Here is a 55,492-nt window from a genome sequence, read left to right as displayed (position 1 = left end):
TCCTGGAACGTCCAAAAGCATCCTCTGACTTTTTAACCGGCAGCCCCTATGTCAGCGTTGGCGATATTGTCAGTTTTGGGCAGGACATTGGATATAAAAGTAATTCGTCCTGTGGTACAGAAGCTGGTTATGGATTTTGGCCACCGGGGCCTGTCTGTCCTGAAAATGTTTCACATGTTGGCTATTTTCCCGTTGAACCTGAACCTGCAACTGACAGTTGTGAAACTGGTTTAGGGGTACAGGGCTACTGGGTAAATGGAACCTCTATTTATCAATGGAGCGACGGGATGAGTGTTGATAATACATGGCATACACTCGCCCCCCTAGCTGAAGTCTACGACGTTGATATTTGCGGTGGTCACGCAGCAAACGGTGATTATCACCACCATTTTTACAGTGAATGCCTCGCAGAGATGGTCGGCGATATTGGTGACGACCACTCTCCAATTTATGGCTACACCGCCGACGGCTATGCAATTTATGGCCCTTGGGAAAGTGAGGGTGAATTAGCGGAAAGTAGTTGGGCTGTTCGAGATTACGATGATGCCTCATCCGAAAGTGGCTGTGGTGTCGCCGGCGAGCGCAGCTGCTTATTAATCGATGAATATGATATTTCCCAAGGCGTGGAAACTACTTCTAATACTGGCCCAACTACAAGTGATTCATATACCTCCGCCTCCGGAAATGAATTTGAAACAGCTGCTGGTTTTTTCTACGAAGATTATTATTGGGACGAAGAACTTACAGCTCAAGGTGGAGTCTATTTAGATCAGTACAATGGCCATTCGGATGATGAGCGAGGATACCATTATCATCTTACCGTCACTGTCGATAGCGATGGACAATTAATCCCCGCCTTTCCCTTCACTTTTGGACCGCGCTTTTACGGAAAATTGGATGACCAAACTGTTGTCAGCCGATGCTCAACAACCGTGGGGCGGTAACCAATAAAGATAAATTGAGGTAACCTTCTCGTGAAAATTAACGGGTACTTTCTTGCCGGCTCATTAGCCTGGCTAACTGCAGCCAGTGTTGTGGCTCAACCTAATCCCAACTCTGGGCATAACAACGACCAACGTTCGGTTAGGGAAGTACCTGTTCGCAATAGCAATGGAAGAAACTGGCAAAACAACAATTCGATAAATTCAGAAAGCACTAGAAATAACACTGCAGATTCCTCCACGGACTCAAGCAGCAATACAGTTGAAGAGGAAAGTCCAACAGATACTACGGTAGATAATCCAACAGAAACAACTACCGACGAAACAAGCAATACATCGAATAATAACGAGGACACTTCTTCGGACGTTAACGAAGACAATTCCGACTCCTCAGATAATTCGACCATTTCAGGTAACGAGGAAAGCTCGGTAACAGAGAGCTCCGGTACTACCTGGATTATCAATTCAACTAACGAACGCGCCCCCTATATTTACGAAAGTAACAGTAATCAGCAGGTTCTGGTTAATGTGCAAAGTGTTGAATCTGTAACCGTTGCCGGAAAGGAATATACCCGCGTATCTGCTACCGGTATCCCGGACTACCAGATTGAAATAACCCAGGAAATACTAGACGCACTCATCAGCCGTCCAAAAGCCTCTACAGACTTCGTCAATGGCTACCCCTTGGTACAAACTGATGAGGTTGTTAGCTTCGGCCAGGACATCGGCTATCGCAGTAATTCCAGCTGCGGTTCAGAAGCCGGTTATGGCTTCTGGCCCCCAGGTCCCGTGTGCCCCGAAAACGTCGACCATATAGGCTATATTCCTGCTGAGCCTGAGGCATCCACTGACAACTGTGAAACTGGGCTTGGTGTACAGGGTTACTGGGTAAATGGAACCTCAATTTACCAGTGGAGTGACGGACAGTCAGTAAATAACACTTGGCATACCCTGGCTCCCATGGCAGAAGTCTATGACGTAGATATCTGTGGCGGCCATGCAGCTAACGGCGACTACCACCATCACTTTTACAGTAATTGCCTGGCTGAAATTGCCGGGGACACCGCCGATGGCCACTCCCCTATCTACGGTTATACCGCCGATGGCTACGCAATTTACGGTCCATGGGAAAGCACAGGTGTGCTAGCTAAAAGCAGCTGGGCAATACGGGATTACGACGATCCCCGTTCAGACACCGGCTGTGGCGTTGCCGGGCAACGCAGCTGTCTGCTAGTCGATGAATATGATATTGATCGCGGCGTATCCAATACAAATAACACCGGCCCCACTACCAGCGGTAGCTACACCTCTCAATCCGGAAACGAATTTGAAACTCCGGCAGGTTTTTTCTACGAGGATTATTACTGGGATCAAAGCCTGACAGCGCGAGGTGGCGAATACTTGGATCAATTCAATGGACACACTGACAGTGAAAGAGGTTATCACTACCACCTGACAGTTACGCAGGATAACAATGGCCAACTAATTCCAGCTTTCCCATTTACCTTCGGCCCGCGCTTTGCCGGCAAGCTGGATGACCAAACTATCGTCAATCGCTGCTCAACCACCGTTGGCCGCTAACTCATATTCAAGCTTGGGAGTAAGAGTTAAATGAAAATGCACAGGTTCTTTATCGCTGGGTCTTTGGCCTGGATTGTTTCAGCCTCTATGACCGCGTATGCGGCACAGCCAAATCCTCACGCGGGCCACAATGGCGATCAGCATCCGGTGATAGAGATACCTCTGCATGTTGCCGCTCCCAGAATCGAACTGGACATGAGCCGCGACGATATGTCCGGCTATAACCTGCATATTGATTACGATCGGTTTGAGCTGGAATCCCCTCGCTTTGCCAATGACGATTCTGAGCAGTTTCTGGAGGGGCACGCCCACCTTTACATCAATGGGGAAAAAATCCAACGTCTTTATGGCTCGGATTTACATATTCCCGGAAAATTACTAAAACCCGGTTTTAACCAAGTCACCGTGACTCTCAATGCACACGACCACAGCACTTGGAGCCGCGGTGGAAAGCGAATACTGGCAACCTTATTTGTTCACCTCGATAAGAAAGAGCTGGTATTACACCGCTTTTCAACATCACCTATCGGGGGCAACAAACAAATAGCCAAAGTCAGCCGACCTGATAATTAGATTAAGACCTGGAATTTTTCAAAGAGAGAATTGGAGCTAATACCCCAAAAAATATTTAATTAATAGCCGGCCCACTAATTAAAGGATACTTAGGCTATTTACAATAAAGCAATAAGATATTTTTGCCTGACTCACGGAGTATCGCTTTTGAACGCAGTGCACAAATCTGAAAAAAATTAAGACGATAAAGAGGATATAAAATTTCCTAATTACCACTCTTGCTAAGTTATGCGTAACTGTATATAAATACAGCTATCTCGTTGATCTGCAAGGGAATACGCCATGGCTCGCAACAAGGTACAGTTTCAGAAGGGTATTAGTTTGACCCAATTCCTCAAAATGTACGGCAGCGAGGAACAGTGCTTCGATGCACTGTCGCAGTGGCGTTGGCCCAATGGCTTTAGTTGTCCTCACTGCGGGCATGACAAGCATTGCGACCTCGCTTATCGCAAGCTTAAGCAATGTAACCATTGTCGGCGTCAGACATCGATTACCTCTCGTACAATTTTTGACTCCACGAAGCTCCCCCTCACCACCTGGTTTCTCGGTATTTTCCTGATTACTCAGGATAAGAAGGGCATTTCCTCTATGGAGCTATCTCGACATCTAGGTATCTCTTACAACGCAGCATGGCGTATGAAGCAGAAACTCATGCAAGTGATGATGGAGCGAGACCAACGATACAAACTGTCCGGTTTTATTGAACTAGATGATGCCTATCTCGGTGGTGAGCGTACTGGATGCAAGCCCGGGCGCGGAGCCAAGGGTAAAACTCCCTTTGTGGCGGCCGTTGAAACAACCAAGGAGGGACGCCCAACCCCAGGGCTGTCCCATATAAATCGGTGTAAAAACGAACAAAATAGACCTAGAATAGCTATCTTTTTTGATAAATAGAGTGTTTTTCAGACAAAATGGATAGCGTTAGCCTTTTACATCACTTTGACGACATGGAAGATCCTCGAGTTGATCGGCACAAGCTGCACGCCCTGCCCGATATTTTACTTATCATGTTTTGCGGTGTTATTTGTGGTGCTGAAAGCTGTAGAGATTTTGTCGATTTCGCAGAATCTAAGATAGATTACCTAAAACGATTCACCCCGCTAAATAGCGGAATACCCTCAAAAAACACTTTTAGCCGTGTTATTTCAAGCTTAGACCCCGAACAATTTAAGCGCTGCTTTCTGCAGTGGGTCCAAGGTATTCAGCAAGAACTCGGTAACGTGATTGCGATCGATGGCAAGACGCTAAGGCGCAGCTTCGATCAGGCCAGTAAACGATCTCCTATACATATGGTGAGTGCTTTTGCGTCCGAGGCGCGACTTGTCCTTGCTCAGCAAAAGGTAGAAGAAAAGTCGAATGAGATTACGGCCATACCGAAGTTACTGGAGATTCTTGATCTTAATGGTGCGATTATTACGCTTGACGCCATGGGCTGCCAGAAAACGATCACTCAGAAAATTATCGAACGAGGCGGCGATTATGTGATTGCTGTGAAGGGCAACCAGGACAAACTGCACCAGCAAATTACCACGCATTTTAATAATTTGTTCGATATGCAGCACCACAAGCATGTCGATACTGATTGTGTGGAAGAGGTGAGCCGAGGCCGAATAGAATCCAGAAAATGTCTCTCTACTAACAGTATTGATTGGCTCGAAGGTAAAGAGCAATGGCACGGTCTAAGAAGTGTTATCGCAGTCCAGGCGAAACGAACTGTAGATGGGCGAACTAGTTGCGAAACGCGCTACTATATCAGTAGTTTAGAGCCGTGCTCAGCAGAACTCAATCATATTATTCGCTCTCACTGGGGTGTTGAAAACTCGTTACACTGGATTTTAGATGTGGTTTTTCGTGAGGATGATAGTCGCTTCAGATCAGGAAATGCACCAGAAAACATGGCGATCTTGAGGCATTCGGCACTCAATCAGTTGCAAGCGGCAAAGCCCAGCTTTAAAAAAGACATGAGCATTAAAAGGCTTCGGAAAAAGGCTGGCTGGGATAATGAAACCTTGGACAAGATAATTACAGCCACCATTTAGACTGATTTATATGGGACAGCCCTGCGCCCAACCCGTATTAAGCTCTCAATTATCAAGGGCTTCAAAAGCAGTGAAATTTCAACCTGGAGTAAAAAGTACCTTTGCAGTGGCAGCACAGTCATCTCAGATGGTCTTCCATGCTTCAATGCCATTAAGGAGGCCGGTTGTGTACATGACAAAATTGTTTGTGGTGGTGGCCGAGCTTCTGTTGAAGAGCCTGAGTTCTATTGGGTAAATACAGTACTTGGTAATTTAAAGAGTGCGCTACGTAGCACTTACCATGCTATTAGGCCGAAATATGCACAGCGCTATTTGGCAGAATTTCAATATCGCTTTAATCGGAGGTTTGATTTGTCGGCACTCATTCCAAGATTGATTTACGTCTCTCTTCGGACACCACCGATGCCAGAAAGGTTGCTAAAAATTGGCTTAGCATAAGTGGTAATTAGGTAAAATTTAGCTAGCAGGCCATTCACTTTTGTGCGCTAGGTTCGGGGAGCAACTCCTCCATATGCCACGGTGTGATATGAAAATAATTAAAATTTTTGACCGGAATGGCCAGCCTACACTCTCTTATACACTAGCGTTGATAATATCTCTCGGAGTTCTTCAGGGATGCGATAGTGGCTCTTCCTCAGAAGAGGATGGCGATGATTCTTCTGAGACCTCCTCTGAAGAGTCAGATTCCAGCACTGATACTGGTGTCTGGATTATGAATACTGATGACGAACGCGCGCCTTACATTTATGAAAGTAACAGCAATGAGCAGGTTCTGGTCAACGTCCAGAGCGTAGCATCAGAAACCGTAGATGGCCGGGAATACACCGTTGTCTCAGCAACCGGTGTTCCCGACTACGAGATTGAAATTACTCAAAGTATTCTAGACGGACTACTTGAACGTCCATTAGCCTCCTCTGATTTCCAAACCGGCAGCCCCACTGTCAGCGTTGGAGATATTGTCAGCTTTGGGCAAGATATTGGCTATACGGGTATTGGCACCTGTGATGTAGATGCCGGCTATGGATTTTGGCCACCAGGGCTCGTTTGCCCAGAGAATGTCTCTCATGTCGGATATATCCCTGTCGAACCCGAGCCCGCAACGGAGGAATGCGCAACGGGGCTCGGCGTACAGGGCTACTGGGTAAATGGCGTCTCTATTTATGATTGGGGTGATGGTCAATCAGTGGATGGCACCTGGCAAACCCTGGCACCGGTTGCTGAGGTCTACGATGTGGATATCTGTGGTGGACACGCCGCAAACGGAGATTACCACCATCACTTTTATAGCGATTGCCTAGCCGATCTTGTTGGCGATATAGGTGACGACCACTCCCCTATCTACGGCTATACCGCCGATGGCTACGCAATCTATGGCCCCTGGCAGAGTGAAGGAGAGCTCGCAGAAAGCAGCTGGGCTGTACGAGATTATGACGACCCCAGCTCCGAGAGCGGTTGCGGCGTAGCAGGCGAGAGAAGCTGTCTCTTGGTGGATGAATACGACCTCTCCCTAGGAGTCGAAACAACATCGAATACCGGCCCCACGACAAGTGGCTCTTATACCTCCCTGTCAGGCAATGAGTTCACTACGGCGGCGGGCTTTTTCTACGAGGACTATTACTGGGACGAAGACCTGACTAATGAAGGCGGAGTATATTTGGACCAGCATAACGGTCACTCAGATGACGAAAGGGGATACCATTACCACCTGACTGTCACTGTCGATGATGATGGTGAGCTTGTCCCCGCCTTCCCATATACTTTTGGCCCCCGCTTTTACGGCAAGCTAGATGATCAAACTATTGTCAATGAGTGCTCAACACAGTAGTTCAGCGGTGCACTAACATTGAAGGCCAAGCCACTTTCCTAATACGCCGGAAATCTCCCTGGAGTCGCAGTAAGTGTAAGCTTTGCGATCCCTTGTTTTTGCGGGAACCGACACTCCAGGTAAAGGAAGTAACTGGAGCAATAGCACCCGATAGACTAAAAGCACTGGTAACCAGAAGTATTCACAACAACAGCAGTTTGAATGAAGTATGTTGCCCCATCGCCAAACCTGGGAGTGAGACAATAATGAAAATTCTTCGAGCCGTTCTAATCGGGTCTTTTATCTGGGGAATGACCAACCTTGCTACAGCACAGCCAGACTCTCACACAGGCCATAACGGCGACCAACACCCAGTAGTCGAGATCCCTTTACACAATGCTGCACCGCGCATCGAACTGGACATTAGTCGCGATAAAATGTCCGGATATAACCTACATATAGACTACGACCGGTTCGAATTAGAATCCCCTCGCCACGCCAATGATGCCTCAAAGCAATATCTGGAAGGTCATGCCCATCTCTATATCAACGGTAAGAAAATACAGCGAATCTATGGTCCAGACTTACACCTTCCCGACAAGCTGTTTAAATCGGGCTTCAACCAAATTACTGTCACTCTCAACGCCCATGACCACAGTACCTGGAGCCGGGGAGGGAAGAGAATTCTTGCAACTCTATTTATCCGGCTCGATAAGCCCGATCTGATATTGCATCGTTTTTCTACATCTCCAATAAAGCCGGGAGTAAGCACAGGCAAATCGGGATAACAATAGAAGTAACTACCAGTAGGGACTCAATCTCTCCTATCGACTCAGGGCATGGAGGCCCCAAGAACAGCTTTGGATAACCAAGCTAAGCTTGTTGGCACTTAGCTTGGGCTCTTATCGTGAGACTCTCGGAGTGTTAAAAGATTGCCCTGATATTTACAGTAAGTGTAGGCTTGATCTTCTGAGCCGCGTTTCCTCAGTGGAAACAGAGTAAAATGCACCTGAGCTCACTGTGAACACAGGCTACTGAAATCCAAGCTACCGGCTATGTCGTTAAATATTCGCTATAAACTAAGCCTCGCTTTCTTATTGACTACAGCAATTACTGTTGGCGGAATGTTCGTATTCTTTCAGTGGAGCTTTAAGCATGGTTTTATGACCTATATCCAGTCTCAGGAGCTTCGCGAGGTCGGCGATTTAGTAGATGAGTTACAAGAAATCTACGCCAGCGAAGGGAGCTGGCAATCTATCGACGGCAATAGCAGGCGCTGGCAAAGACTCCACAGACGCGTGATGTCCAGTCACTTTGAGGATATGCCACCCCCACATCGTCCACCTCCGGGTACGAGGGGCCCCCGCCGCCCGCCTGAGCCCCCACCTGAACACGCAGTGGGCAAGTCGCTTAATGCCCGCCTGGTCCTGTTGAACAAAGAGAAAAGACCTCTGATAGGTCGTTATTCAGGATCTGAGAACATGGTAATGCAGCCTCTGGTTGTGGACGGAGAAACCGTTGGTTACCTGGCTATCAATCCACTACCGGTGTTAGATGATGATTTGGCCGTAGGGTTTGTTAAAGAGCAATCGCGGACTTTCGCTCTTATCTCTGTTGCCACCTTCATTCTGGCACTGGCCATTGCCATCCCCCTTGCCTGGCAGCTGGTAAGGCCCATCCGTAAGCTGACCGAAGCAACATCCCATCTTACATCCGGCAACTTTAAAACCCGTATTGATATAGAGCAACGAGATGAGCTGGGCCAATTAAGTGCTGACTTTAATCGGCTCGCCGCAACGCTGGAAGCAAACGAACATGCTCGAAACCGATGGATGGCAGATATTTCGCATGAGCTGCGCACACCTCTCGCAGTATTAAAAGGGCAGATTGAAGCCATTCAAGACGGTATCAGATCAGCCACACCAGAGAACCTGCGCATACTGCACAGCAAAATTCAACAATTGAGCCGCCTGATAGATGATCTCTATGAGTTGTCTCTCTCCGACGCGGGGGCACTAAGTTACTGCAAGTCCGACATCTCCCTGGAGAATATCCTACGAAGTGTTATCGAAGACTTTGAAATTCCATTCGACCAGAAAGGTATTCGCTTAAGCAGTGACCTCCAACTATCAGAAGATAAGTTAGTCTACGCAGATGAAGCACGCCTCAATCAGTTATTTAGCAACCTGTTAACCAACAGCCTGCGCTACACCGATAGTGGGGGACAACTCAAAGTAACTGCGCGCTGTGAAGCCCGAACAGCCATTATCACTTTCGCCGACTCCGCCCCCGGTGTTGCCAGTGCTGATATACCACACCTGTTCGAGCGCCTGTATAGAGCAGATAGTTCACGCAGCCGGGAAACCGGCGGTGCGGGTTTGGGGCTATCAATTTGCCAAAATATTGTTACAGCACACGAGGGTAGCATTTCTGCAACTCCGTCCACTATGGGCGGTCTTGAAATAAGTATTTTTTTACCCCTAAGCCAAAGGATTAAATGGTAGGAAGTTATGAGCGCCAAAATATTAATAGTCGAAGATGAAACCGAACTTGCGCACCTACTACTGGATTATCTTCATGCCGCCGACTATCAAGCCGAGATCATTTCTGATGGTAATCAGGTTGTCCCCAAAGTGGAAACTATGAAACCGGATTTGATCCTTCTCGACCTGATGCTACCTGGGCGGCATGGGATGGAGATTTGCGAAGAGATTCGCCAAAAAGGCAACGACGTTCCAATTATTATAATGACTGCGCAAATTGAGGAACCCGATCGTTTGCGCGGCCTGGAATCCGGTGCCGACGACTATGTTTGTAAACCCTACAGCCCCAGGGAACTCGTCGCACGGGTGAAAGCGGTGTTGCGCCGTCGACCACAAAAGGGCGAAGTCGGAAATGGTGGCATCGAACTAGATAGAAATACCGGGCAACTGCGAATCGGAGGTAAAGACGCCAACCTTACTGCGCTGGAGTTCCACCTATTTGACCTACTTTACAGTGAGCCCGGTCGAATTTTTTCCCGTGAACAAATCATGGACCGCATCTATTCCGATTACCGCGTAATCAGCGACCGTACTATTGATAGCCACATCAAAAAAGTGCGCAAGAAAATATCAGTGCTTATGCCTGAAAAAGAGTTAATTCACTCTGTGTACGGTGCTGGCTATAAGTTTGAGATAAATTAATCATACTTGGGGGCACGCAGCCCCCAGATTCACACTACAAAGCTTCAGTAGCCAATTTTAACCATTCAGCAGTTTTTTCAGTAACCAGCGGGGTAATCACATCCCGCACCCTCTGGTGGTAGCGATTCAGCCATTCCCGTTCAGTCTCAGTGAGTAGTGCCACGTCAATCAAATTACGGTCGATCGGAGCTAACGTAAGTTCTTCAAATTCTAGAAAATCTGGATAATTTTCGCTCTTTTTCACAAACACCAAATTTTCAATACGGATGCCGTACTGCCCAGTGAGATAAAACCCCGGTTCGTTGGAAACGATCATCCCCGGCTGAAGAGCAACACCTGTTACAGCCTTACCTATCCGCTGTGGCCCCTCGTGAACACTTAAGAAACTGCCAACACCGTGACCAGTACCATGGGCATAATCCAGCCCTACCTCCCACAGCGAACGGCGTGCAAGCGCATCAATTTGCTCTCCACAAGTCCCCCTGGGGAATCGCAAAGTCGCAATTGCAATATGTCCCTTTAAAACCCGGGTAAAATTTTCTTTTGCCGAAGGTGGGAACTCACCCAGAGCGACTGTTCGGGTAATGTCGGTGGTGCCATCTGGATATTGGCCTCCAGAATCGCACAGATATACCCCTTCTGGCTTTATCGCCAAACTGGATTCAGGGCTCACCCGATAGTGAACAATGGCCCCATTCGGACCATAGCCGGAAATTGTCTCAAAACTGTTGCCCTGAAAGCCTTCGCGAGCCTCTCTTTTACTGCGTAAAAGCTTTACTGCGGACAATTCGTCAAAATGGCCTGTGGCAACCTGTTCAGGTATTTCCGCCAGGAATTCACACACCGCAGCACCATCCCTTTCGTGTGCAGCCTGGCTGCCTGCCAGTTCAATCGCATTCTTACAGGCTTTGGCTTCAGTGACCGGGTCACCTTCCAGTATTAGTTCAATATCCAGTGCCCGCAATTGCTGTAAAGTCCAACTGTTGCTAATCAGGGGATCTATCCATATTTTATTGACGTGGCGGCGCTTGATATTTTCAAATAATTCCCCTTTGGCCACGACTAGACTTACATCTTTATCCAAGTGCTCAATCAACGCATCCCCTACAGCGCCCTCCCCCAAATAAAGAGTTGCACTGCCATCCCGATAAAGGACTGCATTGGCCAAGGCCACTGGTAAGTGCGGAATATCCTCTCCACGGATATTAAAAAGCCAAGCACAGCTTTCAGGATTTGGTAGCCATAAAGCATCGGCTCGTTTTTCTGCGAGACGTCGGGCAATCCTCTGCCGTTTCTCTTTGGAATGCTCACCAGTAAAGATGAAGGGGTGTGGGCGCGCAGGCCCACAGGGAGATGCGGGGCGGTCATTCCAGATGGCATCAATCGGGCTCTGTTCCATCGGCTGTAGTTGGATATCCCTTTCAGCCAATCGCTTCTTGATCAAGGCCAATCCCGGCTCCGTGTGCAGTCGCGGGTCATACCCCAGAGACTGACCGGCATCCAGCTGACTACACAGCCACTCAATGATCGCGACTTGACTGAGGCTCATTAACTCAATGGGTTGATCACCAAGTTGTTGCTGCGCCTGCAAGGTATAGCGACCATCAACAAATAATGCCGCTTCTCGACTGCCTACCGCAGCCATTCCTGCGGAACCAGTGAAACCTGTCAGCCAGGGCAGTCGCTCATCTGCCGCAGGCACACTTTCATTTTGGTACTCATCAGCCCGGGGTACCAAGAAAGCATCGACACCCTGCCGCTGCAACTCTTCCCGCAATGCCTGTAAACGCTCCCGGCTCATAACCTCTCCCCTTCAATAACTGAGTTTGCCACTGCACCGCTAAAAGCTCCTCGATGACTGTTGGCCACAACAGAGCACAGTGTTAATCCAAATGGATTTGAGCAAATTGTCCAGGTGTGCCAGTCCCGCTGGCAACTCAGCCCATTGACATGACCCCATTCGCCGAGCTGGTAAACTGACAAGTCTAATTTCGCAGTATACCCCACCCTCGGAGCAACGCCTGCGTGTATAATACGCCCCTATTTTTTTCGAATATCCAGTGATCGAATCTTAAAGTATGGGTCAAAGTTCTTCCCTGGCAGGCTTTGCCGGCCGCCGCACCTTCGCCATTATTTCTCACCCCTATAAATCCCCCCTAGTCACAGCCTGACAACCTACGACAAAAAACCAGTAAATCCCGTACAAAACACTACCTTACAAGCATTAGACCCGCGACAGCTTAAGCCATCTAAAACCAACCTCAGCCGAAATAAATGTGTACATAGACGTGTACACAAATCGCCTTTTTGTTAGCCTTAAGAGATATGTACACAAGGAGGTTGCCATGGCGTTGTCGGATACTTGGCTTAAAGCCAACGCAGGTAAGCAAAGGGAAAAGCGGATTGAAAAGGCTGATCGGGATGGCCTTAGTGTTCGCGTTACGCCCCAGGGAAAAATCACTTTTCAGCTTCGCTACCGCTACGACGGTAAGCCGGCCCGTGTTGATCTCGGTTCCTATCCATTAATGACACTGAGGAATGCCAGGAGCGAGGGGCTGCGCCTGAAGGGAAAGCTCGAGCAGGGCTATGACCCCAGGGTGGTAAAGCAGCTTGAAAAGCAGGCGATTCTCAATGCCGATTCTCTAGAGGAATTGTTCCTACAGTGGTATCACTCTTACTGCAAGGTAAACAAGAAAGGGCACCACGAAATCCTGCGCTCTTTCCAGTTGTACGTATTCCCTGCCGTTGGCCATCTACCCGCTGAAGAAGTCACACTTCACGAATGGTTGGCCCTGCTGGAAAAGCGGGCACAGGCCACCCCCGGTATTGCCGATCGAATCCTGACCAATGCCAAGCAAATGTTGAAGTGGGGTGTGCGGCGCAGGTTGATCACCAGCAACCCAATCGCCAACATCAATGCAACTGAAGACCTACATATAAAGAAAAGCATCGGCACCCGCTCTCTAAGCCCGGATGAAATCAGCATGATGTGGCTGGCCGTGGAGCACTCACGTATGGCGGCGAAGAATAAGATCTTTCTCAAGCTATGCCTGTTCTACGGCTGCCGCAATGGCGAGCTGCGCATAAGCGAGAAGGAGCACTTCGATTTCAAGAAGCGTATCTGGACAGTGCCTCCCGCCAACCACAAGATGGGCAAGTCGACCAAGAAGCCCCTACTGCGTCCCATCATTCCTGAGGTTGAGCCCCTGCTGAAAGAGGCTTTTCTGCTGAGCGGCGAAGGCAAACACCTGTTCAACAATAGCGGCAGCGATAAACCTATGGGCCAGGGTGCGCCGCTGGCACTGCCTTACAATCTGATGCAGTGGCTACGCCGGCACAGAGACTACGAGATGAAACACTGGTCCGTGCACGACCTGCGCAAGACGGCGAGGACAAACTTTTCCGAACTGACAGAGCCCCATATTGCTGAAATAATGCTGGGGCACAAACTGCCGGGCCAGTGGCAAGTCTATGACCACTATGACTACCTAAAAGAGCAAACGGAAGCCTATACAAAGTGGTGGGTAAAACTCACTAACTTCACAAGTTTCTTAACCTAAAGCTGTAGATATCAGTCATAATTATCACCAATAAAATACTAAGCAATAAAAGATCTTAGATAGCTATGGATAGAGTTGTATACATTATTGGGGCAGGTTTCTCAGCTCCATTGGGGATACCTGTAATGGGTAATTTTTTGTCTAAATCAAAGGACCTCTACTTCAAAAGCCCTAACGACCATCCGCATTTCAAGCAAGTTTTCGACACAATAAATAAATTAGCAGTTGCAAAAAATTACTATAATTGCGACTTGCATAATATTGAAGAAATACTTTCAATAATTGAGATGAATGAATTTTTGGAAGGAGGCCAACTGAAGGATGGCTTTATCAGCTATATAAAGGATGTAATAAATTTTTATACACCACCCATAAAACCTATCTCAGAAAACCTCCCTGGAAACTGGCAAGACTTCCTCTTCGGCAGAGATAAATCAACAGCTCTATATAGTTATTTTGTGGCAAGCTTAATGGGACTTAAGTTTAGCAGAAAGAAGTCAAATACATTAAACCCAATACGCCCCTATGACGACATTGCAGAGAGGGATTCTAGAATCGCAGCTAGATATTCGGTACTAAGCTTAAATTACGATATGGTACTCGAAAATTCAGCTACAGCTATAAAAGAACATTATTCCTCCTCAGATTCGATAGCATTTGAAAAATCAAAATTTGATCCATCTTGGAATTCTACTCATTTAGCAAAGCTTCATGGATGCTTGAGCGACAACGAAATTGTGCCGCCCACATGGGCGAAAGGTACACATGAATCAATAGTGCCAATATGGAAAAACTCGCACAACCTACTCACTGACGCTAATCATATTAGATTTATTGGCTACTCTCTCCCTGTTGCAGATTCATATATAAAATATCTTCTCAAGTCTTCGGTAATTCAAGCCCCACACCTAAAGTCAATAGATGTTATCTGCCTCGACCCTAATGGTGAAGCGAAGGCAAGATATGATGATTTTTTTGAATTTACAAATTATCGCTTTGTCGACGGATCTGTCACCAATTATCTAGAGAAATTGCAGAGTAAGACGCACTCTATGTGGAATAGAAACGAGGAGTTTATAGCTACAAATTCTCTTGAGGCAGCACATCACGAGTTTATGGAAACCGCTCAGTAAAGCCGTAAATAAAGACCGTGCTCGACCTGAGATTTCTACTGAATTGGCAAGACTACGTTATCAGTTTCTCTACTGCTTAAGTCACCACCCTCGGCAAATCCCCCCACCGAGTCGTATAGGCAGGCGATGTAAATGCCTGCCGCATCTTCCACTTTTTCTGAATTCCTTCGGCCCCTAGAAACAATGTTCCCCGGCCAAACTTTTTATTGATCCGGTCCAGCGCTTGCATGGTCTCCCCTGCCCTAACCGATTGCCCTGGGGTGAATAGATCACCCTGCCCCAGCGCGCGCGGGATAATCTCGACAAGCCCAACGCCGGCTTTCATAAAACGGCAGCCGGGGCGGTACAAGTCAGCAATAGCCCTTCTCACCAGCTGGACAATAATTCGGGAGTCGTCCGTGGGGTATGGGGTTTGCACTACGGTGCTGCGGCTGTAGTAGTTGGGCTCATGGGGTGAGGTGTGCAGGAATAAGTGAATCGACTTTACCAGGGATTTCTGCGCACGCAGTTTCTCTGCTGCCCTGCTGGCGTAGAGAGTGGCGGCCTGTAGTATCGGCGCTAGGTCGGTGAGCTTTTCACCGAAGGAGCGAGTGCAGTAAATCTGCTTCTTTGCCGGGGGCACTTCCTCCAGACCGAGACAGGCAATTCCGTTTAACTCCTCAATGGTTCGCTCAATATTGATATTGAGACGGCGGCGCAAAATCTTTGGGTTGGCCTGCGCCAGGTCATAGGCGGTTTGTATACCGAAGTCGGCCAGGCGCTTGGTGAGGCGCCGGCCTATCCCCCAAACATCACTGACCGCTGTGCGGCGCTGCATCCACTGCCACTTGGCTGGCGTATCCAGCGCGCAGACGCCATCGCACTTAGGAATTTTCTTGGCCGCTCGGTTGGCGAGCTTGGCCAGAGTTTTGCTGGGTGCAATGCCCACACCGACAGGCATCCGAATATCTCGCCAGAGGGTGTTGCGGATTGTACGGCCATAATCCAACCAATCCTCTTGCAGCCCGTGGAGATCCATAAACATTTCATCAATGCTGTAAACCTCCACGTTGGGACTGAACTCGCGCAGGGTGGTCATTACCCGGTGGGAGATATCGCCATACAGGGGATAATTACTGGAGAAGATCGCCACGCGATGAAGGCGCAGTAGGTGCTCAACTTTAAAGAACGGCTCCAGGTCGCCAATGCCTAATAGCTTCGCCTCCCTAGAGCGCGCCACCACAAAGCCATCGTTGTTGGACAGTACCACTACCGGGCGCCCGCGCAGGTCGGGCCGGAATATCTGTTCACAGCTGGCATAGCAGCTGTTGCAATCTACCAGTACCAGCATTAGCAGGGCCGGTGGTACCGAACGGAAGCCTTGACCACTCCCTCAACAATCAACTCCTGCCCTTCCCAAATGGGGATCGGTGCGTATTTATCATTCGCGGACAGTAGCTGCCCTTTTTGCCGATCAAGCACTTTGCAGGTTAGCTGCCCATCCAGGGCAACCACCACTACATCACCGTGAACCGGGGTTAAGGATCGATCAACTACCAGCAAATCCCGGTCAAAAATGCCGAGATCCCGCATGGAATCACCGTTGGCGCGGGCCAGGAAGGTGGCAGCCGGGCTGGTAATCAGGTGCTGGTCCAGGCTGAGCGCCGCTTCTTTGTGGTCATCCGCTGGCGAGGGAAAGCCGCAGCTTACGCCACTGCCGTATAGAGGGGATAGTTTCATGTGCTCTAACAATATACTGTATCTATATACAGTGTATTAGCCAGCCCCCATGAAAGACAAGTAGCCTGTGTGACTCTAGGGCCTCACAGGCACTGATGTACTCAAGCCATCTCGGCGCCGCCACCTCCTTTTGACTCAACCGAATAGATCACCCCTTGGATAGTGGTGCTCACCTCCTCACCTATTAGCTTTAATACGGCATCCCTTCCCGCTAAATCTGGGTAGGCTGCTACCCACTCCAGGGCCACACACAGACTTGCGACCCGCTGCAATTGCTCCATTTGCGATTTCATAGGCATGCTCAACTCCTTGTAACTGCTAGTCCTATCTCTGCCTTGTGTCACCGAATGCCAGTTATCTGTACTGCCTTATGACGACAAGTCGCCAAACGCTACTACCAAATTCACATTTCATGAACAGTTGTGCTGAAAGCTTTCTGATTTAGCACGGTAGAATGTGGGAATGTTTCGATTTTCGAAATACTTTGATTTTATGAGGGTGTATAACGCGGCTCGATGTTTGAGGCCGGATCACTAGGCGATCGCCTGCGCAACGCACGGAAACGGGAGAGGATGACGGTTGCACAGCTGGCTAGGCAGCTGGGGCTAGCGCCATCTCAAGTTTCGAAAATGGAAACAGGCGCACAAAGAATTCCGGCGAACCTGCTGCCGGCTTGGTGTGAGGCGGTGGGGATTACTTTGGCTGAGGTGTACGGGGTGGAGAACCTGCACCACTTTGCGCAGATTCCGTTTCCCCCGTTGATAGCGCGGCTGTACGCACAACTACCTAAAGAGTTTCGCCTGCATGTTCACCGAGCCATTGAGAATGCCTATCAGCTATGGAAGAAGCTCTAAATCAAATTAGGGCTACCCTCCACCATCTTCATCAGATTCTCCCCAATCCTGATCATCAAAATCCACATCTCCTTTGTATTCAGGGTTATTCGGGTTTAACTGATCAGCACGATTATCCAAGCTCGCCCAATAAGCATCATTATTGGGGTTCATGCTATCACTCCGATCATCATTAGGATCTCTACTCATATCCATCACCCCCGCTACTTTTCTTGCCCTTAAACTGTAAGGTAAACACAAAGAGAATCCGAATACGGCCGCTCAGTAGAAAGCTATTTTCAGCCAAGTATCTATCCAGCTAAACACTCCCATTATCCCAAATAGCCCCCAGCATCTGCCCAACCAATCAAGCCGGGCTATTATCATCATCCGCATAAACCCGCTCGTCGTAATTCACAGCGGCCATACTCACCCGCTCAGTACCACTGGGCTTAATATCGGTAATCAAAGCCGGATAGCTCCAGCGATCCGCCTCGCCAAACATAAAAAGCGGCGGTTCCATGCTGCCGTCTAACACCGGCGTGAAATCCAGGTCGGCATCGATGGCTATCACGCTGGCGCTGTCGGTTGCTGTCGCGTTGTAGAGCCCGGATAGCTTGCCGTCCGGTTTGCGCAGCGCGAGAAAGTGCGTGCCGCTGCCCCACTCCAGATCCGCATCCAGGGTGATTTCTCGCCCGCTCACCGCCAGCACCCTGCCCGTCTGCGAGTAGCCGGGGATATCGTCGGCCAGGGCGCAATAGCTCAGGTAGTGGCTGTTGAGGCCGTCCATCTCCGTTTTGAATGAGTAGCGGGTACGGCGGTAGCGCTGGATGCGGCGCTGGCGCATGCCGAAACGCCAGGCTTTGGTTTCGTCGGTGATACCAAAAGCCCTGACTTTCTTGGGGGCCAACCCCTGATCCTCCGACAGGGTGCACAGCACGGTGGCGGGCTTCCAGGTCTGTGGGTCGAAGTATTCCACCTCCACCCCGTCCGGTTCGTCGGGATCAAATAGGCTGATATCCTGCTCCAGCTCACCCACCCGATTATCTGGCTGATACATGTGTTCAAACGCGGTGCGGGGGCCATCGCGTACGGGGATTATTTGCCCGTAATCCAAGGTGGGTTCTGCGTAGCCTACCGCTAATACTTTTTTTAGCGCTTCAAACAGCGTGCTTTTATTGTCGAACACGGCCGAGAAAGTATCGCCGCGCGCGCTCCACAGCTCGTGCAGCGCTTCCAGCTCCTCCAGGCCGATTTGATCATCACTATGGCCGACGCTCTTGATGATATAGGCAAAAAACGGGGCGATATCTTCGGTGGCGTCAGGTGCGGACCAGCTGCCATTCTCATACACCGGCAGCTTGCGCGTGGGAATTAAATTGAATTTATTTTCCGCGCTGCCGGCCAGGGCGTTGGTGCCGCGAATCTTCACCGCAATGGTGGTTACGCCCTCGTAACTGCTGGCGCTGTCGAGCTCGGCCCTGAGTGCCGTCCACTGCACCGTGTCATAAATGCGCGTATCGTCGCTGGCCTCGGTGACGCGCCTGACTCGCACCTCCGGGCGTATGGCCGAGCCGATATTAATTTTCTCGGTATGCCCTAGCTGGTCATTGGTGGCATTGCTAAAGGTGTGGGTGATCGTGGTCCAGGTCGGTGAGCTTTCATCGCGATAATCGATATCGACCGTCACACTGTAGTACTCAAAATCCCCATTGTCCTTGATGCGACCCAGCCCCTGCGGCAGGAAAAAATCCAGCTCGATATAACGGGTGGTTTCGTTTTCCGGGCAGGCGAAAAAAGGGCCTAGATAGCCGCCGGAACCGCCGTTATTGCTGATCATTGCAATAGATACCAGCTGCGCATCAACAAACCCGCCCCAGCCCGGTACGGCATCGCCGCCGGCATCCACCTTCTCCATTTGCGCAGAATGACCAGACTTCGATACCACGCGATATTCCCCATCATTACTGCTTTCGCTGATGGAGATAATTTCCTCCTCCGAATAGGGAAAGCTGCGCGGTACAAAGCCCAGATTATCCTCGCGCTCAATATCCCGCTCGAACCAGTAACTCTTCAACGTGGTACCTGAAAAAGTCCAGCGGGCCGCGCTGCTGGCGTCGCCGGTGGTGGCAAGTGAGCCCTCTATTTCTAAACCCGTTTGTCCCGCGCTGCTGCCCACTTCGGGGGAGAGGTAAAAATTGCGGTGGGCGTCGTGGCCGGTAACGTCCTCACCGGGACCAAATACCGTGTACTCAATATCGCCGGCGTAACCGCTCACCGGGGTATTGCCGATATAAATATTGTCCGCACTGATTTCGTAGTCTCCGACACCCACGCATAACATTAAATACAGATATTGTTCGTTATTGTCGTACTGGCGGCGCGGCTGGCACAGCAAGTCCGGGTACACTTTATGGCGGCCGGCAATTTCCGGTACAACCCCCATCAGCCGGGCTTGGTTGCCCTGGGCGTTGGGGTTGTAGATGGTGGAACCATCCGGCGTGGTTTGGTTGTAGTTGTCCGGAATCTGATTGGCAAAATACATCGCCGCTGCTGCAGCAGCCACGGCGACCACTATCATCACAATCGCCGCATAGCCTTTTGCCTCCACCACCAACTCCAATTGATCGCCAGACTGAATCCTATAGCCTGCCCATTCGCTAGGCGGCAATGGCTCATTATTTACTGACGCCGAAAATAGCGGCACGGCTCGGGGCTCATAGCTGGGTACATTATTGTTTAACCAGTGCTCGAAGGTTTGCCCGGGCTCCGCCGTACAGGTTTCGAAGTTATCCCGCTCGAGTTTGCTGGGATAGATTTTAAGAATTGCATTCATAGTGAAAAAATTCGCAGCGTTGGAACAATCGGCGGAAGGCGCGCGGGCTGGTTAATAGCGGTTTTCCATACTGCCGCCCGGTGTGCAGGATTTGGGTCTGGCCGTTATTAATGACTATGCCCACATGAATCAGACAGTCTCCCCTGAAGCCGCAGGCAACAGCGCCGGGTTTACAGGGGCCCGCTAAAAAATCCGGTACCACCTGCAGATAGCTGTCGGTCAGCAGCGGCTTGTCATCCGGGCAAACGTGGCCGAAGGATTCCAGCAGCGGGGTTTTGAATTGCCGGTGCAAGACATCGCGCACCAGGCCCCAGCAATCAAAGCCGTGCATATCCCGCCCGCCGTCCACATAGGGGACGGTGAGATAGTCGTTTATCCAAGACATAGAGCTAGCCGTAGTATTTCAGGCCGGGAGCAAAATCCGGGGTGTAGAACTTATTGGGCCAGGCTTTATTGACCAGGTCGTGAAAGCTGGCAATCACCGAAACGCTCGCCGGGTTGGCTTTGACCGAAGCGGCGGTCATTACCGTGGCCGGCTGTGCGGGGGCGGACAGGTCGGATTCGAGGAACTGCCGATAAATCACCTGAACAGATCCGCCCGCTTCCAATGCGGCATCAATATTTTGCAGCGCTTCGCCGGTGACATTATCCAGCTGGAACTGTAAATCCTGCCGGCCTCGCACCGAGCGCTGCGGCAGGGAGACACCGAAACCGCTCGCGGTAAAGGTTGCAGTTTCCCCGTCCTCCAGCGTCGCTTCGATATCATCAAAACCCTGGCACAGACGAATCGCACCGCCCTCAAAGGCGGCGTGCCTCAGCTCCAGGGTATGGATGATGATTTCATCGATCGGCGCGCTGGCGTAGACGGTTTCCAATACCGCACTCATGCGCTAATGCCGTACTTTGTCATCAGGGTGGAAAACAGGGCGGCGCGGTGGGAGGCGTATTCGGGCAACCCGTAATCCACACTGAACACCAGTGCATCGCCGATGGCACCGTCAAAAAAATTCCCTTGATCGGGGATAAACCCAAGACAGACATCTTCGGGTGCCACTGGCGCGACGAGCGTGGCACTACTCATCTCTGATTCAATACCGTTGATATACACCGCCACCGCCTGGGTCTCGGCGTTATAGCAGGCCATAACGACGTAGTCGGTATTGCTCGCCAGCGTTTCGGTGGTCGACGAGGTTGTGCCGCCGTGATCCACTTGTAATGCTGAGGTCGAGATAATTTTAAAACTGGCCAACCCTGATTCCGCGGACAGCAGGCCGCTCCACCCCCCCAGGACGCCGGGGCGAATAACCGCAACCTTGGTATAAGTACCGAGGGGGTGAGCAGCTTGATCTGTGATATGTGCGCCCTGACTCTCATTCTGGTCAAATACCATCGCGGACTGCCCCCCAATCGCCGCACTGTCAATCGTCCAACTGTTGAGTGCGTACTGCCGGATCTCGTAGGACTGCATGCGCTCGCGCAAACGAGACCCGGCGACACTCTCATACTTTTCCCGGGGATCAAACCATACGCGCAGCCCGGGAAAAGAGGCCATATAAATGTCTTCGTCGCTGACTTCCAGCGTCGGTAGACTGGGCTCGGTAAATGTCACCTCATCCAGTTTGATAATACGTCCAGCCATTAGAGTATCTCCACGGTTTCCAAAAAAGTGACACACCAGTTGCACAGCGGTTCGGTAACCGCCGCACCGTTCATACCCAGCTGAGTTGCTCGCCAGTTCTGCAGTTTTTCACTGGGTGGGGTGGTATCGCTGTCGGCAAGGCAGCCGCGCGGCCCGGTTAATGGCCCGGCGTGCGCCATCAGTTCGCCGGTATAGGCGTAGGCGAGCTCGGTGCCGTTAGGCACATCGCCGTCGGTGGCCACAATGACTTGGGTTTTGTCATCAGAGAGCACCACCGAAGTGATGGCGATTCCGCCGGCATTCAACAATTCGAAACCGTATTGGCCGGGGTCGGATACCCCGTGGGGGTTGTTGGTTTCGTGGTAAATATTAAAACGCAAGTCGCCGACACGGCCCGCAAACGACACCGTGATGGTTTTGCCGTTCGCTTGGACGGACTCGGGCATCAGCGGCGACCAAGTTTCCCCCGCTTGCAGGGCCTTCGCGTAATACTCGTCGAGCAGTCGCGTGCCGTAGGCGCTGGTGTGAATGCCGTCGGGATTGGTCGGGCCGTTGGCGTCGTGGGGAATAAAATACTTTGGCGCGACAAGATAGCCGTAGCCGTCGCGCTGAAACTGATATTGCGCAATCACACTTTTGGAAGTAGCAAAATTCCCCCCAAGAGACCAGCTGTTTTGTTGGCTTATAAGAAGAGGAATATTGTCGGCCTGCCCGGTTATTCTTTTAATATCTGCGTTGTAGTTATCCCGCCATTCAATCAAGTGATCGAGGTACCCCCTGTTTTGTGCGTCGGATTCCCCGTGTTCACAAAATAGCGCGGTGACTTTGTAATCTAGGCCCAGCGCATTGGCGGCGCGCTTACCCGCTGCAACCGCCTCGATCGAATTGCGGTACGCCGAATAATTTTCGGCCGGAACGTCTTTTTTTAAGACCGAATAACTCGCCCCGCCCTTGCCGTGCCCGGAGATTAAGAACAATCGCTCCGCCTGGCTGTTAATCGCTTCGCAAGCACCAAAGCCGTGGGATTCGTTATTAAATAGACCATCGCCGGCGGGAATCAGGTATGCCATATTCCCAGGATCGATAGGTACATCCTGAAGCGCTGTATCCCACCAGGCCGAGTCGGTCACGCGATTGGGATTGACCCAACCGTTAAACATAAAAATACCGTAGGGGTCGTTAACCAAATCTCCGGTCAAGCTGGCATCAACCCCCATCCCCCGCTTTGGAATGCTATTGCTCTGCCCAATAATCAGGATATGTTCCAGGGTATTGTTGTGGCTTTTGCAAACCGTTTGCCCCGACAACAACATCCGATACAGTCGCTCGACGCCGTCCCTATCGCTGCTGAATTTTACATAGCTGTTTTTATGAACTGAGGGGTTCCGCGCGTTGTAGCTGCCATCGGTCAAAGGATGCTTGCCGTCAGCATCAATCACAACGAGTTGGTCAAAATCACCGGCGTTTTCCACCAAAACCAAAGGGGAGGCATCGTCACTGGTAAAGCGTGAGCCCTCCAGTAATTCCAGGCGCGTGTCGCAGGCTGTGAGCGCCTGGTCAATGTTGTCACAGCGGTTTGCGATCTCACCGACAGTCTTTCCGCTTTTATCGATACCCAAAGCCACTTGACCGGCGGCGTCGGCCACGCTCCACACAATATTCTCATCAGTTTTAAATCGCAGGCTTTCGGGGTTGGCGAGTCTGGCCCAAAGCTTCCCGTCTCTCGTCAGCGCCAACCCCAAAGCGCCATTCTGATCGCTTATGCCCCAGGCGATATCGGTGCTGCCATCCGGGGCAACGGCCAGCACCTGCGTCTCCACACTGTGCTGACGCTGGGTTAAACCCATCACCTCTTGGCAAATGGAACTGAAAAATTCCCCGTTGGATTTCAGCCCCATGCCGACCTTGCCCTCGCTGTCGGTTATCGCCCAGACAAAATTGTCTAGGGAATGGGGCAGTGGCTGCTCGGGGATACGCGTTTTTAAATTGACATCGGTCTCTTGAATGCGCGTCTTTAGATCGGAGTAGCTGGATAGTTTTGATTCCGTCCAGTGGGTCTCATCCCAGCCGTAGAGCTTGTTGTTACCGGGGGTGGGATCGTTCCACACCTCGGCCAGCTCGTTATTTGGCGGCGCGCCAGCCGCATCCATCAGCGCTTTGGTCGCGAAGGCCAAGCGACCGTTGACCATTGCTTGCAGCCCGGCAAATCGGTCGGAGAATGATTTCTCAATACTATTTTTGGTCTTTCCGTTGTAGGTGACAGTGGTGGACTCATCGCCGCCGAAGTATTCGTCCAGCGCATCAATCGCGGCCTGCAGTCTGCTCACCTCGATAAAATAATTCTCCATATTTATTCCTGGTAACTATCTACGGCATCAACGACGCCCTGGGTGAATTGTTCGAGGGTGTTGGGATCGAGTAAGCCCGCGACGGTTTGCTCCACGCTCATCACTGCGCGGTTTTCAATTTCTATCCGCGCGCGGTACTCCCAAGTGCGCGGCCCCAGTGGTTTACAGTCGCTGAGGGGGTCGGTAATAAAACGCAGGGTATGGGGGATTAACCCCTGCGGGGTGAGCACGTCGGCGGTAAACCAGGCAATCGCATCGCCAAGGGCGTGTACGACAAACCCCTCAAACAGCGCGGCCTGATTACCGTGGCAGCGCCAGCTTGCCGACAACTCCGTGGGCACGCGGGAAAAGCGGCGGCGCTGACGGGCGCGACCGCTGGCCATGGTGGTGCGGATGCGGTTATCCCCCTTTTTTAGCGCATACCCGTCCAGCAGCGGCGCCGGCAGCTCCGCTGGGTATTGAATTAACGCCATGATTAAAATCCGTTGCGGGAAAGGTTGTAGGTGGATTCCACAGCCGTGGCGGCATCCCCGCCGCCACGGATATTGGCCACAAAAATACTGATGACTTCACTCTCGCTGACACCTTGCGAGCGCTCTACCTGTCCGGCTTTGGAGGCATCCTCAAACAGGTTGACGGTGATGCTGCTCTGTAAACCGCCCCCCTTCAGCGCTGCGGTTAAATCGGCATTTTGATTGGGAGATAAAACCCGCTCGCCTTTATCCAGCAGATAGGTGGATTCTTTCGGTACATAGTCGAGACCGCCGTGGGCGATGCCGGCAGGCTCTTTGATGCTGTTGAGTTGATTAGCAATTTGTATCCCTTGCGTTGTGGCGCCAACAATAAAGGGGATATTCTGCGGAAAGCCGACTTTCGACGCTTCGGCAATATTTTGAACCATGGCGGTGCCGGCGGTATAAATGGCCATGCCCATTTGCAAGGCGGCCATTTTTTTATTGTGAGTGCCGGCTGCCGACAGCAGTTGCTTGGCGCCATCCACATAAGTGCCTAGCCGCGCTTTTTCGGTTGTTTCCTCTAGGGCTTGCCGCTGCGCCTGATGTTTTTTTTCCAGCTGCGTAAGACTGCGCTCATACTCGTCACGGGCAATTATCTTTTTGGTATAAGCCTGATCCAACAGGGCCATCTCTTCATCCTGCTGGACTTGCAGCTGCTCCATTTCGGTAAGCCAGGAAAGCTGCAATGTCTCCAAACGGGCGAGCATGCGCTGACGTTCAGCTTCGGTAAGGCCATCCTCACCGGCTTGACCCCCTTCGCCTTCACCATTGGCTGTGCGCGCCTGTTCTTCGGCCAGGTCCATTTGGTAACGGTCTGTCTCACGCTCGGAATATTCAGCCCGTAGCGCTTCAATGGATTCAAACCCCCTTCTCCTAAGCTCCTCCTCAGAAACCTGGAGGGCAGCTATTTGCTGCAGCTTTTGCTCGTGGTCGAGCCTTATCTTGCCCTGCTGATCAGCCAGGAATTGATCCAATTGGGTTAACTGAATAGAGCCCAAATCTTGCTGGCGTTTTAATTCAGCTGCTGCGCGGTCCTGTTGTGCCTGCTCGCTATATTCAGCTGCGGCTTCTGCTGCTTTCTTCTGCTCTTCCCGTTGAGCTTTTGCAACTTCCAGATCTGCAGCTTTCATTTCCAGTAGCTGCGATCGGTATTTTTCTGTCCAATAAGCCTGCTGTTCAATCTGTGCCGTTACACCTTCAGCGGTCGCTTTCTCCAGCTGTTTCTTGTGCCACAAGTATTTATCTTGAATCTCAAAATATTTATCGGCGCTCTTTTCGGCTTCCGTGGGCATCAACATAGTGCGCCACGCTCTCACCGTATCTGAGAGAAAACCAACACCTTTGGTTGCCTCTTCAGTCCTACCAAGAGCCTCCAGGAATTCTTCCCACTCTTGGCCGAGAGTATCGACTTGGCCGGCAAGCCCTCCTGCCTCACCTGAGCCAGCTCCGCCTACCTGCTGAGATAATTTTTCGAGAATGAAACGCTGAGCCTCAGCAACTTGGCCTGACTCCTGCATTGTGCGAATCATTTCTTTTTCAGATTCGGTGAAGGAGACACCTGATCGCTTCAGGGCATTCAGGCCGGTGGCGGGGTCCTCCAGGGCCTTCCCAAGCTGCAGGGCTGCACTCTTAGCATCGCCACCCATTACTGCGGCAAGATCTTGCGAAAGTACTATGGCCTGATCAAAAACATCGGTTTGCACTGATTTGAAGGTAAGCAATACGCCTTGGGCTTCGCGCATACCGCTAACACTGGCTAGTGTGTTGAAAGCGACTGCGCGTGCCTGCTCATCAAGCTGTTCTGCTGTTCGACCACTAGCGTTCCCCGTAGCCCTAAGCAACGCCTCAATTTTGAGTTGCCCCCGCTCCATCGCTTCAGCGGCACGGATGCTCTTGTACATCACGGCTGTGGCACCAGCGACCGCAACACCAAAAGACGCCCACGCCAAATTCCCACTAGTCAGCAGGCCATTAAGTGCACCGACTCGACCGGAAACACCACCCAAAGGACCGTCGATAGCGGCGACCCCTTGAGCGGCACCACGCATAGACCGACCGAAAGCATCACTGGCAGCAGAGCCTTGCTTCATATCGGTTTTGAGTTTTTTGCTACGGGCTCTTGCTTGGTCCATCTCCTTGCGGAAACTGGCGGAGTTCATCTCCAGGTTTGCCACCAATGTGGCTATGGTGGCTCTTTTGGCCATGGGACCTCCAATCAGGCCATAGATTTCCAGATAGAGATCTGCTGCTCTACGGTTTTATGCCTGCGGTTTTGGTGTAAATAATTACTGGGTTTACCACCATGAGTACCGGCTGCTACATGAGCCAGTTGCCACTCCAGAACATTTTTATGAAGGGGGCGATCGCGGTAGGTTTGGTACCAGTGATCGAGTTCGGTTGAACTCATGGAGTGGAGCATCTGAAAGTAATCAGGGCGATTAAATTCAAAGGCGAGCTGCCGAGCAAAGATAAAGCCCGGCACTACTATTTTTTTTCTGAATCCTCCTCTGTGCTCTCTGCTTTTGGTTCGACATAAAGTCCGGACAACTTCGCAGCAGGCACATATAAAATATCTACGCTGTCTTTCGAGATACTGCGGATCAGACTGTTTTCAATCTCTTCTAGTGAATCTTCACAGTCGGGATTCATCCAGATCGAATAGGCAACCAACAGCAATCTGGTCTTCACATCTCGACCGCGAAACGCCCAGACATCTCCGTAGGTCTTAAGCTCTACGGTTTCTGGCTCCTCATCCTTAGAGATTTGAATATCTACGGATGTTTTCTCCAGGTACTCACAGCGGTGATAGGCGCTCAACTCATAGAGTTTGAATTCTTGATCACCAAAAGGAACGGTTTCCTGTTTTAACTGGAGCGGGATAGATAGATTCAAAATTAAGCCTCCGTCACTGTGGGCTTACCGGAAATCTTGAATTTCACGGTTCGCGTAATTTGATTGTCTTTAGGCACTGCCTGACCCCAGCCGGTAATGTGGCCAACAAATTCAACCGTAGTGCCATCCGGGTATTCAATTTTGTAATAGAAATTAGTATCGGCATCAAAGTCGGAGCGAAGCGCAGTCTGGCCAGAATCAGAAGTTTTCCACTTCAACGTTAAAGACACCTCACCCGCATCACGCAGCCCTACCGGTTCAAAATCCATATATCCGCTAGTGCCATCGATCGGGGTTACATCCGAGGAACCTCTGGACTCTTCACCCGGGTCGATATCAATTAAACCGGCAACCTGCGTATAAGCACTGCCGTCATTACTGCGGTGAAACTTTGTTTTGTAGCCTTGAGCCATAACACTCTCTCCCAATTAAAAATAAAGACTTAAGTCGAGGCTGACGCGATAACGCTTTGTATCGTTGTCGTAATCTTCGAGATTTTTAGAAATTTCGGCCAAACCGACTTGTAGACCAAAGAGGTCACCAGCTAAACCATGTATCGCTCGCGCCTCTTGCTCCAGGGTCTTGGCCTGCTTGTAAGTTTCCGCCCAAATATCGATTTGAATTTGGAAATAGTTTGATTCGATAGTGCCGTCTATACCAAGATCACTGCGATCTGCCACCATTGTATATACAAGACTAGGCAAGTGATCATCTTGAGAAAGTAACAGGGGCCGCACAGTCTCGGCACTGAGCGACTGGAGCCATTTCACAACATTAGCTTCAATCACTTTTGGTTAGCTCTTTAGCAAATTCATCGATCAGACTGTTGATCACTCTCTGCGCATTGTTTTCAAGCGCTGGGCGGATAAACGGTTGGGCGCTCTGCTTGGCATTGCCATATTCTTGAGCGATTGCTTTCTGGTTTAAGTTGTTCAGCGACCGCTTGTCCTCACCTCTTCCGCTGGTCTTCTTAATAGGGCCAACACTGATACGTGCAATACGATCTGCGCTGCGTCCTTTAGAAGATGATGAACTCATCCCGATACTATCTTGTAGGTCGCCAGAGTCTTTCTTGGCCCCCCGTCGCATAGCATCCTCAACCGGTGCCATTGCACTACGCCCTGCTCTTCGTAATACGGTAGTGCCGAGTCTAGGCCCGAGGTCCAATAGATTTTTGTTTAAATCGGCGAATCCATCGACTGAGAACTTGGTTGTGTCTGTCATTGGTCGCTGCTCCTTTGCACGGCCCTGAACTCAATGTATTGATTCCTGCCCGACAATTTTTGAGGGGGCGAGATATCCAGCACTTGGCCATCAAACACTGCTCGCATTAGGCCATGAATTGATCGATTCGCTGAGTTAGATCGGATGCGAATGGTGTAGTGGGCTTCGCTGATTTCTTGCCCGGAAACAACGCGCTCAGTCGCAGACAACGGCATTACTTCAGCCGAGCAGGTGAGATATTCGCTCCAGGTTGTTTCCTTCTCCCCATATTCGTTTTCAGTTTCAGCAGACGTTTCAAACCTCACCCGGTCCCGTAAACGGACTTTTATACGTTTATCCATCGGTACGGGTCCCAAAGTAGACGGGTAGGCATTGGCAGTTTTTTCCCACCGTCGCGAGTTTCATACCAAGAGCTGACTAACACCATACCCCCAAGCTGAATCGATTTATCTAGCTGAACTGCGTTTTCGGGCGCTTCGGATAAATCGGCTTCGAATTCATACAAGGTACGATTGCAATAGTGATTAAATGCAGTCTCTGCAGCCAGGCACAATGATTCGATATATTCATCGTCATCAGTGTCTTCAACGATCAAGTGTTTTTTGACCAAGGCGAGATCGAAGATCACTGAGAATGCTCCGAGGGTGAATCTCCCAAATCAAAATCTATTTCTTCATCCTTAGGGACAACTTCTTCAGCGGCATTTAAGTCGATCAGCTGCTGGGCAAAAGCCCGACTAAACTCCTGTTCACCTTCTTTAACCTCACCATATACAGGAGAGGTGAAGCTCTTAGTTACCTTTACACGGATTTTTTCCATGACCTTTCTCCTACGTTAAATAAAAAAAGCGGGACAAATTGCCCCGCTTTCGATTGCTTTAACTCAATCCAGTTTTTGGTTTATGCGGTCAAAGACCCATAGGCAACTGCTGCCGGTCGGTAATTAGATAGAGCCGCGCGTAGCGTCGCCTTAACCGTAACCAGATTACTGGTAAAGTTATCTTCATCAGACTCTGACATTTCGACAGCTACACCTTTACGCATATTGATTGCCGTTGCTAAATCAAAAGCACCTACAAAGAACTTGCCCGATGCCACAGCGTTGGTTTTAACTACCGGGAGACCCCAGACAGAAGCCGATACTACAAGGCGCGGGTTGCCAGCCAGGTAGTGCTCATCACCACCAGTTTCCAAGTCGAGGGCAACCACATCCGAACTATTCATATAAACTGCTGAGGGCATATATTCAGAGTTTTCAACTTGCCCCATAGCACGACGAACACTAGCTATAGCCTTTTCATTAGCGGTTGGAGTAAAGACCGTATGATGATCAGAAAGCGCTAGACCACCCAAGTTATTGCCTGTGGCATCCCCATTCAGCACCTGATAATCCAAACGCAATTGCGCCCCATAAATCAAGCGACTATCCACATGTGCGGCTAGTGCGGGTGCATCCTCAATGACTTCTTTAGACAGCTTGATCCAGTGACCCACTGAGCGTACCGGTGTACTCACCAACTCATAGGTGATAGAGGTTTCCGGCAAGGCACCACCTTCGGCAACCTCTTTAGCATTCAGAGTTACGACATTCTCTCTCGTGTACTCTACGGCATTACTAGAAGTCGGCAGATTTGGCATGGTGCTAGTTACGCGCAAAGTTCGACTTGCACCAGAAATAATTGTTGATTGACGATCTGGCGCGACCGTATCACCAGTTCCCAGCAAGGTATTTTTTGCCTCATAGGTCATTTTGCTGGCCTTGCCGCCAACAAAGCCTTCATAGTCTGACGACTTGGTTAGCTCCTGCCCCATAGTCTGATATTCTGGAGTATCAGTAGAGCGGGAAGCCATTTTCTGTTCGATCTCTGATACCTTCTCGCGAAGCTCTTCTGCCTCACTATTCAGGCTTTCCAGCTTGGATTTATTCTCACGGCCAAGCCTGGCATTAGTTGTCGCCTCCTCATTTGAGGACTTAATAAAGTCATCCAGCTTTTTGTCAAAATCTTGCAGAGACTTTTCAATTGTTTCTTTCATAGCGATTAACCTTCCAGTTTTGCTGATATGCGGTTTAACATCTGATTGATTTCATCAACCCCGGCTTCGCCACGCGGCTCCCCCGCAAACAAAACCTTGGCTCTCTTGGTAGTTGCTTCTGCCAAGCTTTTTGAAAAGCTTCCTGCCTCCCGCAGGAAACGCTCAAAATCTCTGATTGTTTCGCACTGGTGAAGTGCGCTTTTAAATGTTCCCAGGTCTACACGTGCTTCATCATTCGCGGGATAGGTCACTACTGAAATTTCCCGCAATGTGTTAACCACTTTGATCAGACGCGTACCGTCACCTTGCCACTCGGTGTCATCATGGGATACGAGACCACCCCAGCTGAGTCCATCGACAGTGCCATCCTGCATAGCGGCCTGAACATCCTTTGCCATGCTGATCCCACTGGTGAATTCACCGTGAGCAATCAAACCCACTTCATCGGTTTCGAGGTGAGAATATTTTCCTATCGGAACTGCATAGTGATTGTGGTTAAAAAACATTTTTGGCTTTACGCCGGTTTCAATAACCTGATCAAAGGCACCCACGACAACGACATCCCCGTCACTATCAACATTCCCAAACTTGCTAGCGTATCCCGTGAACTGGCTGGGCTTGCCGTTAGCAAACTTAATTTCACACTCTTCAAAACTAAGTGCTTTACGTTCCATCTGAGTCTCCAGAGTTATCTGTTTGCTGGCCAAGTTGTTCTAAGGGGGATAAGGCGCTTTGTACTGTGAGCATGTCACCACCCGGCAAAGCTGGTAGGTTTTCTTTTTTCCTAGCTTCATTCCGTGTCATTAAGCCGTTATTAACCATTTGTGAGGAGTATTCCGCACGGCCTTTGCTGTCAGCCCTGAGGAGTCCTTCAAAGGCGAATTCGATCTGGTACTTACGTCGATCCGAGGTGGGGAGCAGCTTTTCCCTTAGCGCTTCCTCCCAGCGTGAGAGATACGGGCGAAGATTGAGCTGATAAAAACCCAGCATTATTTGTTCAACTCCCGTGCCCCAGGTAGTTGTACCCTCTTGGTCATTAATCAAAATTGAGGGGACACCAAAGAAGCGGGCGATGTCACGCATTTGAAAACGCCGTGTTTCCAACATTTGCATATCTTCAGGTTTGAGCTGGACCTGCTGATATTTCATGCCAGCCTCAAGCACCATCAATCTGTGTGCGTTTTCTGAGCCCTGAGTGAGAGCACTAAAATTTTCTCTCACTTTTTTTCGCTGCTCATCTTTGAGCACTTGATCAATAGTCAGTACACCGCCCGGCTTGCCGCCGTTGCAGAAAAACTTGCTGCTGAATTCTTCAGATCCTGTGGCAAGACCAATTGAGTTTCGAGCATATTCGAGTGGTGAAAGGCCAATAGTGCCATTGCCAAACAACCGAACATGCAAAATATTTTCTTCTGCGAAGACGGCGACATCATTACCCTCGTAATAGTGATAAACCACAGAACCATCAGGCAGTGTTTCCACATCTACCTGCTGAGCTGGCAGCGGCCAAAGACTGATAGCCTGACCTTTAGAATCGCGATCTATGACCGCGTAGCAGTTACCATGCAAAACTAAATTGAGCTGCATGGTTTCGAACCAAACAACCTTAGTCATCCTAGCATTGGGCTTGCGCTTCAATAGCCTGGCCAAGTTGTGCCGGCTATCTTCCTCACGCTCATCACCATCAACCCTATAAATATGCAGCGGTATGCTTGCGAGGGTTTCAGTAAGGAGCCTGACGCACGCCCAGACCGCAGATATTTGAAGCGCTGTGTCTTCAGTAACCGTCTTTACACTTTCAACATTTCGCGTATCTGGTGATGATGATTGCTGCCCTTCCTGTTGAGTTGTGGCCGAACGGCCCCAGAAACTGAACCGTCTCCATATACTCATTAGTGGCCTACATTAATTGGATCGTTAAGGAAGTCATCCAGATCGGTTTCAGGCTCCTGCACCATTTGCCGACTCAGCGCCATAATTGCAGCGACTGCTGGATCTATTTTTTCGGATACTTTGGACTTATCGAATTTGATGTCCCCGGCTGCGTTAGTTACAGCCACAACGTTGGACATTGCAAAAGAAAGCGCTGGATTGTTATGTCGAACTGAATCAGTCAGCACCAGGCGCAGAAGTTCTTTCATCGGAGCAGAAATTGAACCCGTACCCTGGCCAACCTGAACCATGGGAACACCTTCCTCAATAAGATCGCTTACCAACTGAGAACTATTAAAGCGGTCAAAGGCAATTTCTTTTACATCAAAGCGCTCACACGCGGCCAATATATCCTGCTTGATATAGCTGTAATCGCAAGCATCACCAGGTGTAATCACCAAGCAGCCATGGTCTTTTAAACGCTGATAGACCTGCTGAAGCTGCCCCCCTTTATCTATTCGATTTTGGAAAGCTGCTTCGGGCAAATATGCCCTCGATATAAATGTGTGCTTCCCCTTTGAATCTTTGAAATCAAGAGTTAGCGCTGTTAAGTCTTCCACCGAGGCTAGATCTAACCCGCCATGGCAGGCCATGCCGTCAAACTCAGATTCTTCACCTTCAGTCCAGCAAGCTAAATCATTTAGCGATTCATCCCGGCACTTGTTCCAGCGCTCCATATTCATCCAGGTCGATTCACCATAAACCCAGATATTTAAGCGCTTGGTTTGAAACTCAATTTTTGCCGTGGGCATTTCCTGTGCTTTTCGGCACTGGTCCTGCATATCCTCCAGGGATACTGAGATTCCTAGATTTGGATTTGCTTTGATCCAAACAGAGGGGTCTTTCCAATCGTCATCATCATCCAGCGTGTAGATGATTCCAAAGAAAGCATCATCTTCAACAGTGCCTTCCAAAACCTTGATGGCATAGCCACGCAGTTCATAGCAGAAGCTGTTTTTATTTTTCCCGGCCGTGGTAATACCCCACATCACAGGCTGCCGACGCGCGCCCCTGCCGGACTCGAGTACATCCCATACACCTGAATCACGGTGAGCGTGAACCTCATCAATAATGCCGGCATGGACGTTGAAGCCATCCATACTGTTGTAGTCAGCTGCCAGAAGTTCCACTTGCGAGTTTGGAGAGTTCCGCGTATTGCATCGAATGACATTTCTCAGCGTGGTCATTGTTTTACGCAATACACGATCCTGAGCGGCCATCATGCCGATAGAGTCGAAAACCTCTTTTGCTTGATCTCGCTTTGTTGCGGCGCAATAAACTTTGGCGCCCGGCTCTGAGTCGCCTGCTGCCATATAACCACCAACGCTAGCTAGCTTGGTGGTCTTGCCATTCTTTCGAGCGATCTCTTCGTAGACCATGCGAAAGCGTCGCCTACCATCTGCCTTCCTCAGCCACCCGAATACATTGGCATTAATAAAGCATTGCCAATCACTCAATATGATTGGTGTTCCTGCCCACTCCCCTTGATAGTGCTTGCAATATCGATAGGTAAACCGGAAGACTTTTGCGGCTGCATTCTCATCAAAAATCAGCCCGCGCTCTCCTGCCGTCTCCAGGTCGCGATACCAGCGATCAACTGCTAATCGTACATACCTGCACGCTGGTATTTCTCCAGAGCGCACCTGCTCGGCATATCGGTACGCCCTATCTAGCCATTCTCGTGAGGGGTCAGCCAGCTTTGAAACTGGCATAGGCTATAACTCCAATTCTCCCTGATCCGGGTTTTCAACTTTGAAATTTTGTCTCGCACGAACTGTGACCCCAAACTGCTTGGCCAGCTTTTCATATTTGCTTGAATGCCTTTCCCATTGCACAGCTTCAGGGGCCAACTGCATGTAACCGCTTGGAGTCTTCTGGTATTCCGTGCCACGCTCTTGCAGCTTTTCTTCAGCTTCTTTCATACGTGCATACGAGGTGCAGAGAATCGCCAAAGCACCTTGGTCGATCTTCGCAATCAGTCCAGCCTTCTTCAGCTCAGCACACAGAAAACGATAATGCTTTTTAGCCTCTTTACTCAGCCAGGCCGGACACGGAGGAGCTTCACACGCAATCCCCTGAAATAGTGCTCCACCTTCTTGAGGCTTTTGATTCTGATTTTCTTCCGGGGGTCTTAATGGAACCACATTGTCATTTTGCACTTAGATACTCCCTAGGGATTTAATACCCCCCCCCTAAAAATTTACCGATAATAAACGCGTGCCTAGGGCGGCGGTGTCGGGCTTTTTCCCCCTAGAGATTCGACCCACCCCTCCCCCTGGCGCCGCGACCTTCTTGCGCCGTCTTTCGAGCATGACAACGGGTGCACAACCACTGCAGATTCGACAGTTCATCCGTGCCGCCTTGAGACTTCGGGATAATGTGGTCACAGCAATTACCCTCAGTGATCAATCCCATGGCAGTGCAGCTTTCACACAAGCCTTTAGCCTGCACCTTGCACAGCTCACGGTTACGCAAATACTCTTTACTCTTATATCTGCGGTTTGCCTGCTTACCTAAACGGCGCTGATACTCGCCCCAGTTAGTGACTAGATCCTGATGAGCATCACAATATCCATTAGAATTCCCATGGGCCCGCTTGCACTTACGGCATGGACGTTTGGCCTTAACCGGCATTGCTATCCTCACCCCGCTTCATCTGCTCACGCTTCAACTTAATATCCTGATGACGGTAATAAGCGAACACCGCGATAGAAAGCAGGCCGGTGGTGAATGCACCGTAGGTAATTACATACTGCTCAAACGCCGATGCAACTTGAGCTGTCACGCTACCCACTCCCGCAATCCATATCATCAGCCGCTCCATTGCTGTATTTGCTGCATCAGCTGGATTCATTGAACTACCCTCTTCACTGCGCCTTTCACCGCAGCCAATGGCTTCATGATGTGCTGGCTGAACCCATAAGAACCAAAGAAGAAAATGATCACTGCTGAGAAAGCACCGAACATCAACATCGACCCAGCAACAGACCAAATAAACTTCGCGTACTCAACATCCCACGGCCACACCACCACAGAGGCCACCACTAAAAAAATCTCGACACGAATAATGGCCAAGGCCGCAAAGCGCCGGGTTAAGCTGCGCTGAGTATTCTCACTCGCCGTGCTCGCAACATGCGCCACCACCGTATCGATCATTTGTTTGCGGGCCTCAGAAGCATGGCGAATTAATTCCTTCGCATCTTCAACGCTTTCCTGATCGGTATAAGACAGGCCATCGATCCAACCACCTGCCCGCACCAGCAACCCGTTATCCTTGTCGAGGATATCGTCCACGGGTTTAGCGTTACTGCTGAACAGCCCTTTTATTCCAGACCAAATACTCATCACGGATACTCCGGCACGTAGTGCGTAATTGTCAGATTAAAGTTAGGCGGCAACATATCCCGCAGTTGATCCATTGCTTTGCGCGACTGCATCACCCACCAGCCACCCGGAGCTACACCACAACCAATACCAATGCAGCCTTGAACATCAGAGGCATAGTTAGCGGTATGAATCAGGATTTTTGAGCGCCCAGGAACCTCTAACAGCTCCCACACATTGGGATACCGCTGAGAGCTATACGCCTCACAAGAATAAATACCCTCGGGGATACAACTCTCAAATGGGCGATTACCCAACCAGGGGCGCTCAACCGTATAAAACACACAGTCGCGCACTCTCAGCCGCCCCAATGTGGCATCAGGCCCATAGGCGAATCGTTGCAGGTTGCAGTCCATGTGTTTGCGCTCACTGCCCTGCATTGCAGAGCAAATAGAATTCAAAAAAAGGTGCCCCAAAAGAGCGCCATCAAGAACATTAAACAGGATGAAAATGAATCCCCAGAAACGAAAAAACCCGGCTGGGGGGAGCCGGGTTTCTGTTGCAAGCGGAAAAACCGCAAGCTAGGGAATTTATACCCCCTCAGGACAAAGCTGTCAACAAGCCCTCTTGAATCGCTCTCGATACTCCTGCACCAGCTCAGACACAGGACCAAGCGCTCTTGCAGGCAAAGGGTCCAAACGCCGATGTAGACGCTTCCATATCTTCACCCACTCCTGATCCCACCGTTTCTTATCACACCCCAAAATACTACGCGCCTGGGCAAGATCGATTGATCGCCCATTAACATCCCGCAACGCACACGCACTAATACAAAATAACGCCAACTGGCTAACCTTCTCGCGCGGGTGCGGCTCCTCCCACTTATCGAACTCAGACATCAAAAACTGCAACAGCGCCGCCCGCTCTTTAAATCTTTTTGCCGGAGGAGCATAGGCAGCCATGCCCCAGCAATAAGCCAACGGATCACTATCCCGCAACTTAGCAACAACGTTTTGAATTATTCCCCTCTCGCAGGCATCCATAACCCGGCTACCGCTTCCCTTCCCCACAACCGTCTCAGTGCCACTCACTCGCGGCGCATCTATCCGGCAAATGACTTGATCCGCCTTGCCCTGCACCTCACCCCGAATAACCACCTTCCGGCCCCGGCGCGTGCTTAGGGTGGCCGTACTCCTACCGCCCATGGCCTCGTAATCAAACGCCGCTGCCGACCCATCGAACGCATCATGCCAAGCCTGTCTCGCAGTATCGAATCTCATATCACTCCCCCCAAGACATCAAACGGTAACCTCAACCGGAACAATTACGCAGCCTGCTGAAAACTATCGAAATGCTCCTGAAAAACCTTTCTCGCCACATGCAGATTATCCCGATGGAAAGTCCCCAAATAATCCTCATGCACCTGTCGAATTTTATTTTGAGTCACCACCGTATGGGCAAACACCAAATCCACTTGGCGAGGGTTATCCGTGCGAAATACCGCTAAGGGTCTACTCGCAACGGTAGTCATAATTCGCTTTTGGGCTTCTGTCAGAGTCACAACGGTCATAGCATCGCTCCTTGAAAATCCGTGTTTACCAGCCAGTGTCTGTCAGCATTTCACCGATTGGCCGGTCCCGTGTTCGCTGCTTGGACGCTATTCGCTGCGGTGGAATAAACTTTTCACGTCTCACCCAATTGCGCCACACCGCCAACCAATCGCACCGCACCCCCTGCCTGCCCGACTGAGATTTCCAGTAATCACCAAAGCTAGCCGCAATGTCGTAGATCTGATGCATCACCTCTGGCCGCGTCTTGGCCGCCTCATCGTAAAATTCTTGGGTTAACTGCCAATCATCGGGAAGGCGGGTACCACGCTTCGATGGCGGGGCGGGTTCCTGACGGACAGCAAGGGCACCACCCTGACCGCCCTCTCTCTGGTTATTTTCTAGAGTGGTTACTTTCTTAGTATCTTTACTTTCTTGTGTCGTAAAAACCCGATCCGGCAAAACCGTATCTGGCAAAACCGTATCCGGCAAAACCGTATCCGGCAAAACCGTATCCGGCAAAACCGTATCCGGTTTTTCAGGAAGTGGTTCAGAATCTGACTTTGAGTCAATGGGTGTATCAGAGATCTCATAGTCCATACCGACTATTTTCCCCCGCTCACCACGCCGAGTAATTCGCTGGCAATAACCAGCATCGATTAACTCACCCAGCAGCTTGTAGATCTTGTCCCTGCCCTCCTGAGCCTCTTTGGCCAGTGCTGAAGGCGAAACCTCCCAGTGATCCGGCTTCGACAGCAAGTGCAGAAGCAAGCCGCCAGCAGCGAATGAAATACGGCGATCACACACAACGGAATTTGAGACCACCAAGTAATTTGAAGACGGCCGAGCACTTCGACGAATCATGCAGCAGCCCCCCAGAAAAATAATGAATGGGTCATATTGTTTTTACCTATCCTTGATTTCACTATTCGCGCACGGCGAACAACACCCTACAGAGACGCCCAAAGCGCAGAGAAATGAGTGCCGGTCTTTCCCGGCTGTCAGCGGTCTTTCCCGCAGTCTTCAAAGCGGGCCGGATTGGCGTCCCTCACCGGCCCTTTCTTGGGTATCTGACACACCCTGTATAAATCCCCATATACCGCAATGAATTAATCCCAATCATCAAAAACCGCAGAATGGCAGGACAATAAAATGGGGAATTGAAAATGATCGTTATTCTGGTTTCTGAAACGAACCCGCACGGCCTTAACTTGCCTGCTGAACTTCTACAGATACTTGGGCGTCATTGTTTGCATCTACAGGAGCGAAGATGTCAGGCCGCAAACGCTCCTTAGACACTCGGCCATTTGTTAACGAGTCGATCTGTATCGCTCTAGTGATCGGCACCCCTCGGTTTTTCCAGTGGCTCACCGCCATAGACGAAACACCAACCTGTCCGGCCAAGCCTCGGGCAGAGCCAAAGTACTCTATTGCATCTTCGATAGCGTCAGTCATGGATATATCCCACTTGTTTACATCTCAAGTATAAACATGTGGGTTCTGTCCGCGCAATAGGTGCGCGTGTAAACTTCATGGTTATGGAAAAGAAACGTTCTGAAGAATCAAAAGTAAAAGGCGCCAAATTTGAGGAGCTGGCTCGTAATGCCGGAATCAAATGGGCTGACCTTGCGCGCCAGCTGGGTGTAAACCCACAAACGATCACTCATTGGCGGAAAAGAGGTGTTGCAGCCGCGCACTCAGTACGAGTTGCACAAATGCTCGACTGTAAGCCAACTGATATCAGCTGGATCGCAGAATCAATCGCAGATTCCACCATAGAGGTTATCCGCAGAAACAACCTCAACCTTCTTGCTGAAAAACATGGAAGAGCAACTCTTTCCCAAACACTTGAGTACCCCGATAACAACTACCTAAATCAACTCTGTACCGGTCACACCAATATCGGTTCACGTACAGCTAGAAAGGTTGAAGGTGCACTCGGCTTAAAATCAGGATGGATGGATTATCCACAGAGCCTTGAACGCTATGCTCCCGAGCCTAAAAACTTTACCCAAGGCCCAGACATCAAGGGGCGCATTCCGCTTATTAGCTGGGTGCAAGCTGGGAAGTTCTGTGAAGCAATGGATCTTTTGGAACCCTGTGATGCTGAAGAGTGGCTCCCTTGCCCAACGGCCCACTCTGATCGAGCCTACGCACTGCGGATAAAGGGCGACAGCATGGCAAGTCCCTACCCTGGGCAAAGAAGCTACCCTGAAGGCATTATTATCTTTGTAGATCCTGAAAAGCCTGTGACCAATGGCAGTCGTGTAATCGCTCGCCTAAATGGTGAGGCCACATTTAAGACATTTGCAGAAGATATGGGACGCTTATTCCTACGCCCCATTAATCCAAGCTATCCCACTATGGACATCACAGACTTAGATGTAACATTTTGCGGAGTGATTATCGGTTCCTACTACCCCGAGTAAACCTCAATTAGAGATCAATACACTCAAGGTCAAAACCACACACGAAATGAGGAGGGCAAGTAACCAGAATGACTATCAAGCTCGCACCTCCTCTTGCTTCTTCTCCAGATAATCAAGTGCAGCTTTTTCTGAAGGATGAACTGTCTTTTGTGTATTGACTATATTTTCACAGCACTCAATCAAAGAATCTAAATCAACCTTCCGCCCTCTAACAACTTTCCCAACGGATCTCTTAAAGCCTGCCAAGGAAGGAATATCATAATTACGAATTGCGTTATCAACCATCTGAATAGTTACCCGATCATCCTTAACCAGAGTGCGCACATAATCCGTAACAACAGCTTTTTCTTCTTTCCTAAACTGACCATCCGCTTTCGCTACAAAATACAGAATTTTTAGAACATCTAAAAAATCAGTCTCAAAAACATCGACACTTCTCTCTGGCGATTCCTCATATTTGGCGACGAGAAAATCCCTGACACTGCTAATACACTCCCCAGTTTCCAAATCAACGCAGTTTTTCATACGGCTAAAGCGAAAGGTACGATTTGCATCCCTTAATTCACAGTGTGCTATTAGCAATCCTTCGTGTAATGTTTCATCAAACTGCTTAACCAAAACAGATCGGTTTGTCTGCTTTCCATTACCATCCCTATAGTTGAACTGTAAGTGTGCACTGACGGTCAGGGGATTTTCAGCATCAAAAAAGCTCCCCTCCCAGGCATCTTTATCCTTTACTTCTCTGTCACCAACTTCCTCTTTAGAAGTAACCTGAGCACGAACTAGATGGTTATCTGTTAAGCGTTCATTTTCTAGCTTAACCCTGTCCTCAGATTCATCTTTGCTCCAGACAAAATGATATCGAAGCCACAATAGGCCAACTAACCCAACCAATCCTAGAAACATCAAGAAACTCATAATCACACTCCCTTGTTTTGATTGGCTCAAGATTAAACACAAGTTTTATCAATTTAAACAAACCACCTGTTGACAACAAATAACCCACACGTTTACCCTCAGCACAACAAATAAACATGTGGGTTACAACTGATGGCCACACAACATAAGACACCACCTCATTACCTGTTACTGGCACCACGCCAAGCGGAAGCGCTAACACATCGCGCCCGAGGGCTCTCAAACCGGGAAACCGCCCAGGCTATGCAGTGCTCCGTCACCAACGTCAGCAACCTGCTCGCGGAGTGCTTCTACAAACTGCACGCCCGCAACAGCACTGACGCCGTGGCCAAGGCGGTAAAACACGGATTAATTCAATTCGTCCTGATCGCCACGATTGTCAGCGGAATTGGCGCAGAGCAAGAACAGCTACGCACCCGATTCCAACGCCGCCTCACCTCACAAACCATCCGAAACAACCGGGAGGGAATCGCATGACCGCCACCGTGTTTGTACACCCCACGGCGATGAGTAAAAACAATATCGACCGCCTCAAGCGCCGCATCGATATTGCCAACGCCGTCCACAAAATTGGCACCCGTCTAGTGCAGCCAAAACCCACCACCGCAAAGCCAGTAAATAACAACTGGCCACCGTTTGGAGGTGATGCCGCATGAACCAGAACAACCCAGCCCACAGTGTGGAAACCCTGCTCACCGTCGCCAATGGAAATTCTGGAGCCAGCAAAATTGCCGCACTGGTTTTGCTTTCCGCCTGGAATAGCTACGACTTTTCAGTCCCCGTAGCAGACCTTGCGTTACTGGATGGCGACAACTTCCAACACGCAATCAACGTGATGAATCTGCGCTACCACGGCAGATCACCTGAAAACGTCATTACGGATGGTGAGAAAAAATTCCACACCCTCTACCGCGACTGGAATCACTTGGAAATCCAGAGGAAGGAAGCCGCGTGAACCAAGCCCAGCCGCTACCGCAAATGCCCTGCCCTCACTGCGGCAAGCCAGCAGGGCCTGTATTTAATGGGCAATTGCAATTACGCGGCTGGAATTGCCAACCCTGCCGATACTGGGAACCCGCCATCGGTAGAGAAAGGAAGTTCAAAAAAACGGGGACCGGCCATGAATGAATTCACCCGAATCTTAGAGCTGTACGAAGAGCTGCAGGCCAAGGTGAAGCTGCAAGAACTTGAAATGAAAAGTATGCGCGAACAAGTCGCCACACTCTCCGAAGCCATCCAAGGCCAAGCCCCACAACAAGACAATCAGGAGGCAGCGTGAGAAAGGAAAAAACCTTCACCGTCACCCAAGCCGCCCGCCTATTGGGAATGGGCAGAAACAATTTAATGAAACTCATGCGGAACAACGGCTTATTACACAGCCAAGAACCCATGCGCAACTCCCCCACAAAGTGGGCCACCACACAGGGCCTGCTCGTTGCACAAAACGCTGAATACAAACGCGGCCCAGTGGCAGTGCCTTACATCAACACCAAGGTCACCTCCAACGGCATGGTCTGGATGCGCGACCTTATCGAAAAACAAACCGTACCCGAAGCTAGTTAATCACCCACAAATAAAAGCAAAGGATTGAAAATGGAACTACAGCAACTCGTCACTGAAAGTCTTGGTAAGTACATCGACAGCGGAAAACTGGAAAAGTCTATCGACTCAAAAGTTGAAGCTACCATTGTTGGAATTTTGGATTCAGTACTTCGCGAATATAGTGATTTTGGTCAGTCTTTGAAAAAGGCTATTGAAGATAAAATCTCTATCTGCACAAACCAAATAACCCTGCCCGAGTACAACAAATATATTACCGACATGATCGGTGAGCTGTACATCAAAGCTCTAGATGAGCAAGCAGGTGCACATTTAAAACCACTATTAAATAAAGCTCTCCAACCCGTTCCGGCTGCAATAACATCTGAAGAGTTTTTAGAACTCATTAAAAAGGAATGGCAAGAGGAGCACCTTAGTGAAGGGCATGAAGAAATAAGACTAGAGTGGGAGCGATCCGAATATTTTACAAGAGTGAAAATCCTCCACGGTGAATATTCATTCAATAATATTGAGATTTCACTTTATAAGGACCGCGATGAAGAGCATCACTACATCTCGATTATCCGGGAGGATGGCAAAAACTTTAGAAGAGGAGTGCAGGCCCACACACTTAATTACGGGCTTCCCGGTGAACTATTCAAGCTATATGCCCGCAGAACTTTGATTACCGATATTGATGAAATCTACGGCGATTCTATTTACCTCGATTACGATTAATAACTTTCAACCGCGCCCCAGGCGCATCAGTCAGCTGTAACCGTTAGGGCTGCCGGTACGGAGCCCAATTTTAATTAATTGGAGAACTCCATGGAAAGATACGCACTATTTACCGGCACTTATAACTTGCTAATGGGAGGCATCAAAGATTTCAAACGCTCCTACGCCACCGAAGAAGAAGCCTACCAAGAGGTAGAGCGCATTGCCCAGCAGGAGCTGTTCACACACTGGGCCCAGATCTTCGATAAGAAAACCGATACGGCAAAAATTTACCTTATCGACGATAAAAAAATCACCGAGGACAAACCCCAAGAGTGCCCCCACCCAGAACCAAACGCCGCCTGACCTACAGCCAATAACTTTCTAAGCCCGCCCAGTGCGGGCTAACTGGGTAGAAGCAATTAATAAATAAACTCGGGGGATACCATGACAAATTTTGTATCAGGAGTAACTCACCATATATGCATTGAAATCCAAAGTACGTTGAGGAAGTCCGATAAATGGCTAGATGGGCTTTTGCAAGATTCCAAAACCGGAAGAGAACTGTCTTCAACTGAGGTGCGGGATTTTTTGCGCAAACAGCAGGACAAAGGATTTACCTTCTTTAGCGGCTGCAACAACATGGACTCATCTGGGCGCTGCGCAGGACACCCACCAGAGGAAGAAAGCAGTGTCCAAGCGTAAAACCCGCAAGCCTATGAGCAAACAGGCCCAACGCGCTCGCCGAGTAAACCGCTGGCTAAACGGCCTGATCCTCACCGCGCGCAGCAGTACCGGCCTGGATACCGACGGCGATCCTATTTTAAAGATCACCCACCGCCGCCAACGCGGCGCCGTAGGCGATATCGCCCGCGCTGATTACCAGCATGAGATATTGAATTGGCAACACCACTGGCAGGTGACGGTATTTGTTGAGTGCAAAACCTCTGAAGGCGATTTCTATAAAGACTCGACCGAGTTCGAAGCCTACGGCGTCCGCCTTAATGACCTAGCCGAATTAGTACGCCCAGAACTCGACACCATCAAAAACAAAGCCAACCCCAACCACTACAAAGACCACGGCTGGCAGGCAGAGATTCTACCGAATCGTAGACAGGAAAAAGGGAGAGCAGCATGAATATGACAGCAAAACTAAACCTAGTAGAACACCTATACCGGCAACGCGAGTTCTCCAAGAACACCTTCGGCCCCGGTTCTCGAGTTGAAGGCATCTTGGATCATATGAGCAAAGAAATTATCGAGGTAAGAAACAAACCACAAGACCTTAGCGAGTGGATTGACTTGGCCCTTTTATCCTTCGACGGTGCGTGGCGTGCCGGATACACACCAGAGCAAATAGCGGCAGCGTTGACGGCCAAACAAGAAGAGAACGAGGGCCGCAGCTGGCCAGACTGGCGCAACGCCCCCAAAGATAGAGCAATTGAGCATAACCGCTCTACGGAAGAGGCTGCGTGATGGAGCAGTCAAAGCTCGGTTCATTGATTGAAACTTGCATCAACACCGTAATCGGCTTTCTGGTTACTTTCATTGCATGGCCTCTAGCCGCCCTACTAACCGGAATTGAGTACAACTACGGACAGCAATTCGGAGTAGTTGCTTTTTTCACCGTTATCAGCGTCGCACGCGGCTATGTAGTGCGCCGCTGGTTTAATGCTCGCCTGAAAGAAGCAGCCACCCGACTAGCTCAAAGCCTGCATCACTCAGAAACCAAGGGGGCGAGCAGGTGAAACTCTGGCAATCCCTCACCGGCATCGCCGCCCTAATCTTCTGCGGCACCAGCCTCGCATTTACCGTGCAGCTGTGGATATCCATGCCCGCAGGTCTTGGCGGGCAGGTGGTGGCCGGGGCCACTGCGGTGGCGCTGGAGCTGTGCAAGTTCAGCTTCGCCCCACTGGGCCTTTGGTTGTGCAGCCAAGGGCAAAAGAGCGGCTATGCCCTGCTCTGCCTCTGGCCTCTGCTGGTAGTGATCAGCATTGTTGCAACGGTCGGATTCCTCGCCACCCACAGCGACGAACAGCAACAGCGCAGCACCCGTAACAGCCAGGAATACCAAGCGTTGCAACAGCAGTTAAACAGTTTGCAACAGCAGATCAACACCCTAAACGGCCTGATCAACACCGACGCCAACAACGGCTACCGCCAACGCGCCATTAATACCGCCGCACAGTTATCCACAATGGAAGCTGAGCGCACGCAACTCATAGAAAAGCTATCCACAATCGAACAGACACCCAGCACGCACAGCGCCTTCAGCAGCTTGGCGGGCACTCTGAACACAGACCCTGCAAAGGTTCAGCATATCGGCTTCCTCGCCCTGGCGATCATCACCGACATCGTGGGATTGGTTGCGTTACTCGCGTTTAACGCCGCCGTAACAGTTGCGAAACGCGCCACTGCACCGTTGCAACAGCCTGAAACGGTGGAAACACAACCGTTACACACCACCCACTTGAGCGAAGAACAACAGCAACTCGCCCAGCGAATCCGCTCCGGAGAGTTCGGCCGCAAGCCCGTAATGCGCAACATCATCAACGATATGCGCCTTAGGCACGGAACCGTTAAACCCGTTTTCGACGCCCTGCAACAGGCGGGCACACTCAAACGCAATGGCCAGGGGTTTGCCCTGGTGCAGAGATAAGCAACTTGATTTCAAGAAACAACGAGAAAGGAAAATCTGATGATTAAAGGATATTGGTCAACCAAGGATTTAAGTGAGCGCTACCGCTGTTCAAGCCGCACTATTTTTAGATGGGTAAACAGAGAAACCAACCCATTCCCCAAACCACGAATCAAAGCCTCTGGTAGTCACAACCTTTGGGCGATTGATGATGTTGAGCAGTGGGAAGCCCAGATTTCAATCCCAGTAGCTGCTTAGATGCTCCTCACCTCATCCTTAGCGATGGCAGGTACTACTCGCCTTCGCTAAGGATTGACACTTCCCTTAAGCGTCGATGTTAAATCTTATCTTGTATTCTCCAGTAAACACATTCTGAACCAATACATCAGAACTGCACTTTGATGAGGGGGTTGCGCCGATTGAGAATTGATAATAGCCACTCATCTGGATTACCGACCAATTAAACCTACATGATTGATAGGTTAATACTCCAGCATCCGCTAAGCCATTAGTAGTTGAAGTATGGAAAGTCGAACTGTTAGCAGCTGCCGGGGCCGGAAATAATGGAGAAATGAAGCCGGTCGTATTTGTCCCATTAATGAGCACATTATCAGATGACGTATTATTTTTGAGTTCTATGCTAGTTGATAATGTAGATGCTAATGCTGGTACGGAGTGCGCTACAGATACAAGCAGTGCTCCGGCAAGAATAATTTTCCGTTTAAATTCCATCTCAGTGCTCCTTGAAAATGACGTGTAAAGACTTTCAACAAGTCCTTAGTCATTCCACCTCACACTGTCATCAAATGTCAATACTGTCATGTCAATACAAAACAACTAGCGTACAAACTAATCAGCGGATCTAAGCCTAAATTCTTGATATAGACCCTCTCCAGCGACCGCACATGTACACAGCCAAAAGCCCACCCATCCTATTGGAACCACCTAATCTGACCAGTTAGTATTCATTAGTCACCACCCATGAGCAAAACCAGAGGCCAATTTGGTATAATTCGGCGTTTCGGATTCGGCCTTGGGGTATATTTCAATATGTGTACACAGGGGCGTACACAGATAAGGTTAAATCTAAGTGAATAAAGATTTTTCTCAACAATTTCAACGACGTAGAACTTTCGCTATCATTTCTCACCCGGACGCCGGTAAAACAACCGTGACCGAAAAGCTTCTTTTGTTCGGGAATGCAATCCAGCAAGCGGGCTCCGTTAAGGGGAAAAAAGGTCCCCACGCACGCTCTGACTGGATGACGATGGAACAGGAACGCGGTATTTCTGTTACTTCTTCCGTTATGCAGTTCCCCTACAAAGAGAGGACTGTAAACCTACTGGATACACCGGGGCACGAAGACTTCTCTGAAGATACCTATCGGGTACTCACCGCCGTCGACTCCGCACTGATGGTGATTGACGGGGCCAAAGGTGTGGAAGACCGCACCATCAAGTTGATGAATGTGTGCCGCTTGCGAACAACGCCGATTCTCTCATTTATCAACAAACTCGACCGGGATATTCGCGACCCGATCGAGGTAATGGATGAGATTGAAGAAGTTCTGAATATCCAGGCTGCCCCTATCAATTGGCCTTTGAGTTCAGGAAAAGGTTTCAAGGGGGTCTATAACCTCTACACCGATACCATCCATGTATTCTCCCAGGGTCAGGGCCACAGAATTCCCGATGATATTCAAATTAAGGGTCTGGACTCCGCTGAGGCTGACGCACTACTTGGCGAGTACGCCGAGGATATTCGGGAAGAGATTGAATTGGTTCGTGGAGCCACTCATGAGTTTGACCAGGAAGCTTATCTTGCCGGTGAACTGACCCCGGTATTTTTCGGTACGGCCTTGGGTAACTTTGGCGTAAGGGAAATGCTCGATGGTTTCGTTGAATGGGCGCCCTCACCCCAATCCCGGGAAACCAAAGAGAGAAAAGTAGAGCCCAGCGAAGATAAATTCTCCGGCTTTGTTTTTAAAATCCAAGCGAATATGGACCCCAAACACCGCGATAGAATTGCCTTTATGCGTGTCTGCTCCGGCACCTACAATCGCGGTATGAAAATGAAGCATGTGCGCATTGGCAAGGATGTAAAAATTGCCGATGCGGTGACATTTATGGCTGGCGACCGAACCCACGTAGAAGAGGCCATTGCCGGCGATATTATTGGTTTGCACAACCACGGTACTATCCAGATCGGCGATACCTTTACCGAAGGCGAAGCACTGAAATTTACCGGCATTCCCAATTTCGCCCCGGAGCTGTTCCGTCGCATACGTTTAAAAGACCCTCTCAAATTAAAGCAATTACAAAAAGGGCTTCAGCAACTTTCTGAAGAGGGCTCCACCCAGGTATTTTTCCCGCTGGATAACAACGACATTATCGTGGGCGCAGTTGGTGTACTACAGTTCGAAGTAGTCGCTTACCGATTAAAAGACGAATACAAAGTTGAAGCCATCTACGAAAACGTCAACGTGAACACTGCGCGCTGGGTAGATAGTGAAAGTGCCAAAGAACTAGAGAATTTCAAGCGCAAGGCCAGTACCAACCTGGCACTCGATGGCAGCGGACACCTGACCTACCTGGCACCGACGCGCGTTAATTTACAATTGGCTGAAGAGCGCTATCCAGAAGTTCGCTTTTATGCCACGCGGGAACACTAAAGCAGCAAGGCTAAGTACCTTTGCTGAAACCTTAGTGTGACAGCAGTAAGAAAGAGGCAAATAATGAGTCAGTTTGTAGAAATACCTACTGAAGTACCCAATGAAGTACCTCGGCTGGGCAATCGCATCACCAAAGCTATTGGCAAGTTGATAATCAAGGTGCTCGGCTGGCGAATGGATGGGGAAATCCCTCCAGAAAGAAAAGTCATGGTGGCTTTGGCTCCCCACACATCCAATTGGGATTTTGTGGTTGCCATGCCATTTATTATGGCATTGGGTATTAAAATTTCCTGGCTCATGAAAAAGGAAGCTTTTTTCTTCCCGTTTAAAGGACTATTTATGTGGCTTGGAGGTGTTCCTACCGATAGGCGCGCCGCAGGTAATATCGCTCTACAAGTTGCATCGAGTTACCGGGAAAATGAAAAAATGTGGGTGGGGATTACTCCCGAGGGGACCCGCAAAAAAGTAGGGCGCTGGAAGAACGGTTTTTTAAGGATTTCCTATACCGCTCAAGTTCCTATTTTGCTTGTTGCCTGGGACTTTCCCAATAAGCGTATTTGCATTGACTCCCTGTACCAGCCTATCGGTGATCTGGAACAGGATATGGCAGAGATCCAAAAGCGCTTTAGCAAGTATCAGGGGTATTACCACGATAATGAAAGTACTCTTGAAAAGGGGTAACCAGTCCACTCGTGATACAGTTAAGTAGTGAGCTTTCTACTTATACCTACCTGATACTGACAGTAATCGCCTTTACCGCAGGCTTTGTCAGTGCGATCGCCGGGGGAGGGGGAATAATCACCCTCCCCGCTTTACTCTGGGCCGGCATTCCCCCACTCGATGCTCTCGGTACCAATAAGTTTCAAAGCGTCTTTGGCACCCTATCATCCACCATTAACTTCCTGCAAAAAGGCCAGTTGAATTTACGCCCCCTCTGGCCAGGACTACTTGCTGCAATTATCGGTTCCTGCCTAGGCACCTTAACAGTCGCTTCACTTGGGGAGGCTGGTCTCAATACCTTACTTCCCATCCTGCTCATTGCTATTGCCCTCTACTTTATTCTGTCCCCTCGCATTTCCGACATTGACTCAAAACCCAGAATCAGTAACGTTACTTTTAATCTAGTTGTTGGCGGTGGGCTCGGCTTTTACGGGGGCTTCTTTGGCCCTGGAATGGGGTCTATCTGTGCAGCCGCCTTCGCAGCGCTACTCGGCTACAATATGCGTGCGGCTACGGCATCAACAAAACCTATTGTGCTCGCTACCAATGTGACCTCTATGCTAATTTTTATCGCTGGAGGCCATATTTTTCTATTGCTCGCTATCGCTATGTCTTTTGCCCAGGTTGTAGGAGCTCGTCTCGGCTCCAACCTCGTGATTGCAAGAGGTGCCAGTATTATCAAACCGGTAATCATTATTGCCACCATTGCTGTGGCAATAAAACTATTAGTGGAGGATTGATATCGTGACCTGGCTGGCAACGCTTATTCTTTCTTTCATTGCCTTTGTTATTGTGGTTTGGGTTCTTATGCACCTGCGCAGACCCAGATTTCGAATGGACCGAGGCAGTTTTGTTAAGGGCCTTGAAGATGTAATCACCGGGCAAGCCAGCGATACTGAATGGCGAGCACTCCTCGCCTGCCCAATGCGACACGACCCAAAGCTTGAAGAGATGCGACAACGTTGCCTCAATATTGAAGACAGCGAATATACTGGCGAACCGCCCTACTTATTTACAGAAAAAGGCCTGCGTAAGTTACGTGAAATTCGCGAGCAACTGATCGCGGCCTCATCAAATAACGAGCCAAAAGCTTAAGACTGAAGAGTATTAACAAAGGATAGACCGATGTTGAAACCACTGCTTTCCCTTACCGGGGGACTGATCACTACCATGGCACTGGGAATAGCCCAGGCAGCCCCTCTGTCACAGGAAGATGTATCTGTGGCGGAAGTATTACGTGACCGGGCACTGGAAAGCTCCGACGCCTACAGTATTGTAGAGTCTTTGACCGTCGAGGTTGGACCACGACGGACAGGCACTGAGGGCGATGAAAGGGCCGTTGCCTGGGCACAAGACAAAATGAAGGCATTTGGCTTTGATCGCGTCTATACCGAGCAAATTGAGGTACCCCGCTGGATTCGTGGCCATGCTCACGCCGAAGTCATATCCCCTTTCCCCCAGCCACTAGTTGTCTCCTCCCTCGGCTATGGCGCCGCCACTCCTGAGGGAGGGTTAACAGCGGAAATTATTGAGTTTCCCGATGTGCAGGCCCTGTTGAAGGCCCCGGCCAGCCAAGTGAAAGGTAAAATCGCTTTTATCAATAAGCGTATGGAGAGAGCGCGCACGGGGGATGGCTACGGCCCTGCAGCGCAAGGTCGCAAGCTGGGAATGCGTGCTGCCGCTGAAAAAGGGGCTGTTGCCATGCTGTTGCGCTCCGTAGGAACCGACTCAGACCGATTTGCCCACACCGGTATGATGTCGGTTGATAATGTGGAAAACCCAGTTCCTGCACTCGCACTTTCCGCTCCTGATGCAAACCTGCTCGAGGCTATGCTCCAACGCGGCAAGCCAGTCCAGGTAAAACTTGATGTTGAAACTGAGCGACTGAGTGACGGCCCCTCTTTTAATGTCATCGGTGAAATTACTGGCCGTGAGAAACCTGAAGAAGTCATGATTATTGGTGCACACCTGGATTCCTGGGATGAAGGCACCGGGGCCTTGGACGACGGAGCTGGGGTTGCCATTGTTATGGAAACTGCACGTCTCATTGCTGAGCTACCACAGCGCCCCCGTCGTACACTGCGAGTCGTGCTATTTGGTGCAGAGGAAATTGGTCTGGTAGGTGCTAAGCAATATGTTGAGGCGCACGTAAAAGAGCTGGACAATATTATTGCCGTTTCTGAGTCAGACTTTGGAGCAGGGAAAGTCTGGCGTTTCGATACCCGCCTCCCTGAGAGCAAATTTGATATTGCAGATCAAATGATGCAACTCCTCGCCCCCCTGGGTATTGAGCGCGGAAATAATGAATCTTATGGTGGCCCAGATAGCAGTGTGTTTGTTGCGCGTGGTGTACCAGCCTTTGGTCTATACCAGGACGGTACCGACTACTTCGATTATCACCACACACCCAACGATACCCTGGATAAAGTCGACCCTGAGAATCTTCGCCAGAATGTAGCGGCCTGGGTTGTAATGTCTTTCCTGACCACAGAGATGGAAGGAGACTTGGGCCGAGTACCTACTGCCTCTGAATAAATAAAAGATACAGACGATATTTTTAAAGCCCCACCTGGTGGGGCTTTTTTTATCCCCAAATTTTTCTTCTCTCGCATACTGGCGTACCAATCAGCCGCAGTAATCCACAGATTTATCGCTCATAACACTGTTAATAACTGATGTCCGTTTTATGGCGTCTTTGTTACCAACAGAAACCATGGATAGAGCTGTGTATAACTCCGGGATATCCCCGGCCAGCCCCGTGTTTCCTTGGCTCTATTGAAGGCGGGTAAAAAAGCAGCACTTTTTGCGTGGATTTCCACAGCCAGCGGTTACTAACAGAAAGTCTGGATAGAGTTGTGTATAACTTTAATAAATGGGCTACAGGCCCCGTGGTTACAAGGGATTACTGCAGAGACTAAAAAATCACCGATATTTTTACCGGCTAATTTTAATTTTTAGCGGGAGTGGTATGGGTACTTTTCTGGTTTTTACGCGAGTTATTTTTGTTGGATTATTTTTTGAATGAGTGTAAAGGCGTTTGGAGAGAAGAGCGGTAAAGACCTATTTTTATAGGCTTTTTAGGAGAGCGTCTGTTTAAGGTGCTCAGGTAGTTTTAGGTTTTTCTTTTTTTAATTACTGACTGATTTTTTAAATAGAAAGTTGAGCATTAAATTTTTTCAGAGCTATTTTTATCTTTTTCTATTTAATTTCTACTGAGTAATTTCTGCCTTCCCTTTCTTAGCTTCTTTGTTTTTTAAAATATTTTTCAGCCATAAAAAAAAGGGCCACCCTGTTGGGTGGCCCTTTTCGGATTAGAAGCCTGACGATGACCTACTCTCACATGGGGAAGCCCCACACTACCATCGGCGATGTTGCGTTTCACTTCTGAGTTCGGCAAGGGATCAGGTGGTTCCACAACTCTATTGTCGTCAGGCAAACTGGCTTGGGTTGGCGTTGGTCTTATAAGCAAAGTGCTTGGCCTGCCGCGTTATCGCTGTTTGCCTCGGTCATGTTGTTGACCGGCGATAACCCCAAATAAGTCGGTAAAACAATCTGTAGTAATACACCGCAAGCGATCGTATGTCTCTAACTCACAATCCGCTAGCTTAGCTAGTCGTTAGTAACCATCTCTGTTGTATGGTCAAGCCGCACGGGCAATTAGTACTGGTTAGCTCAACGCCTCACAACGCTTCCACACCCAGCCTATCAACGTGGTAGTCTTCCACGGCCCTTCAGGAGGCTCAAGGCCTCAGGGAGATCTTATCTTGAAGGAGGCTTCCCGCTTAGATGCTTTCAGCGGTTATCCCGTCCGAACATAGCTACCCGGCAATGCCACTGGCGTGACAACCGGAACACCAGAGGTTCGTTCACTCCGGTCCTCTCGTACTAGGAGCAACTCTTCTCAAATCTCCAACGCCCACGGCAGATAGGGACCGAACTGTCTCACGACGTTCTAAACCCAGCTCGCGTACCACTTTAAATGGCGAACAGCCATACCCTTGGGACCGGCTTCAGCCCCAGGATGTGATGAGCCGACATCGAGGTGCCAAACACCGCCGTCGATGTGAACTCTTGGGCGGTATCAGCCTGTTATCCCCGGAGTACCTTTTATCCGTTGAGCGATGGCCCTTCCATACAGAACCACCGGATCACTATGACCTACTTTCGTACCTGCTCGACATGTCTGTCTCGCAGTCAAGCGCACTTATACCATTATGCTCATTGCATGATTTCCGACCATGCTGAGTGCACCTTCGTACTCCTCCGTTACTCTTTGGGAGGAGACCGCCCCAGTCAAACTACCCACCATACACTGTCCTCGATCCGGATAACGGACCAGAGTTAGAACCTCAAACATACCAGGGTGGTATTTCAAGGACGGCTCCACAACAACTAGCGTCATTGCTTCAAAGCCTCCCACCTATCCTACACAAATAGGCTCAAAGTTCAGTGCAAAGCTGTAGTAAAGGTTCACGGGGTCTTTCCGTCTAGCCGCGGGTACACTGCATCTTAACAGCGATTTCAATTTCACTGAGTCTCTGGTGGAGACAGCGTGGCCATCGTTACGCCATTCGTGCAGGTCGGAACTTACCCGACAAGGAATTTCGCTACCTTAGGACCGTTATAGTTACGGCCGCCGTTTACCGGGGCTTCGATCAAGAGCTTCGCCGAAGCTAACCCCATCAATTAACCTTCCGGCACCGGGCAGGCGTCACACCCTATACGTCCTCTTACGAGTTTGCAGAGTGCTATGTTTTTAATAAACAGTCGCAGCCACCTGGTCACTTCGACCGGCCTCAGCTTAGGGAGCAAGTCCCATCACCAAAACCGGCGTACCTTCTCCCGAAGTTACGGTACCATTTTGCCTAGTTCCTTCACCAGAGTTCTCTCAAGCGCCTTGGTATTCTCTACCTGACCACCTGTGTCGGTTTAGAGTACGATTCACTATTACCTGAAGCTTAGAAGTTTTTCCTGGAAGCAGGGCATCAACCACTTCACCCACTAAGTGGGCTTCGTCATCAGTTCTCAGCCTTAGGGACCCGGATTTGCCTAAGTCCCCAGCCTACAACCTTAAACATGGACAACCAATCGCCATGCCGGCCTAGCCTTCTCCGTCACTCCGTCGCAGTAATAGCGAGTACAGGAATATTAACCTGTTTCCCATCGACTACGGCTTTCGCCCTCGCCTTAGGGGTCGACTAACCCTGTCCCGATTAGCGTTGGACAGGAACCCTTGGTCTTCCGGCGGGGAGGTTTTTCACCTCCCTTATCGTTACTCATGTCAGCATTCGCACTTGTGATACCTCCAGCAGACCTCCCGATCCACCTTCAACGGCTTACACAACGCTCCTCTACCATGCTCCTAAGAGCATCCGCAGCTTCGGTTATCAGTTTGAGCCCCGGTATATCTTCCGCGCAGGCCGACTCGACTAGTGAGCTATTACGCTTTCTTTAAAGGATGGCTGCTTCTAAGCCAACCTCCTAGCTGTCTGGGCCTTCCCACATCGTTTCCCACTTAACTGATATTTGGGACCTTAGCTGGCGGTCTGGGTTGTTTCCCTTTCCACGACGGACGTTAGCACCCGCCGTGTGTCTCCCGCGATTGCACTCCTCGGTATTCGGAGTTTGCATGGGGTTGGTAAGTCGGGATGACCCCCTAGCCCAAACAGTGCTCTACCCCCGAGGGTGAGACGCGAGGCGCTACCTAAATAGCTTTCGAGGAGAACCAGCTATCTCCCGGCTTGATTAGCCTTTCACTCCGATCCACAGGTCATCCCCTAATTTTTCAACATTAGTGGGTTCGGTCCTCCAGTTGATGTTACTCAACCTTCAACCTGCCCATGGATAGATCGCCGGGTTTCGGGTCTATTGCCTGCAACTAAACGCCCTATTAAGACTCGATTTCTCTACGGCTCCCCTAAGCGGTTAACCTTGCTACAGACAATAAGTCGCTGACCCATTATACAAAAGGTACGCAGTCACCCCGAAGGGCTCCTACTGCTTGTACGTATACGGTTTCAGGTTCTATTTCACTCCCCTCTCCGGGGTTCTTTTCGCCTTTCCCTCACGGTACTGGTTCACTATCGGTCAGCTGGGAGTATTTAGCCTTGGAGGATGGTCCCCCCATATTCAGTCAAGATAACACGTGTCCCGACCTACTCGATTTCACTCTAAATGCCTTTTCGTGTACGGGGCTATCACC

Annotated in this window: 65 protein-coding genes, 2 rRNA genes and 2 pseudogenes (2 of these 69 only partly in view); 32 read left to right on the top strand and 37 right to left on the bottom strand. The window is 49.9% G+C overall.

Annotated elements, in window-relative coordinates; translation table 11 throughout:
• The 10 genes and pseudogenes from ACJJIQ_RS23730 to ACJJIQ_RS23685 all read left to right on the top strand — a co-directional run.
• Positions 1–944 carry the 3' portion of a YHYH protein gene (locus ACJJIQ_RS23730; RefSeq protein WP_445363196.1) on the top strand. Its footprint begins 421 nt before the window's first position, so the window shows 944 of its 1,365 coding nt (coding positions 422–1,365); its start codon lies beyond the left edge, outside the window; it ends in the stop codon at positions 942–944.
• Positions 945–974: 30 nt separating this feature from the next.
• Positions 975–2,522, top strand: coding sequence for a YHYH protein (locus ACJJIQ_RS23725; RefSeq protein ID WP_445363195.1), 1,548 nt, complete (start codon positions 975–977; stop codon positions 2,520–2,522).
• Between the two features lie 30 nt (positions 2,523–2,552).
• The gene (locus tag ACJJIQ_RS23720; protein WP_444895231.1) at positions 2,553–3,095 is read left to right on the top strand and encodes a hypothetical protein; all 543 of its coding nucleotides are present in this window, start codon (positions 2,553–2,555) and stop codon (positions 3,093–3,095) included.
• A 282-nt stretch (positions 3,096–3,377) separates the two neighbouring features.
• A pseudogene (locus tag ACJJIQ_RS23715) lies at positions 3,378–3,911 on the top strand (IS1595 family transposase); the annotation flags it as partial.
• A gap of 95 nt (positions 3,912–4,006) precedes the next feature.
• Positions 4,007–5,134, top strand: a complete 1,128-nt coding sequence (locus ACJJIQ_RS23710) for an ISAs1 family transposase (RefSeq protein WP_445362101.1) — start codon at positions 4,007–4,009, stop codon at positions 5,132–5,134.
• Between the two features lie 27 nt (positions 5,135–5,161).
• Positions 5,162–5,572 (top strand): annotated as a pseudogene (locus tag ACJJIQ_RS23705) (IS1595 family transposase); the annotation flags it as partial.
• A gap of 88 nt (positions 5,573–5,660) precedes the next feature.
• Positions 5,661–6,959, top strand: coding sequence for a YHYH protein (locus tag ACJJIQ_RS23700; protein WP_445363194.1), 1,299 nt, complete (start codon positions 5,661–5,663; stop codon positions 6,957–6,959).
• Positions 6,960–7,204: 245 nt separating this feature from the next.
• On the top strand, positions 7,205–7,726 hold the full coding sequence (locus ACJJIQ_RS23695; protein ID WP_444918956.1) for a hypothetical protein: 522 nt from the start codon (positions 7,205–7,207) through the stop codon (positions 7,724–7,726).
• A 267-nt stretch (positions 7,727–7,993) separates the two neighbouring features.
• The gene (locus tag ACJJIQ_RS23690; protein WP_444918955.1) at positions 7,994–9,442 is read left to right on the top strand and encodes an ATP-binding protein; all 1,449 of its coding nucleotides are present in this window, start codon (positions 7,994–7,996) and stop codon (positions 9,440–9,442) included.
• Between the two features lie 6 nt (positions 9,443–9,448).
• Positions 9,449–10,123, top strand: a complete 675-nt coding sequence (locus ACJJIQ_RS23685; RefSeq protein ID WP_444895235.1) for a response regulator — start codon at positions 9,449–9,451, stop codon at positions 10,121–10,123.
• 34 nt (positions 10,124–10,157) lie between these two features.
• On the opposite strand, the gene ACJJIQ_RS23680 is transcribed toward ACJJIQ_RS23685, so the two are convergent.
• The gene (locus ACJJIQ_RS23680; protein WP_445363193.1) at positions 10,158–11,924 is read right to left on the bottom strand and encodes an aminopeptidase P family protein; all 1,767 of its coding nucleotides are present in this window, start codon (positions 11,922–11,924) and stop codon (positions 10,158–10,160) included.
• A gap of 544 nt (positions 11,925–12,468) precedes the next feature.
• Between ACJJIQ_RS23680 and ACJJIQ_RS23675 the strand changes: the two genes are divergently transcribed.
• Positions 12,469–13,683 (top strand): tyrosine-type recombinase/integrase, encoded by a 1,215-nt coding sequence (locus tag ACJJIQ_RS23675; protein ID WP_445363192.1) that lies wholly within the window; start codon positions 12,469–12,471, stop codon positions 13,681–13,683.
• Positions 13,684–13,748: 65 nt separating this feature from the next.
• A complete protein-coding gene (locus ACJJIQ_RS23670) occupies positions 13,749–14,816 on the top strand; it encodes an SIR2 family protein (RefSeq protein WP_445363191.1) in 1,068 nt (355 codons plus the stop codon).
• Between the two features lie 76 nt (positions 14,817–14,892).
• Here ACJJIQ_RS23670 and ACJJIQ_RS23665 read toward each other — a convergent pair whose 3' ends face one another.
• The 3 genes from ACJJIQ_RS23665 to ACJJIQ_RS23655 all read right to left on the bottom strand — a co-directional run bounded on the left by ACJJIQ_RS23665 (position 14,893) and on the right by ACJJIQ_RS23655 (position 16,834).
• Complete coding sequence (locus ACJJIQ_RS23665) at positions 14,893–16,146, bottom strand: Y-family DNA polymerase (RefSeq protein WP_445363190.1); 1,254 nt, start codon at positions 16,144–16,146, stop codon at positions 14,893–14,895.
• The gene (locus ACJJIQ_RS23660) at positions 16,146–16,535 is read right to left on the bottom strand and encodes a LexA family protein (protein ID WP_445360512.1); all 390 of its coding nucleotides are present in this window, start codon (positions 16,533–16,535) and stop codon (positions 16,146–16,148) included. The genes ACJJIQ_RS23665 and ACJJIQ_RS23660 overlap by 1 nt, the downstream gene beginning before the upstream one ends.
• A 101-nt stretch (positions 16,536–16,636) precedes the next feature.
• The gene (locus tag ACJJIQ_RS23655) at positions 16,637–16,834 is read right to left on the bottom strand and encodes a hypothetical protein (protein ID WP_444933603.1); all 198 of its coding nucleotides are present in this window, start codon (positions 16,832–16,834) and stop codon (positions 16,637–16,639) included.
• Positions 16,835–17,050: 216 nt separating this feature from the next.
• Here ACJJIQ_RS23655 and ACJJIQ_RS23650 point away from each other — a divergent pair, with 216 nt between their 5' ends.
• Positions 17,051–17,389: a helix-turn-helix domain-containing protein gene (locus ACJJIQ_RS23650; RefSeq protein WP_445363189.1), complete on the top strand. Its 339-nt coding sequence runs from the start codon at positions 17,051–17,053 to the stop codon at positions 17,387–17,389.
• A gap of 12 nt (positions 17,390–17,401) precedes the next feature.
• Here ACJJIQ_RS23650 and ACJJIQ_RS23645 read toward each other — a convergent pair whose 3' ends face one another.
• The 29 genes from ACJJIQ_RS23645 to ACJJIQ_RS23505 all read right to left on the bottom strand — a co-directional run bounded on the left by ACJJIQ_RS23645 (position 17,402) and on the right by ACJJIQ_RS23505 (position 39,113).
• Positions 17,402–17,578: a hypothetical protein gene (locus ACJJIQ_RS23645; RefSeq protein WP_445363188.1), complete on the bottom strand. Its 177-nt coding sequence runs from the start codon at positions 17,576–17,578 to the stop codon at positions 17,402–17,404.
• Positions 17,579–17,735: 157 nt separating this feature from the next.
• Complete coding sequence (locus ACJJIQ_RS23640) at positions 17,736–20,204, bottom strand: host specificity factor TipJ family phage tail protein (protein ID WP_445363187.1); 2,469 nt, start codon at positions 20,202–20,204, stop codon at positions 17,736–17,738.
• Positions 20,188–20,589: an NlpC/P60 family protein gene (locus ACJJIQ_RS23635; protein WP_445363186.1), complete on the bottom strand. Its 402-nt coding sequence runs from the start codon at positions 20,587–20,589 to the stop codon at positions 20,188–20,190. The genes ACJJIQ_RS23640 and ACJJIQ_RS23635 overlap by 17 nt, the downstream gene beginning before the upstream one ends.
• Positions 20,590–20,593: 4 nt before the next feature.
• Complete coding sequence (locus tag ACJJIQ_RS23630) at positions 20,594–21,091, bottom strand: DUF1833 family protein (RefSeq protein WP_445363185.1); 498 nt, start codon at positions 21,089–21,091, stop codon at positions 20,594–20,596.
• On the bottom strand, positions 21,088–21,843 hold the full coding sequence (locus tag ACJJIQ_RS23625) for a hypothetical protein (protein ID WP_445362045.1): 756 nt from the start codon (positions 21,841–21,843) through the stop codon (positions 21,088–21,090). Before ACJJIQ_RS23625 ends, ACJJIQ_RS23630 begins: the two co-directional genes overlap by 4 nt.
• Positions 21,843–24,191, bottom strand: coding sequence for a TolB-like translocation protein (locus tag ACJJIQ_RS23620; RefSeq protein WP_445363184.1), 2,349 nt, complete (start codon positions 24,189–24,191; stop codon positions 21,843–21,845). The genes ACJJIQ_RS23625 and ACJJIQ_RS23620 overlap by 1 nt, the downstream gene beginning before the upstream one ends.
• A 2-nt stretch (positions 24,192–24,193) precedes the next feature.
• Complete coding sequence (locus tag ACJJIQ_RS23615; RefSeq protein ID WP_445363183.1) at positions 24,194–24,664, bottom strand: hypothetical protein; 471 nt, start codon at positions 24,662–24,664, stop codon at positions 24,194–24,196.
• Positions 24,665–24,666: 2 nt separating this feature from the next.
• Positions 24,667–26,910: a hypothetical protein gene (locus ACJJIQ_RS23610; RefSeq protein ID WP_445363182.1), complete on the bottom strand. Its 2,244-nt coding sequence runs from the start codon at positions 26,908–26,910 to the stop codon at positions 24,667–24,669.
• 11 nt (positions 26,911–26,921) lie between these two features.
• A complete protein-coding gene (locus ACJJIQ_RS23605) occupies positions 26,922–27,113 on the bottom strand; it encodes a hypothetical protein (RefSeq protein WP_445363181.1) in 192 nt (63 codons plus the stop codon).
• Positions 27,114–27,190: 77 nt separating this feature from the next.
• Positions 27,191–27,598, bottom strand: a complete 408-nt coding sequence (locus ACJJIQ_RS23600) for a phage minor tail protein domain-containing protein (RefSeq protein WP_445363180.1) — start codon at positions 27,596–27,598, stop codon at positions 27,191–27,193.
• 2 nt (positions 27,599–27,600) lie between these two features.
• Positions 27,601–28,011: a phage tail tube protein gene (locus tag ACJJIQ_RS23595; protein ID WP_445363179.1), complete on the bottom strand. Its 411-nt coding sequence runs from the start codon at positions 28,009–28,011 to the stop codon at positions 27,601–27,603.
• 15 nt (positions 28,012–28,026) lie between these two features.
• Positions 28,027–28,386, bottom strand: a complete 360-nt coding sequence (gene gp17, locus ACJJIQ_RS23590; protein WP_445363178.1) for a tail completion protein gp17 — start codon at positions 28,384–28,386, stop codon at positions 28,027–28,029.
• On the bottom strand, positions 28,379–28,822 hold the full coding sequence (locus ACJJIQ_RS23585; RefSeq protein ID WP_445363177.1) for an HK97-gp10 family putative phage morphogenesis protein: 444 nt from the start codon (positions 28,820–28,822) through the stop codon (positions 28,379–28,381). Before ACJJIQ_RS23585 ends, gp17 begins: the two co-directional genes overlap by 8 nt.
• Entirely contained in the window at positions 28,819–29,163 is a 345-nt protein-coding gene (locus ACJJIQ_RS23580) for a phage head closure protein (RefSeq protein ID WP_445363176.1), read from the bottom strand. Before ACJJIQ_RS23580 ends, ACJJIQ_RS23585 begins: the two co-directional genes overlap by 4 nt.
• Positions 29,148–29,450 (bottom strand): head-tail connector protein, encoded by a 303-nt coding sequence (locus tag ACJJIQ_RS23575; RefSeq protein WP_445363175.1) that lies wholly within the window; start codon positions 29,448–29,450, stop codon positions 29,148–29,150. Before ACJJIQ_RS23575 ends, ACJJIQ_RS23580 begins: the two co-directional genes overlap by 16 nt.
• Positions 29,447–29,641 (bottom strand): hypothetical protein, encoded by a 195-nt coding sequence (locus ACJJIQ_RS23570; protein ID WP_445363174.1) that lies wholly within the window; start codon positions 29,639–29,641, stop codon positions 29,447–29,449. The genes ACJJIQ_RS23575 and ACJJIQ_RS23570 overlap by 4 nt, the downstream gene beginning before the upstream one ends.
• A gap of 80 nt (positions 29,642–29,721) precedes the next feature.
• Positions 29,722–30,855 (bottom strand): phage major capsid protein, encoded by a 1,134-nt coding sequence (locus ACJJIQ_RS23565; RefSeq protein WP_445363173.1) that lies wholly within the window; start codon positions 30,853–30,855, stop codon positions 29,722–29,724.
• Positions 30,856–30,860: 5 nt separating this feature from the next.
• Positions 30,861–31,529, bottom strand: coding sequence for an HK97 family phage prohead protease (locus ACJJIQ_RS23560; protein WP_445363172.1), 669 nt, complete (start codon positions 31,527–31,529; stop codon positions 30,861–30,863).
• Positions 31,519–32,748: a phage portal protein gene (locus ACJJIQ_RS23555; RefSeq protein ID WP_445363171.1), complete on the bottom strand. Its 1,230-nt coding sequence runs from the start codon at positions 32,746–32,748 to the stop codon at positions 31,519–31,521. The genes ACJJIQ_RS23560 and ACJJIQ_RS23555 overlap by 11 nt, the downstream gene beginning before the upstream one ends.
• The gene (locus ACJJIQ_RS23550; protein WP_444959718.1) at positions 32,748–34,499 is read right to left on the bottom strand and encodes a terminase large subunit; all 1,752 of its coding nucleotides are present in this window, start codon (positions 34,497–34,499) and stop codon (positions 32,748–32,750) included. The genes ACJJIQ_RS23555 and ACJJIQ_RS23550 overlap by 1 nt, the downstream gene beginning before the upstream one ends.
• Positions 34,500–34,502: 3 nt before the next feature.
• Positions 34,503–34,946, bottom strand: coding sequence for a phage terminase small subunit P27 family (locus tag ACJJIQ_RS23545; protein ID WP_444959719.1), 444 nt, complete (start codon positions 34,944–34,946; stop codon positions 34,503–34,505).
• Positions 34,947–35,037: 91 nt separating this feature from the next.
• On the bottom strand, positions 35,038–35,421 hold the full coding sequence (locus tag ACJJIQ_RS23540) for an HNH endonuclease (protein ID WP_445363170.1): 384 nt from the start codon (positions 35,419–35,421) through the stop codon (positions 35,038–35,040).
• Entirely contained in the window at positions 35,411–35,641 is a 231-nt protein-coding gene (locus ACJJIQ_RS23535; protein WP_445363169.1) for a hypothetical protein, read from the bottom strand. Before ACJJIQ_RS23535 ends, ACJJIQ_RS23540 begins: the two co-directional genes overlap by 11 nt.
• A complete protein-coding gene (locus tag ACJJIQ_RS23530; RefSeq protein ID WP_445363168.1) occupies positions 35,638–36,132 on the bottom strand; it encodes a hypothetical protein in 495 nt (164 codons plus the stop codon). The genes ACJJIQ_RS23535 and ACJJIQ_RS23530 overlap by 4 nt, the downstream gene beginning before the upstream one ends.
• Positions 36,132–36,572 (bottom strand): DUF5675 family protein, encoded by a 441-nt coding sequence (locus tag ACJJIQ_RS23525; protein ID WP_445363167.1) that lies wholly within the window; start codon positions 36,570–36,572, stop codon positions 36,132–36,134. Before ACJJIQ_RS23525 ends, ACJJIQ_RS23530 begins: the two co-directional genes overlap by 1 nt.
• Positions 36,573–36,725: 153 nt before the next feature.
• Positions 36,726–37,391: a hypothetical protein gene (locus ACJJIQ_RS23520; RefSeq protein ID WP_445363166.1), complete on the bottom strand. Its 666-nt coding sequence runs from the start codon at positions 37,389–37,391 to the stop codon at positions 36,726–36,728.
• Between the two features lie 44 nt (positions 37,392–37,435).
• The gene (locus ACJJIQ_RS23515) at positions 37,436–37,681 is read right to left on the bottom strand and encodes a hypothetical protein (protein ID WP_444914654.1); all 246 of its coding nucleotides are present in this window, start codon (positions 37,679–37,681) and stop codon (positions 37,436–37,438) included.
• A gap of 25 nt (positions 37,682–37,706) precedes the next feature.
• Positions 37,707–38,522: a hypothetical protein gene (locus ACJJIQ_RS23510; RefSeq protein ID WP_445363165.1), complete on the bottom strand. Its 816-nt coding sequence runs from the start codon at positions 38,520–38,522 to the stop codon at positions 37,707–37,709.
• Between the two features lie 342 nt (positions 38,523–38,864).
• Positions 38,865–39,113 carry a transcriptional regulator gene (locus ACJJIQ_RS23505; protein WP_445363164.1) on the bottom strand — a complete coding sequence of 83 codons (249 nt, stop codon included), beginning with the start codon at positions 39,111–39,113 and terminating at the stop codon, positions 38,865–38,867.
• An 83-nt stretch (positions 39,114–39,196) separates the two neighbouring features.
• On the opposite strand from ACJJIQ_RS23505, the gene ACJJIQ_RS23500 reads away from it, so the two are divergent.
• On the top strand, positions 39,197–40,087 hold the full coding sequence (locus tag ACJJIQ_RS23500; protein WP_445363163.1) for a S24 family peptidase: 891 nt from the start codon (positions 39,197–39,199) through the stop codon (positions 40,085–40,087).
• Positions 40,088–40,162: 75 nt separating this feature from the next.
• On the opposite strand, the gene ACJJIQ_RS23495 is transcribed toward ACJJIQ_RS23500, so the two are convergent.
• Entirely contained in the window at positions 40,163–41,005 is an 843-nt protein-coding gene (locus tag ACJJIQ_RS23495; RefSeq protein WP_445363162.1) for a hypothetical protein, read from the bottom strand.
• A gap of 132 nt (positions 41,006–41,137) precedes the next feature.
• On the opposite strand from ACJJIQ_RS23495, the gene ACJJIQ_RS23490 reads away from it, so the two are divergent.
• The 13 genes from ACJJIQ_RS23490 to ACJJIQ_RS23430 all read left to right on the top strand — a co-directional run bounded on the left by ACJJIQ_RS23490 (position 41,138) and on the right by ACJJIQ_RS23430 (position 46,157).
• Positions 41,138–41,482: a response regulator transcription factor gene (locus ACJJIQ_RS23490; protein WP_445363161.1), complete on the top strand. Its 345-nt coding sequence runs from the start codon at positions 41,138–41,140 to the stop codon at positions 41,480–41,482.
• Entirely contained in the window at positions 41,479–41,661 is a 183-nt protein-coding gene (locus ACJJIQ_RS23485) for a hypothetical protein (RefSeq protein ID WP_444914662.1), read from the top strand. The genes ACJJIQ_RS23490 and ACJJIQ_RS23485 overlap by 4 nt, the downstream gene beginning before the upstream one ends.
• Positions 41,658–41,960, top strand: coding sequence for a DUF7673 family protein (locus ACJJIQ_RS23480; protein WP_445363160.1), 303 nt, complete (start codon positions 41,658–41,660; stop codon positions 41,958–41,960). The genes ACJJIQ_RS23485 and ACJJIQ_RS23480 overlap by 4 nt, the downstream gene beginning before the upstream one ends.
• A 165-nt stretch (positions 41,961–42,125) precedes the next feature.
• Positions 42,126–42,284 carry a hypothetical protein gene (locus ACJJIQ_RS23475; protein WP_445363159.1) on the top strand — a complete coding sequence of 53 codons (159 nt, stop codon included), beginning with the start codon at positions 42,126–42,128 and terminating at the stop codon, positions 42,282–42,284.
• On the top strand, positions 42,281–42,568 hold the full coding sequence (locus tag ACJJIQ_RS23470; RefSeq protein WP_444919084.1) for a phage antirepressor KilAC domain-containing protein: 288 nt from the start codon (positions 42,281–42,283) through the stop codon (positions 42,566–42,568). Before ACJJIQ_RS23475 ends, ACJJIQ_RS23470 begins: the two co-directional genes overlap by 4 nt.
• A 30-nt stretch (positions 42,569–42,598) precedes the next feature.
• Entirely contained in the window at positions 42,599–43,282 is a 684-nt protein-coding gene (locus ACJJIQ_RS23465) for a hypothetical protein (protein WP_445363158.1), read from the top strand.
• A gap of 90 nt (positions 43,283–43,372) precedes the next feature.
• Positions 43,373–43,627: a hypothetical protein gene (locus tag ACJJIQ_RS23460; protein ID WP_445363157.1), complete on the top strand. Its 255-nt coding sequence runs from the start codon at positions 43,373–43,375 to the stop codon at positions 43,625–43,627.
• Positions 43,628–43,708: 81 nt separating this feature from the next.
• Positions 43,709–43,966, top strand: coding sequence for a hypothetical protein (locus ACJJIQ_RS23455; protein ID WP_445363156.1), 258 nt, complete (start codon positions 43,709–43,711; stop codon positions 43,964–43,966).
• Positions 43,953–44,399 carry a hypothetical protein gene (locus ACJJIQ_RS23450; RefSeq protein WP_445363155.1) on the top strand — a complete coding sequence of 149 codons (447 nt, stop codon included), beginning with the start codon at positions 43,953–43,955 and terminating at the stop codon, positions 44,397–44,399. The genes ACJJIQ_RS23455 and ACJJIQ_RS23450 overlap by 14 nt, the downstream gene beginning before the upstream one ends.
• Positions 44,396–44,737, top strand: coding sequence for a dATP/dGTP pyrophosphohydrolase domain-containing protein (locus ACJJIQ_RS23445; RefSeq protein ID WP_445363154.1), 342 nt, complete (start codon positions 44,396–44,398; stop codon positions 44,735–44,737). Before ACJJIQ_RS23450 ends, ACJJIQ_RS23445 begins: the two co-directional genes overlap by 4 nt.
• Complete coding sequence (locus ACJJIQ_RS23440; RefSeq protein WP_445363153.1) at positions 44,737–45,009, top strand: DUF7220 family protein; 273 nt, start codon at positions 44,737–44,739, stop codon at positions 45,007–45,009. The genes ACJJIQ_RS23445 and ACJJIQ_RS23440 overlap by 1 nt, the downstream gene beginning before the upstream one ends.
• Positions 45,006–45,920 carry a hypothetical protein gene (locus ACJJIQ_RS23435; protein WP_445363152.1) on the top strand — a complete coding sequence of 305 codons (915 nt, stop codon included), beginning with the start codon at positions 45,006–45,008 and terminating at the stop codon, positions 45,918–45,920. Before ACJJIQ_RS23440 ends, ACJJIQ_RS23435 begins: the two co-directional genes overlap by 4 nt.
• Positions 45,921–45,959: 39 nt before the next feature.
• Positions 45,960–46,157 (top strand): helix-turn-helix transcriptional regulator, encoded by a 198-nt coding sequence (locus tag ACJJIQ_RS23430; protein ID WP_445363151.1) that lies wholly within the window; start codon positions 45,960–45,962, stop codon positions 46,155–46,157.
• Positions 46,158–46,223: 66 nt separating this feature from the next.
• Here ACJJIQ_RS23430 and ACJJIQ_RS23425 read toward each other — a convergent pair whose 3' ends face one another.
• Positions 46,224–46,631, bottom strand: coding sequence for a hypothetical protein (locus ACJJIQ_RS23425; RefSeq protein ID WP_445363150.1), 408 nt, complete (start codon positions 46,629–46,631; stop codon positions 46,224–46,226).
• Between the two features lie 358 nt (positions 46,632–46,989).
• Between ACJJIQ_RS23425 and ACJJIQ_RS23420 the strand changes: the two genes are divergently transcribed.
• The 5 genes from ACJJIQ_RS23420 (at position 46,990) to ACJJIQ_RS23400 (ending at position 51,825) form a co-directional block, all read left to right on the top strand.
• Positions 46,990–48,570, top strand: coding sequence for a peptide chain release factor 3 (locus ACJJIQ_RS23420; protein ID WP_445363149.1), 1,581 nt, complete (start codon positions 46,990–46,992; stop codon positions 48,568–48,570).
• 63 nt (positions 48,571–48,633) lie between these two features.
• The gene (locus ACJJIQ_RS23415; protein WP_444906448.1) at positions 48,634–49,251 is read left to right on the top strand and encodes a 1-acyl-sn-glycerol-3-phosphate acyltransferase; all 618 of its coding nucleotides are present in this window, start codon (positions 48,634–48,636) and stop codon (positions 49,249–49,251) included.
• 11 nt (positions 49,252–49,262) lie between these two features.
• Positions 49,263–50,030, top strand: coding sequence for a TSUP family transporter (locus tag ACJJIQ_RS23410; protein ID WP_444892752.1), 768 nt, complete (start codon positions 49,263–49,265; stop codon positions 50,028–50,030).
• Positions 50,031–50,034: 4 nt separating this feature from the next.
• Complete coding sequence (locus ACJJIQ_RS23405) at positions 50,035–50,385, top strand: hypothetical protein (RefSeq protein ID WP_282934336.1); 351 nt, start codon at positions 50,035–50,037, stop codon at positions 50,383–50,385.
• A 30-nt stretch (positions 50,386–50,415) separates the two neighbouring features.
• Entirely contained in the window at positions 50,416–51,825 is a 1,410-nt protein-coding gene (locus tag ACJJIQ_RS23400; RefSeq protein WP_445363148.1) for a M20/M25/M40 family metallo-hydrolase, read from the top strand.
• 782 nt (positions 51,826–52,607) lie between these two features.
• Here the strand turns inward: ACJJIQ_RS23400 and rrf are convergent.
• Positions 52,608–52,723, bottom strand: a 5S ribosomal RNA gene (gene rrf / locus ACJJIQ_RS23395).
• 203 nt (positions 52,724–52,926) lie between these two features.
• A 23S ribosomal RNA gene (locus ACJJIQ_RS23390) occupies positions 52,927–55,492 on the bottom strand (it continues 316 nt past the right edge of the window).

The sequence above is a fragment of the Microbulbifer maximicatervae (SeqCode) genome, assembly GCF_052468295.1.
This window is presented reverse-complemented; position numbering and strand designations above follow the sequence as displayed.

What these genes read in the sequence shown, in the direction of transcription:
- ACJJIQ_RS23660 (WP_445360512.1), bottom strand. Translation starts at nt 16,535, where the DNA reads ATGAAACTATCCCCTCTATACGGCAGTGGCGTAAGCTGCGGCTTTCCC.
- ACJJIQ_RS23650 (WP_445363189.1), top strand. Translation starts at nt 17,051, where the DNA reads ATGTTTGAGGCCGGATCACTAGGCGATCGCCTGCGCAACGCACGGAAA.
- ACJJIQ_RS23585 (WP_445363177.1), bottom strand. Translation starts at nt 28,822, where the DNA reads ATGACAGACACAACCAAGTTCTCAGTCGATGGATTCGCCGATTTAAAC.
- ACJJIQ_RS23690 (WP_444918955.1), top strand. Translation starts at nt 7,994, where the DNA reads ATGTCGTTAAATATTCGCTATAAACTAAGCCTCGCTTTCTTATTGACT.
- ACJJIQ_RS23615 (WP_445363183.1), bottom strand. Translation starts at nt 24,664, where the DNA reads ATGGCGTTAATTCAATACCCAGCGGAGCTGCCGGCGCCGCTGCTGGAC.
- ACJJIQ_RS23535 (WP_445363169.1), bottom strand. Translation starts at nt 35,641, where the DNA reads ATGAATCCAGCTGATGCAGCAAATACAGCAATGGAGCGGCTGATGATA.
- ACJJIQ_RS23570 (WP_445363174.1), bottom strand. Translation starts at nt 29,641, where the DNA reads ATGGAAAAAATCCGTGTAAAGGTAACTAAGAGCTTCACCTCTCCTGTA.
- ACJJIQ_RS23610 (WP_445363182.1), bottom strand. Translation starts at nt 26,910, where the DNA reads ATGGCCAAAAGAGCCACCATAGCCACATTGGTGGCAAACCTGGAGATG.
- ACJJIQ_RS23400 (WP_445363148.1), top strand. Translation starts at nt 50,416, where the DNA reads ATGTTGAAACCACTGCTTTCCCTTACCGGGGGACTGATCACTACCATG.
- ACJJIQ_RS23425 (WP_445363150.1), bottom strand. Translation starts at nt 46,631, where the DNA reads ATGGAATTTAAACGGAAAATTATTCTTGCCGGAGCACTGCTTGTATCT.
- ACJJIQ_RS23700 (WP_445363194.1), top strand. Translation starts at nt 5,661, where the DNA reads ATGAAAATAATTAAAATTTTTGACCGGAATGGCCAGCCTACACTCTCT.
- ACJJIQ_RS23460 (WP_445363157.1), top strand. Translation starts at nt 43,373, where the DNA reads ATGGAAAGATACGCACTATTTACCGGCACTTATAACTTGCTAATGGGA.
- ACJJIQ_RS23520 (WP_445363166.1), bottom strand. Translation starts at nt 37,391, where the DNA reads ATGAGATTCGATACTGCGAGACAGGCTTGGCATGATGCGTTCGATGGG.
- ACJJIQ_RS23540 (WP_445363170.1), bottom strand. Translation starts at nt 35,421, where the DNA reads ATGCCGGTTAAGGCCAAACGTCCATGCCGTAAGTGCAAGCGGGCCCAT.
- ACJJIQ_RS23695 (WP_444918956.1), top strand. Translation starts at nt 7,205, where the DNA reads ATGAAAATTCTTCGAGCCGTTCTAATCGGGTCTTTTATCTGGGGAATG.
- ACJJIQ_RS23475 (WP_445363159.1), top strand. Translation starts at nt 42,126, where the DNA reads ATGAATGAATTCACCCGAATCTTAGAGCTGTACGAAGAGCTGCAGGCC.
- ACJJIQ_RS23665 (WP_445363190.1), bottom strand. Translation starts at nt 16,146, where the DNA reads ATGCTGGTACTGGTAGATTGCAACAGCTGCTATGCCAGCTGTGAACAG.
- ACJJIQ_RS23455 (WP_445363156.1), top strand. Translation starts at nt 43,709, where the DNA reads ATGACAAATTTTGTATCAGGAGTAACTCACCATATATGCATTGAAATC.
- ACJJIQ_RS23560 (WP_445363172.1), bottom strand. Translation starts at nt 31,529, where the DNA reads ATGGAACGTAAAGCACTTAGTTTTGAAGAGTGTGAAATTAAGTTTGCT.
- ACJJIQ_RS23635 (WP_445363186.1), bottom strand. Translation starts at nt 20,589, where the DNA reads ATGTCTTGGATAAACGACTATCTCACCGTCCCCTATGTGGACGGCGGG.
- ACJJIQ_RS23515 (WP_444914654.1), bottom strand. Translation starts at nt 37,681, where the DNA reads ATGACCGTTGTGACTCTGACAGAAGCCCAAAAGCGAATTATGACTACC.
- ACJJIQ_RS23495 (WP_445363162.1), bottom strand. Translation starts at nt 41,005, where the DNA reads ATGAGTTTCTTGATGTTTCTAGGATTGGTTGGGTTAGTTGGCCTATTG.
- ACJJIQ_RS23530 (WP_445363168.1), bottom strand. Translation starts at nt 36,132, where the DNA reads ATGAGTATTTGGTCTGGAATAAAAGGGCTGTTCAGCAGTAACGCTAAA.
- ACJJIQ_RS23465 (WP_445363158.1), top strand. Translation starts at nt 42,599, where the DNA reads ATGGAACTACAGCAACTCGTCACTGAAAGTCTTGGTAAGTACATCGAC.
- ACJJIQ_RS23630 (WP_445363185.1), bottom strand. Translation starts at nt 21,091, where the DNA reads ATGAGTGCGGTATTGGAAACCGTCTACGCCAGCGCGCCGATCGATGAA.
- ACJJIQ_RS23550 (WP_444959718.1), bottom strand. Translation starts at nt 34,499, where the DNA reads ATGCCAGTTTCAAAGCTGGCTGACCCCTCACGAGAATGGCTAGATAGG.
- ACJJIQ_RS23710 (WP_445362101.1), top strand. Translation starts at nt 4,007, where the DNA reads ATGGATAGCGTTAGCCTTTTACATCACTTTGACGACATGGAAGATCCT.
- ACJJIQ_RS23645 (WP_445363188.1), bottom strand. Translation starts at nt 17,578, where the DNA reads ATGAGTAGAGATCCTAATGATGATCGGAGTGATAGCATGAACCCCAAT.
- ACJJIQ_RS23680 (WP_445363193.1), bottom strand. Translation starts at nt 11,924, where the DNA reads ATGAGCCGGGAGCGTTTACAGGCATTGCGGGAAGAGTTGCAGCGGCAG.
- ACJJIQ_RS23625 (WP_445362045.1), bottom strand. Translation starts at nt 21,843, where the DNA reads ATGGCTGGACGTATTATCAAACTGGATGAGGTGACATTTACCGAGCCC.
- ACJJIQ_RS23440 (WP_445363153.1), top strand. Translation starts at nt 44,737, where the DNA reads ATGGAGCAGTCAAAGCTCGGTTCATTGATTGAAACTTGCATCAACACC.
- ACJJIQ_RS23510 (WP_445363165.1), bottom strand. Translation starts at nt 38,522, where the DNA reads ATGATTCGTCGAAGTGCTCGGCCGTCTTCAAATTACTTGGTGGTCTCA.
- ACJJIQ_RS23655 (WP_444933603.1), bottom strand. Translation starts at nt 16,834, where the DNA reads ATGCCTATGAAATCGCAAATGGAGCAATTGCAGCGGGTCGCAAGTCTG.
- ACJJIQ_RS23675 (WP_445363192.1), top strand. Translation starts at nt 12,469, where the DNA reads ATGGCGTTGTCGGATACTTGGCTTAAAGCCAACGCAGGTAAGCAAAGG.
- ACJJIQ_RS23500 (WP_445363163.1), top strand. Translation starts at nt 39,197, where the DNA reads ATGGAAAAGAAACGTTCTGAAGAATCAAAAGTAAAAGGCGCCAAATTT.
- ACJJIQ_RS23485 (WP_444914662.1), top strand. Translation starts at nt 41,479, where the DNA reads ATGACCGCCACCGTGTTTGTACACCCCACGGCGATGAGTAAAAACAAT.
- ACJJIQ_RS23505 (WP_445363164.1), bottom strand. Translation starts at nt 39,113, where the DNA reads ATGACTGACGCTATCGAAGATGCAATAGAGTACTTTGGCTCTGCCCGA.
- ACJJIQ_RS23580 (WP_445363176.1), bottom strand. Translation starts at nt 29,163, where the DNA reads ATGGATAAACGTATAAAAGTCCGTTTACGGGACCGGGTGAGGTTTGAA.
- ACJJIQ_RS23430 (WP_445363151.1), top strand. Translation starts at nt 45,960, where the DNA reads ATGATTAAAGGATATTGGTCAACCAAGGATTTAAGTGAGCGCTACCGC.
- ACJJIQ_RS23720 (WP_444895231.1), top strand. Translation starts at nt 2,553, where the DNA reads ATGAAAATGCACAGGTTCTTTATCGCTGGGTCTTTGGCCTGGATTGTT.
- ACJJIQ_RS23555 (WP_445363171.1), bottom strand. Translation starts at nt 32,748, where the DNA reads ATGAGTATATGGAGACGGTTCAGTTTCTGGGGCCGTTCGGCCACAACT.
- ACJJIQ_RS23565 (WP_445363173.1), bottom strand. Translation starts at nt 30,855, where the DNA reads ATGAAAGAAACAATTGAAAAGTCTCTGCAAGATTTTGACAAAAAGCTG.
- ACJJIQ_RS23685 (WP_444895235.1), top strand. Translation starts at nt 9,449, where the DNA reads ATGAGCGCCAAAATATTAATAGTCGAAGATGAAACCGAACTTGCGCAC.
- ACJJIQ_RS23445 (WP_445363154.1), top strand. Translation starts at nt 44,396, where the DNA reads ATGAATATGACAGCAAAACTAAACCTAGTAGAACACCTATACCGGCAA.
- ACJJIQ_RS23480 (WP_445363160.1), top strand. Translation starts at nt 41,658, where the DNA reads ATGAACCAGAACAACCCAGCCCACAGTGTGGAAACCCTGCTCACCGTC.
- ACJJIQ_RS23595 (WP_445363179.1), bottom strand. Translation starts at nt 28,011, where the DNA reads ATGGCTCAAGGCTACAAAACAAAGTTTCACCGCAGTAATGACGGCAGT.
- ACJJIQ_RS23640 (WP_445363187.1), bottom strand. Translation starts at nt 20,204, where the DNA reads ATGAATGCAATTCTTAAAATCTATCCCAGCAAACTCGAGCGGGATAAC.
- ACJJIQ_RS23620 (WP_445363184.1), bottom strand. Translation starts at nt 24,191, where the DNA reads ATGGAGAATTATTTTATCGAGGTGAGCAGACTGCAGGCCGCGATTGAT.
- ACJJIQ_RS23415 (WP_444906448.1), top strand. Translation starts at nt 48,634, where the DNA reads ATGAGTCAGTTTGTAGAAATACCTACTGAAGTACCCAATGAAGTACCT.
- ACJJIQ_RS23490 (WP_445363161.1), top strand. Translation starts at nt 41,138, where the DNA reads ATGGCCACACAACATAAGACACCACCTCATTACCTGTTACTGGCACCA.
- ACJJIQ_RS23670 (WP_445363191.1), top strand. Translation starts at nt 13,749, where the DNA reads ATGGATAGAGTTGTATACATTATTGGGGCAGGTTTCTCAGCTCCATTG.
- ACJJIQ_RS23605 (WP_445363181.1), bottom strand. Translation starts at nt 27,113, where the DNA reads ATGAGTTCAACCGAACTCGATCACTGGTACCAAACCTACCGCGATCGC.